The sequence below is a fragment of the Gilliamella sp. B2772 genome (assembly GCF_026536985.1).
GTDB classification, from domain to species: domain Bacteria; phylum Pseudomonadota; class Gammaproteobacteria; order Enterobacterales; family Orbaceae; genus Gilliamella; species Gilliamella apicola_E.
The window spans coordinates 1-57,671 of sequence record NZ_JAFNNB010000006.1; the positions used below are offsets into that span (position 1 = coordinate 1).

60 protein-coding genes and 1 riboswitch (1 of these 61 running past the window's edge) are annotated in these 57,671 nt (G+C 36.5%); of the genes, 32 read left to right on the forward strand and 28 right to left on the reverse strand.

Annotation, left to right across the window (positions count from 1 at the left end; genetic code table 11):
* Positions 1-434: 434 nt before the first annotated feature.
* Positions 435-848 carry a hypothetical protein gene (locus J3T98_RS10515; protein WP_267362809.1) on the forward strand — a complete coding sequence of 138 codons (414 nt, stop codon included), beginning with the start codon at positions 435-437 and terminating at the stop codon, positions 846-848.
* A gap of 242 nt (positions 849-1,090) precedes the next feature.
* On the forward strand, positions 1,091-2,083 hold the full coding sequence (asnA, locus tag J3T98_RS10520; protein ID WP_267362810.1) for an aspartate--ammonia ligase: 993 nt from the start codon (positions 1,091-1,093) through the stop codon (positions 2,081-2,083).
* 46 nt (positions 2,084-2,129) lie between these two features.
* On the opposite strand, the gene tenA is transcribed toward asnA, so the two are convergent.
* The 5 genes from tenA to J3T98_RS10545 form a co-directional block, all read right to left on the reverse strand.
* Positions 2,130-2,774, reverse strand: a complete 645-nt coding sequence (gene tenA / locus J3T98_RS10525; RefSeq protein ID WP_267362811.1) for a thiaminase II — start codon at positions 2,772-2,774, stop codon at positions 2,130-2,132.
* A 51-nt stretch (positions 2,775-2,825) separates the two neighbouring features.
* A riboswitch (TPP riboswitch) is annotated at positions 2,826-2,914 on the reverse strand.
* A gap of 36 nt (positions 2,915-2,950) precedes the next feature.
* Entirely contained in the window at positions 2,951-3,355 is a 405-nt protein-coding gene (locus tag J3T98_RS10530) for a DUF1161 domain-containing protein (protein WP_065562625.1), read from the reverse strand.
* 135 nt (positions 3,356-3,490) lie between these two features.
* Positions 3,491-3,724, reverse strand: a complete 234-nt coding sequence (locus J3T98_RS10535; RefSeq protein ID WP_065562626.1) for a hypothetical protein — start codon at positions 3,722-3,724, stop codon at positions 3,491-3,493.
* 402 nt (positions 3,725-4,126) lie between these two features.
* Positions 4,127-4,390, reverse strand: coding sequence for a SemiSWEET family transporter (locus J3T98_RS10540; RefSeq protein ID WP_081299490.1), 264 nt, complete (start codon positions 4,388-4,390; stop codon positions 4,127-4,129).
* Between the two features lie 399 nt (positions 4,391-4,789).
* Entirely contained in the window at positions 4,790-6,193 is a 1,404-nt protein-coding gene (locus tag J3T98_RS10545) for a PLP-dependent aminotransferase family protein (protein WP_267362812.1), read from the reverse strand.
* Positions 6,194-6,302: 109 nt separating this feature from the next.
* On the opposite strand from J3T98_RS10545, the gene pdxS reads away from it, so the two are divergent.
* The 3 genes from pdxS (at position 6,303) to J3T98_RS10560 (ending at position 8,341) form a co-directional block, all read left to right on the forward strand.
* Entirely contained in the window at positions 6,303-7,187 is an 885-nt protein-coding gene (gene pdxS / locus J3T98_RS10550; RefSeq protein WP_176713947.1) for a pyridoxal 5'-phosphate synthase lyase subunit PdxS, read from the forward strand.
* Positions 7,187-7,768 (forward strand): pyridoxal 5'-phosphate synthase glutaminase subunit PdxT, encoded by a 582-nt coding sequence (pdxT, locus tag J3T98_RS10555; RefSeq protein ID WP_267362813.1) that lies wholly within the window; start codon positions 7,187-7,189, stop codon positions 7,766-7,768. Before pdxS ends, pdxT begins: the two co-directional genes overlap by 1 nt.
* Before the next feature lie 177 nt (positions 7,769-7,945).
* Positions 7,946-8,341 (forward strand): GFA family protein, encoded by a 396-nt coding sequence (locus J3T98_RS10560; RefSeq protein WP_267358140.1) that lies wholly within the window; start codon positions 7,946-7,948, stop codon positions 8,339-8,341.
* Between the two features lie 56 nt (positions 8,342-8,397).
* Here J3T98_RS10560 and J3T98_RS10565 read toward each other — a convergent pair whose 3' ends face one another.
* From J3T98_RS10565 to nlpD, 6 genes are all read right to left on the reverse strand, one after another.
* Positions 8,398-8,838, reverse strand: a complete 441-nt coding sequence (locus tag J3T98_RS10565; RefSeq protein ID WP_267358139.1) for a pyridoxamine 5'-phosphate oxidase family protein — start codon at positions 8,836-8,838, stop codon at positions 8,398-8,400.
* A gap of 4 nt (positions 8,839-8,842) precedes the next feature.
* Entirely contained in the window at positions 8,843-9,430 is a 588-nt protein-coding gene (locus tag J3T98_RS10570; RefSeq protein WP_220225950.1) for a UbiX family flavin prenyltransferase, read from the reverse strand.
* Positions 9,431-9,559: 129 nt separating this feature from the next.
* Positions 9,560-10,768, reverse strand: coding sequence for an aldose 1-epimerase family protein (locus tag J3T98_RS10575; protein WP_065562632.1), 1,209 nt, complete (start codon positions 10,766-10,768; stop codon positions 9,560-9,562).
* A 59-nt stretch (positions 10,769-10,827) separates the two neighbouring features.
* The gene (locus J3T98_RS10580; protein ID WP_065562633.1) at positions 10,828-11,403 is read right to left on the reverse strand and encodes a thymidine kinase; all 576 of its coding nucleotides are present in this window, start codon (positions 11,401-11,403) and stop codon (positions 10,828-10,830) included.
* A gap of 88 nt (positions 11,404-11,491) precedes the next feature.
* The gene (gene gpmA, locus J3T98_RS10585) at positions 11,492-12,244 is read right to left on the reverse strand and encodes a 2,3-diphosphoglycerate-dependent phosphoglycerate mutase (RefSeq protein WP_065562634.1); all 753 of its coding nucleotides are present in this window, start codon (positions 12,242-12,244) and stop codon (positions 11,492-11,494) included.
* A 112-nt stretch (positions 12,245-12,356) separates the two neighbouring features.
* Positions 12,357-13,376, reverse strand: a complete 1,020-nt coding sequence (gene nlpD, locus J3T98_RS10590) for a murein hydrolase activator NlpD (protein WP_267362814.1) — start codon at positions 13,374-13,376, stop codon at positions 12,357-12,359.
* A gap of 371 nt (positions 13,377-13,747) precedes the next feature.
* On the opposite strand from nlpD, the gene rsmI reads away from it, so the two are divergent.
* From rsmI to moeA, 3 genes are all read left to right on the forward strand, one after another.
* Complete coding sequence (gene rsmI / locus J3T98_RS10595; RefSeq protein WP_267362815.1) at positions 13,748-14,575, forward strand: 16S rRNA (cytidine(1402)-2'-O)-methyltransferase; 828 nt, start codon at positions 13,748-13,750, stop codon at positions 14,573-14,575.
* A gap of 158 nt (positions 14,576-14,733) precedes the next feature.
* On the forward strand, positions 14,734-15,825 hold the full coding sequence (gene ychF, locus J3T98_RS10600) for a redox-regulated ATPase YchF (RefSeq protein ID WP_220225946.1): 1,092 nt from the start codon (positions 14,734-14,736) through the stop codon (positions 15,823-15,825).
* 118 nt (positions 15,826-15,943) lie between these two features.
* On the forward strand, positions 15,944-17,170 hold the full coding sequence (gene moeA, locus J3T98_RS10605; RefSeq protein ID WP_267362816.1) for a molybdopterin molybdotransferase MoeA: 1,227 nt from the start codon (positions 15,944-15,946) through the stop codon (positions 17,168-17,170).
* On the opposite strand, the gene J3T98_RS10610 is transcribed toward moeA, so the two are convergent.
* The 4 genes from J3T98_RS10610 to folB are packed head-to-tail and all read right to left on the reverse strand — an operon-like array spanning position 17,162 to position 19,241.
* The gene (locus J3T98_RS10610) at positions 17,162-17,590 is read right to left on the reverse strand and encodes an EamA family transporter (RefSeq protein WP_065562639.1); all 429 of its coding nucleotides are present in this window, start codon (positions 17,588-17,590) and stop codon (positions 17,162-17,164) included. The genes moeA and J3T98_RS10610 overlap by 9 nt on opposite strands.
* Position 17,591: 1 nt before the next feature.
* Complete coding sequence (locus tag J3T98_RS10615) at positions 17,592-17,810, reverse strand: hypothetical protein (protein WP_267362817.1); 219 nt, start codon at positions 17,808-17,810, stop codon at positions 17,592-17,594.
* Between the two features lie 42 nt (positions 17,811-17,852).
* Positions 17,853-18,860 (reverse strand): MBL fold metallo-hydrolase, encoded by a 1,008-nt coding sequence (locus J3T98_RS10620; protein ID WP_065562641.1) that lies wholly within the window; start codon positions 18,858-18,860, stop codon positions 17,853-17,855.
* 12 nt (positions 18,861-18,872) lie between these two features.
* Positions 18,873-19,241: a dihydroneopterin aldolase gene (folB, locus tag J3T98_RS10625; RefSeq protein WP_065562642.1), complete on the reverse strand. Its 369-nt coding sequence runs from the start codon at positions 19,239-19,241 to the stop codon at positions 18,873-18,875.
* 98 nt (positions 19,242-19,339) lie between these two features.
* Here folB and rsmE point away from each other — a divergent pair, with 98 nt between their 5' ends.
* From rsmE to nifJ, 7 genes are all read left to right on the forward strand, one after another.
* Complete coding sequence (rsmE, locus tag J3T98_RS10630; protein WP_267362818.1) at positions 19,340-20,065, forward strand: 16S rRNA (uracil(1498)-N(3))-methyltransferase; 726 nt, start codon at positions 19,340-19,342, stop codon at positions 20,063-20,065.
* Between the two features lie 198 nt (positions 20,066-20,263).
* Positions 20,264-21,220 (forward strand): glutathione synthase, encoded by a 957-nt coding sequence (gene gshB, locus J3T98_RS10635; protein WP_267358133.1) that lies wholly within the window; start codon positions 20,264-20,266, stop codon positions 21,218-21,220.
* Positions 21,221-21,224: 4 nt separating this feature from the next.
* A complete protein-coding gene (locus J3T98_RS10640) occupies positions 21,225-21,677 on the forward strand; it encodes a GNAT family N-acetyltransferase (protein ID WP_065562645.1) in 453 nt (150 codons plus the stop codon).
* A gap of 20 nt (positions 21,678-21,697) precedes the next feature.
* On the forward strand, positions 21,698-22,255 hold the full coding sequence (locus J3T98_RS10645) for a YqgE/AlgH family protein (protein ID WP_065562646.1): 558 nt from the start codon (positions 21,698-21,700) through the stop codon (positions 22,253-22,255).
* A gap of 3 nt (positions 22,256-22,258) precedes the next feature.
* Complete coding sequence (gene ruvX / locus J3T98_RS10650; RefSeq protein ID WP_065562647.1) at positions 22,259-22,678, forward strand: Holliday junction resolvase RuvX; 420 nt, start codon at positions 22,259-22,261, stop codon at positions 22,676-22,678.
* Between the two features lie 90 nt (positions 22,679-22,768).
* Positions 22,769-23,806, forward strand: a complete 1,038-nt coding sequence (gene purM / locus J3T98_RS10655; RefSeq protein WP_267330717.1) for a phosphoribosylformylglycinamidine cyclo-ligase — start codon at positions 22,769-22,771, stop codon at positions 23,804-23,806.
* Between the two features lie 310 nt (positions 23,807-24,116).
* The gene (nifJ, locus tag J3T98_RS10660; protein ID WP_267362819.1) at positions 24,117-27,653 is read left to right on the forward strand and encodes a pyruvate:ferredoxin (flavodoxin) oxidoreductase; all 3,537 of its coding nucleotides are present in this window, start codon (positions 24,117-24,119) and stop codon (positions 27,651-27,653) included.
* 123 nt (positions 27,654-27,776) lie between these two features.
* On the opposite strand, the gene J3T98_RS10665 is transcribed toward nifJ, so the two are convergent.
* The 4 genes from J3T98_RS10665 to zapB form a co-directional block, all read right to left on the reverse strand.
* A complete protein-coding gene (locus J3T98_RS10665) occupies positions 27,777-28,301 on the reverse strand; it encodes a C40 family peptidase (protein ID WP_081299493.1) in 525 nt (174 codons plus the stop codon).
* A complete protein-coding gene (locus J3T98_RS10670) occupies positions 28,249-29,607 on the reverse strand; it encodes a DUF3482 domain-containing protein (protein ID WP_267362821.1) in 1,359 nt (452 codons plus the stop codon). Before J3T98_RS10670 ends, J3T98_RS10665 begins: the two co-directional genes overlap by 53 nt.
* A 1-nt stretch (position 29,608) precedes the next feature.
* A complete protein-coding gene (locus J3T98_RS10675) occupies positions 29,609-30,910 on the reverse strand; it encodes a DUF2868 domain-containing protein (protein ID WP_267362823.1) in 1,302 nt (433 codons plus the stop codon).
* Between the two features lie 75 nt (positions 30,911-30,985).
* Positions 30,986-31,231, reverse strand: coding sequence for a cell division protein ZapB (zapB, locus tag J3T98_RS10680; RefSeq protein ID WP_065562652.1), 246 nt, complete (start codon positions 31,229-31,231; stop codon positions 30,986-30,988).
* 100 nt (positions 31,232-31,331) lie between these two features.
* Here zapB and tpiA point away from each other — a divergent pair, with 100 nt between their 5' ends.
* Positions 31,332-32,096 (forward strand): triose-phosphate isomerase, encoded by a 765-nt coding sequence (tpiA, locus tag J3T98_RS10685; RefSeq protein ID WP_065733946.1) that lies wholly within the window; start codon positions 31,332-31,334, stop codon positions 32,094-32,096.
* A 54-nt stretch (positions 32,097-32,150) separates the two neighbouring features.
* Here the strand turns inward: tpiA and J3T98_RS10690 are convergent, their stop codons facing one another.
* Entirely contained in the window at positions 32,151-32,378 is a 228-nt protein-coding gene (locus J3T98_RS10690; RefSeq protein ID WP_065562654.1) for a helix-turn-helix domain-containing protein, read from the reverse strand.
* A gap of 155 nt (positions 32,379-32,533) precedes the next feature.
* On the opposite strand from J3T98_RS10690, the gene J3T98_RS10695 reads away from it, so the two are divergent.
* From J3T98_RS10695 to J3T98_RS10730, 8 genes are all read left to right on the forward strand, one after another.
* A complete protein-coding gene (locus tag J3T98_RS10695) occupies positions 32,534-33,220 on the forward strand; it encodes a LexA family transcriptional regulator (RefSeq protein ID WP_220225934.1) in 687 nt (228 codons plus the stop codon).
* Positions 33,221-33,439: 219 nt separating this feature from the next.
* Entirely contained in the window at positions 33,440-34,558 is a 1,119-nt protein-coding gene (gene mnmA, locus J3T98_RS10700; protein ID WP_267330713.1) for a tRNA 2-thiouridine(34) synthase MnmA, read from the forward strand.
* Between the two features lies 1 nt (position 34,559).
* The gene (gene hflD / locus J3T98_RS10705; RefSeq protein ID WP_065733943.1) at positions 34,560-35,210 is read left to right on the forward strand and encodes a high frequency lysogenization protein HflD; all 651 of its coding nucleotides are present in this window, start codon (positions 34,560-34,562) and stop codon (positions 35,208-35,210) included.
* A gap of 28 nt (positions 35,211-35,238) precedes the next feature.
* A complete protein-coding gene (gene purB, locus J3T98_RS10710; RefSeq protein ID WP_267362824.1) occupies positions 35,239-36,606 on the forward strand; it encodes an adenylosuccinate lyase in 1,368 nt (455 codons plus the stop codon).
* A 112-nt stretch (positions 36,607-36,718) separates the two neighbouring features.
* Positions 36,719-37,648: a hydroxymethylbilane synthase gene (gene hemC / locus J3T98_RS10715; protein ID WP_267362825.1), complete on the forward strand. Its 930-nt coding sequence runs from the start codon at positions 36,719-36,721 to the stop codon at positions 37,646-37,648.
* Positions 37,648-38,388: a uroporphyrinogen-III synthase gene (locus J3T98_RS10720; RefSeq protein ID WP_267362827.1), complete on the forward strand. Its 741-nt coding sequence runs from the start codon at positions 37,648-37,650 to the stop codon at positions 38,386-38,388. The genes hemC and J3T98_RS10720 overlap by 1 nt, the downstream gene beginning before the upstream one ends.
* An 8-nt stretch (positions 38,389-38,396) precedes the next feature.
* Positions 38,397-39,752, forward strand: coding sequence for a uroporphyrinogen-III C-methyltransferase (locus J3T98_RS10725; RefSeq protein WP_267362829.1), 1,356 nt, complete (start codon positions 38,397-38,399; stop codon positions 39,750-39,752).
* Between the two features lie 10 nt (positions 39,753-39,762).
* Positions 39,763-40,656 carry a heme biosynthesis HemY N-terminal domain-containing protein gene (locus J3T98_RS10730; protein WP_065562662.1) on the forward strand — a complete coding sequence of 298 codons (894 nt, stop codon included), beginning with the start codon at positions 39,763-39,765 and terminating at the stop codon, positions 40,654-40,656.
* Positions 40,657-40,695: 39 nt separating this feature from the next.
* Here J3T98_RS10730 and J3T98_RS10735 read toward each other — a convergent pair whose 3' ends face one another.
* Positions 40,696-41,019 carry an AzlD domain-containing protein gene (locus tag J3T98_RS10735; protein WP_267337767.1) on the reverse strand — a complete coding sequence of 108 codons (324 nt, stop codon included), beginning with the start codon at positions 41,017-41,019 and terminating at the stop codon, positions 40,696-40,698.
* Positions 41,016-41,711: an AzlC family ABC transporter permease gene (locus J3T98_RS10740; protein ID WP_267362831.1), complete on the reverse strand. Its 696-nt coding sequence runs from the start codon at positions 41,709-41,711 to the stop codon at positions 41,016-41,018. The genes J3T98_RS10735 and J3T98_RS10740 overlap by 4 nt, the downstream gene beginning before the upstream one ends.
* Positions 41,712-41,881: 170 nt before the next feature.
* Between J3T98_RS10740 and gmk the strand changes: the two genes are divergently transcribed.
* Entirely contained in the window at positions 41,882-42,511 is a 630-nt protein-coding gene (gmk, locus tag J3T98_RS10745) for a guanylate kinase (protein ID WP_267362833.1), read from the forward strand.
* Between the two features lie 44 nt (positions 42,512-42,555).
* Here the strand turns inward: gmk and gloA are convergent, their stop codons facing one another.
* The gene (gloA, locus tag J3T98_RS10750; RefSeq protein WP_255561379.1) at positions 42,556-42,963 is read right to left on the reverse strand and encodes a lactoylglutathione lyase; all 408 of its coding nucleotides are present in this window, start codon (positions 42,961-42,963) and stop codon (positions 42,556-42,558) included.
* Between the two features lie 222 nt (positions 42,964-43,185).
* Positions 43,186-43,680, reverse strand: coding sequence for a glycine zipper 2TM domain-containing protein (locus J3T98_RS10755; protein ID WP_065733935.1), 495 nt, complete (start codon positions 43,678-43,680; stop codon positions 43,186-43,188).
* A 163-nt stretch (positions 43,681-43,843) separates the two neighbouring features.
* Between J3T98_RS10755 and J3T98_RS10760 the strand changes: the two genes are divergently transcribed.
* Genes J3T98_RS10760 through pgm form a run of 3 tightly spaced genes read left to right on the forward strand, consistent with a single transcriptional unit; the run spans position 43,844 to position 46,246 of the window.
* Positions 43,844-44,023, forward strand: a complete 180-nt coding sequence (locus J3T98_RS10760) for a hypothetical protein (protein ID WP_267362835.1) — start codon at positions 43,844-43,846, stop codon at positions 44,021-44,023.
* 21 nt (positions 44,024-44,044) lie between these two features.
* Entirely contained in the window at positions 44,045-44,557 is a 513-nt protein-coding gene (locus tag J3T98_RS10765; RefSeq protein ID WP_065562668.1) for a hypothetical protein, read from the forward strand.
* A 57-nt stretch (positions 44,558-44,614) separates the two neighbouring features.
* Positions 44,615-46,246 carry a phosphoglucomutase (alpha-D-glucose-1,6-bisphosphate-dependent) gene (gene pgm, locus J3T98_RS10770; protein ID WP_267362837.1) on the forward strand — a complete coding sequence of 544 codons (1,632 nt, stop codon included), beginning with the start codon at positions 44,615-44,617 and terminating at the stop codon, positions 46,244-46,246.
* Between the two features lie 255 nt (positions 46,247-46,501).
* Here the strand turns inward: pgm and J3T98_RS10775 are convergent, their stop codons facing one another.
* The 4 genes from J3T98_RS10775 to ubiG all read right to left on the reverse strand — a co-directional run bounded on the left by J3T98_RS10775 (position 46,502) and on the right by ubiG (position 52,419).
* Entirely contained in the window at positions 46,502-47,902 is a 1,401-nt protein-coding gene (locus J3T98_RS10775) for a hypothetical protein (RefSeq protein WP_267362838.1), read from the reverse strand.
* 258 nt (positions 47,903-48,160) lie between these two features.
* Positions 48,161-49,549: a hypothetical protein gene (locus tag J3T98_RS10780; protein ID WP_267362840.1), complete on the reverse strand. Its 1,389-nt coding sequence runs from the start codon at positions 49,547-49,549 to the stop codon at positions 48,161-48,163.
* Positions 49,550-50,128: 579 nt separating this feature from the next.
* Complete coding sequence (guaB, locus tag J3T98_RS10785; protein ID WP_267362842.1) at positions 50,129-51,592, reverse strand: IMP dehydrogenase; 1,464 nt, start codon at positions 51,590-51,592, stop codon at positions 50,129-50,131.
* Between the two features lie 122 nt (positions 51,593-51,714).
* On the reverse strand, positions 51,715-52,419 hold the full coding sequence (ubiG, locus tag J3T98_RS10790; RefSeq protein ID WP_267358107.1) for a bifunctional 2-polyprenyl-6-hydroxyphenol methylase/3-demethylubiquinol 3-O-methyltransferase UbiG: 705 nt from the start codon (positions 52,417-52,419) through the stop codon (positions 51,715-51,717).
* 324 nt (positions 52,420-52,743) lie between these two features.
* Here ubiG and J3T98_RS10795 point away from each other — a divergent pair, with 324 nt between their 5' ends.
* From J3T98_RS10795 to J3T98_RS10810, 4 genes are all read left to right on the forward strand, one after another.
* Positions 52,744-54,117, forward strand: a complete 1,374-nt coding sequence (locus J3T98_RS10795; RefSeq protein ID WP_218058410.1) for a sodium-dependent transporter — start codon at positions 52,744-52,746, stop codon at positions 54,115-54,117.
* Between the two features lie 216 nt (positions 54,118-54,333).
* Positions 54,334-56,202, forward strand: a complete 1,869-nt coding sequence (htpG, locus tag J3T98_RS10800) for a molecular chaperone HtpG (RefSeq protein ID WP_065562674.1) — start codon at positions 54,334-54,336, stop codon at positions 56,200-56,202.
* Between the two features lie 171 nt (positions 56,203-56,373).
* Positions 56,374-57,213, forward strand: coding sequence for a BglG family transcription antiterminator LicT (gene licT, locus J3T98_RS10805; protein ID WP_220225919.1), 840 nt, complete (start codon positions 56,374-56,376; stop codon positions 57,211-57,213).
* A gap of 185 nt (positions 57,214-57,398) precedes the next feature.
* Positions 57,399-57,671, forward strand: the beginning of a protein-coding gene (locus tag J3T98_RS10810; protein ID WP_267358105.1) for a beta-glucoside-specific PTS transporter subunit IIABC. Its footprint extends 1,596 nt past the window's final position; 273 of the gene's 1,869 nt are visible here — the first part of the coding sequence; it begins with the start codon at positions 57,399-57,401; its stop codon lies beyond the right edge, outside the window.

Genomic DNA, 57,671 nt, shown 5'->3' on the forward strand with positions numbered 1-57,671 from the left:
CCTGAAAAATTTTATCTTAGCATTTAGAATTAATGATGTTGATCATTAAATAGTTCTGAAGTGGAATTTAGAAGATCAAAAACCCCGCTCCTCAACTTTTTTTGCGATAGAAACCTCAAAAATAAACCCGTGGGTAATTCAAACGTCGCTAAGCCGCTTAATCGCTTATTATGATTTCTTCGACTATTTAATTTTTAAATACATATCCTCTCCCTTTACGAAAGGATTTTATGCAATAACTTATTTGATCATATTTCATCCATTCGTAAGTCTGAATTTTTTCTATATGATAGTTATGATCTCTTACTACATTTCTATTTTAATTAGTTTTTGTTAGTTTTATAATCAATCCCCTCAACTTCTTACAATCTTCGATTTCTAATAAAAACAATGTGTTAATTAAGAGTAAATTTTCAACGCAAGGGAGTATTAACATGAATGATGGGTTAAAACTAGAAAAAATAAAAGCCTTATTTGAAAAACTTGAATTACCCGATTTTAATAGCTCTTCAATAATTTATGGTTCTATCCACCCAAAACTTTGGAGATTTGCACTTTTTCAGGGCGCAGCCGCTTTTGATATTAAACACTACCTTATTTATTTTAATTCCGATGAAATTATTTTAATTGGCTTAACTCTCGGTGCAGATTTAACGAATGATGTTATTCGAATACCAATGACGTCAATTTCAAATTTCAAGTTCAAAAAAGGCTGGATTACCAGTAAATTTGAATTTACTATGGCTGGAAACAAAAGGTATCCATTTATAGTACCTAATTTTGTGTTCATCGCAAAATGGCAAAAGCCAAATTTAACCCATATTATTTCCACCTATTTTAATCAATAATTAACTCAATTATCTTTTACCTATATGATGAAGCATAATTACCTAATATATTGTATTATTGGGTAATTTAATTTCATTTTTTACGTTTAATGTGTGATGCAGTCCTTGCCCGCATCGGAAATCCGTGAATTTGATTATAGTGCTTAGCGCTTTATAAAAAGTCCGAATATGTTCTAACTTGCATATTTCTGTTTTCTAGTTTAATTTATCGTCACAAACCCATTCACTTTTTGAGATGAGACATGACGATATCATTTAAAGAGCAGCAACAACGGATCAATTTTGTTAAACAATTTTTTGCTGAGCAATTAGCTAATAATTTATCACTAATTGAAGTTCAAGCCCCACTTTTAAGTCAAATTGGTGATGGTGTTCAGGATAATTTATCTGGGACTGAGAAGGCGGTACAGGTTAATATTAAGAGTATTCCTGATGCACAATTTGAAGTGGTTCATTCACTCGCTAAATGGAAACGCAAAATATTGAGCCAACATAATTTTCCAGTTGGTGAAGGTATTTATACCAATATGAAAGCGCTTCGCCCTGATGAAGATAAGCTCTCCCCTATTCACTCTGTTTATGTCGATCAATGGGATTGGGAAAAAGTGATTCGTCCTGAAGATCGCAATCTTGCTTATTTAAAACAGACGGTAGAGAAGATTTATAGTGCTATTAAGGCTACAGAAAAAGTGGTTTCAGAAAAATATCATCTTTCTTGTTTTTTACCAGAGTCGATCACTTTTATGGATAGTGAACAGTTATTAAAACGTTATCCTAATTTGTCACCAAAAGAGCGCGAAAATGCGATTACTAAGGAGTTAGGCGCAGTATTTTTAATCGGTATTGGTGGTGATTTGTCAAATAAAGAAAAACACGATGCGCGCGCCCCTGATTATGATGATTGGAGTAGCGATAATGAGATGGGTTCTAAAGGATTAAATGGTGATATTTTAGTTTGGAATCCAGTTTTAAATAGTGGTTTTGAAATTTCGTCAATGGGTATTCGCGTCGATCCTGAGACGTTAAAGCGCCAATTAAAATTAACCAATAATGAAGATCGTCTGCAATATGCTTGGCATAAGGCATTAGCTAATGGTGATTTTTTACAGACAATTGGTGGCGGGATTGGACAATCTCGACTAACTATGTTGCTTTTACAACAACATCATATTGGGCAAGTCCAAGCAAGTGTTTGGGATGATGTAACCAAGCAAAACTATCAACAACTTTTATAATTCATGCTCAGCATGTTTTATCTAAACTGGTAAAACATGCTGTTTACTAGTCACTTTTATCCAATGCCATTTGCCAAAAATTTATTTCCAATTGCGTCGCTTGCTTAAATATTTGGCTTAATTGTTTAAATCGGTTTTCACTAATATTAAGTAATTGTTGTTCTATCCAAGCAATTTCTTTTTGTACTGCTTGTTGGAACTCCTTACTGGCATACATCTCAATCCAAGAGCGATATGGGTTGTTTTCGTCCCAACCTTGAATCCAATTGGCAATCATGCCATACCCAATTAAACAGGGCGCCATCGCTATGTGTATATCTAATATATCGCCGTGTAATCCTATATCAAGCACATAACGTGTATAATCGCTATTGGCTTTGGCTTCCTTTAATGTGCTTAGTTCATATTCAGATATGTGCCATTTTTTGCAATATTCAATATGCAGATCGAGTTCAACTTCAACAATGATTTTTAAACTCTCTAATGATTGACGAATTTGAGCAATGTCGTGACTTTTATATACTGCAAGTCCCCAAGCTCGGGAAAAGTTGATTAAAAAAAGATAATCTTGTTTCAGGTAGTATTGAAAACAGGTTAAGTCTAATGTGCCTTTTCCTAATTGTTGAACAAAATCATGTTGAATATAGTGTTTCCACTCGCTTGATTCAATCAGTGAGTTAAATGATGGCATAATGACTCCTTTTTGACAAATTCGCTATAAGGAGTTAAACAGATTTCTATAATAGACGTGTTTTAAACTCCCTTCGTCGGTATTAACCGAATCAGGTTCAACGGGTATAATCTCAGCCTATAGCACCCCGGTTAAACAAATTATAAAATTTATAAAATGGTTACTTAAATTTCTGTTTATTCTGCTTTTTGTTCAGTTTCCTGAGATTCTGTAGAAGTCGGCTCTGGAGTTTGAACTTTTTCTACTGGTGCCGAAGCTGGCGTTTGAACTGGAGCGTTACTAGGGCTGTAGCACTCGACGGGTTGTGGTGTGATTTCAACAGGTGTTTCAGGCTCATCTTTAACTGATTTTGATGATGGTGTACGAATATAAACAATGCTTTGTTTACCTCGATCACATGATCCAACGATTTTACCTTCAATATTTTGTTCATCTTGAGGAACAAGTTTTAATTGGAAGCTATTTTCATTAACACCGTTATTTTTAATTTTTTCGGCGATATTTGCACTAATTTCGTCACAATTGGACGCAGATGCAATAACTGGGAGACCTAATAATAACACTACTGCTAACTTTTTCATGATCTTTCCTTAAGATTATCGAGTAACTGATGCATTATAAAACGATTGTTTAAACTGTCCATATCGTTTTGAATAACGCTGCAAATAAATTTTATCAATAGATTTGAAAAAGCTAGCTTAGTATAGATTTTTTAGTTAATTCTGCTCTTGGTGTTGGTTTTCGAGTAATTTTAATTTATCTAGAACCCATGAGCGAATATCGGATAATTCGGCTTCAGATAATTGATTTACAAAGTCTCTTTTTGCGTGGAGTTGTTTGCGATCTTCTTCAGTCAAAACCACACCTTTTAAATTTAATAATACCTCTTTACGGTACATTGAGTAGATAAAATCTTTTATCAAATCATCGGAAAGATTAATATCAGCCATGGTGATTTCCTTATTTTATAAAACTCATTTGTTAATCATCAAATTTAGTTAATCTTTGTATAAATAACATTCTGATAGATTTTGAAGATGAATCCAGCCTAAAAAATAGGCTGACTTTTACTATAGTCTAATCACTATTAGATAACAATAGTAAATCGATAAATTAGATTAATCGATTAAATTATTCACTTTATTATTTGATAAGTATTTAACAAACCTGTTGATAACTCAATAACAATATAATAATTAATAAGTTATATGCAAGTTTAATTTTTAATCTTCTCTGATTTCTCAATTTTTGAGTAACAATTATCTAGCCTATTTCACAAAAATTGTGATTATAAAAAAATACAGCATATATTATGCTGTATAAAGAAAATATAAGGGAGTTAAAGCAAGAATTTATAAAGCAGTAATAAACGCGGTTAAACCAAACAATACTCCTGGAAAATTAGCTATTGCAATTGGCCAATCCTTTTTTTGTCGTAATAAGCCATAACAGACCCATAATGAGCAGTTAATTGCTGCCGCTAAAGGTTGAGTTGGATTAGCTTTAAATCCATGAAGATTGTCGATAATTTGTGGGATATACGATACGTACATTCCTAATGATGCAAGTGTTGCGATAACACCCAAATAGTGAAAAGCTTTTGGAGAAAGATTCAAAATCAGCCTACCTGCTTATATATGAAAGGAGCAAATAATCTAACATATATAGCAAGTGAGTTAAATATTGGTGTACCGTGGTTTCAGATAATATTTTGTAAATAAAATGATAAGATTTTTTATGTGAATCTATTTTAAGTAATCGGATATGGTTTTTAATAATAAATGTTATTGCTACGAATGCCTTATATCAAACGCAAATTGTTATATCATATAATATAGCTAATAAGGCATAAAAACCGCGATTTTTTGATAGTTTTGTGATTATTTAGCTGAGATTCAATCCAATAATGAGATTTGAAGTTTACCGATTAACCCTACCTTGTTTGTCTAGGCAGTTATGATCTATTTATTAACGCCAAATACCTGTTAGAACAATCAATAAAAACTTAGTTCGCTTTATCTCATCAAATCTTTTGCAAAATGACCATAACTTAAACGTATAGCGCCAACTCGATCCCCAAAGTCAGTGCCTTGTGACACTATTATATGCTTTGCTAGTAATTGATTTAAAATAGCCAACTCTTGTGCCTGACTGCTAACGGGCAAATGGGCATATAGATGAAAACCGCCTGTGGGTATCTGGTAATTGATGTCACCTTTAAAATAGTCATCAAGCCAATCTATTAGTTGGTTAGCCTTTTGTTTTAATTGCTGGCGTAACCATTCTTGATGGGATTGGTAGTGATGAGTCAAATATTCTTCAGCTAAAAGTTGCGGTAATATACTTAATCCTGAGTCAATGTGATGCCTTATATTGGCTAGTTTTTCGATAATTTCTTTCGGTGCAATCATCCAACCAATACGTATGTTGCGACCAATATATTTGGATAATGATCCTAAATAGATAACTTGATTACTGGTATCATATTTTTTTATCGGGTCGATTTGACTCTTTTGATCAAAAGTTAACCCACTATAAGCATCATCCTCAACAATACCAATACACTGCTTTCGACAAAATGCCAATATCTGTTTTTTTCGATGATTACTCATCACACATCCCGTTGGATTTTGAAATATTGGATTTAGAAATAACCATTTAATTTGCCGTTCTAAACTGACTTTTTGTAAACTCTCTAAGGTTATCCCTTCAGCATCACACTCAATACCATATAACCGCAAGCCTGCTGCTTGAAATAGTGGTAATGAATAGAAATATGAAGGTGATTCAATGCCTATTGCATCGCCAGGTTTTAATAATCCTTGAGTAATTAAAAAGAGGGATTGCTGCGTTCCTGAGGTTATTAAAATTTGATCGGTATCAACCATCATACCAAATTGGTTCAACATATAATTGGCGATCTGCACTTTGAGTGTAGGTAGACCCAATTGCAACGTGTCGCTTTGCTTTTCATAAGCAACCATTTCATGAGAGGTGATATTGGGTAACATTAATTTGGGCATCATATGAGTTGGTAAATCGCCATTAGCCAAATCACAGATGTTCGCCATTTGCTGACGAGTCTGAAATACTTTTTGTTGATATACGCTTTTGCGATTTTGATAGAAATGGGCTGGCAGTCGCCAGTTAATGGTGGAGTAAGCTTGAAGCCCCCATTTTTGATCATTAATAAAGGTTCCACTACCCTGCTTACGAACCAATATATTTCGTTCAGTTAAGATATCTAGCGCATGGACAATAGTTGAGCGGTTAACGTGCAGATTTTTAGCTAACTCTCGCTCTGATGGTAATCTCTCACCCGCTATTAATACCCCTTGTTCAATGTAGATTTCAATCAACTGGATCACTTTTTTAAATAGTGCTCCGTCAAAAGCCGCTAATTTTTGTTTATTCCACATCGTCTATCAGTTTTTTGATTTATGCATAATTGGATGGGTTAATTATAGTCCAATTGGCTGTTTATTGAAGCAATTTTATTTTGAATAATACTTTATTTAATTAGGAGTAATCATGAAAACAGGTACACAAACAGTAAAACGTGGCATGGCACAGATGCAAAAAGGCGGTGTGATTATGGATGTAGTTAATGCCGAACAAGCAAAAATTGCTGAGCAAGCAGGTGCAGTGGCTGTAATGGCTTTAGAACGTGTTCCCTCTGATATACGCGCTGCTGGAGGCGTAGCACGAATGGCTGATCCAACAATCGTTGAAGAAGTGATGAAAGCAGTTACCATACCTGTTATGGCAAAAGCGCGAATCGGTCATATCGTTGAGGCACGCATTTTGGAGTCCATGGGCGTAGATTATATTGATGAAAGCGAAGTGCTGACACCAGCGGATGAACAATATCATTTATTGAAAGATGAATTTACCGTACCTTTTGTTTGTGGTTGTCGTGACTTAGGCGAAGCACTGCGTCGAATTGGTGAAGGAGCTTCGATGCTACGCACCAAAGGTGAACCAGGAACAGGTAATATTGTAGAAGCAGTAAGGCATATGCGCCGAGTAAATGAACAAATTCGTTTAGTTGTTGGTAAATCAAAAGATGAGTTGATGACATTTGCTAAAGAGATTGGTGCACCTTATGAGTTGATATTACAAATCAAACAACTGGGTAAACTACCGGTTGTTAATTTTGCTGCTGGTGGCATTGCTACGCCTGCTGATGCTGCATTGATGATGCAACTTGGTGCCGATGGTGTGTTTGTTGGTTCAGGTATTTTTAAATCGCAAAATCCGGAAAAATTTGCTAAAGCAATCGTTCAAGCAACAACATATTTTGACGATTATCCAAGATTAGCTGAACTTTCAAAAGGATTAGGTGAAGCGATGAAAGGTATCGAAATCAGTAAATTAAGCGAATCTGAAAGAATGCAGGAGCGAGGTTGGTAATGAGCTCAAAAGCAAGTAAAACCATTGGTGTGCTTAATTTACAAGGCGCAGTGACTGAACATTTAAATATGCTTGCAACTATTGATTTAGTCATCCCAATTGCAGTAAAAAAGGCCGAGGAATTGCGTCAAGTTGATGGTTTAATTATTCCGGGTGGTGAATCAACTGCAATAAGTCGTTTAATTCGGCAAAATGGCTTATTTGAACCAATCCAAGAGTTTGCCAAGCAAGGTAAAGGGATTTTTGGTACCTGCGCGGGTTTGGTGCTTTGCGGTAATGAAACAAGCCATAGCGAAGTTGAACAACTGGGTTTGATGGATATTGTGGTTGAACGTAATGGATTTGGTCGGCAAATTGCTAGCTTTGAGACGATGTTAGATATTGCACCTATTGGCCAACAAGTTCCAGCCGTTTTTATCCGAGCACCCTATATTGCTAGGGCGGGCAAGCAAGTCACACAACTTGCTTTTATTGATAATCATTGCGTAATGGCAGAGCAGAATAATATTTTAGTCTGCTCATTCCATCCCGAACTAACGACCGATAATCGCATAATGCGCTATTTTATTGAAAAATGCTGACCGTTTTTCTCTTATATAAAAAGATATTCGATTATAGGCACTAATTATTGGTGCCTTTTTCTCCTCAAAAACCCCGCTCCTCAACTTTTTTTATCTATTTTTTAAATTACTTGTAACTTATTTTTATCTGTCTTTATAATGTGTTAACAAATGATAAATAAAAAAGGTAAATAAATTATGATGACAGGAAGTTGTTTATGTGGCGAGGTTGTCTATCAACTAAATAATGAGATTAAAACAATTGTGTATTGTCATTGCTCGCGTTGTCGCAAACAAACAGGTTCAGCTTTTAATGCTGCAACAGCCATTAACAAGGAAGATTTAACTTTTATTAAGGGCGAAGAAAAGATAAAAATTTTTTCATGCTCAGGCGTTAATCGCCATTTTTGTGGTCAATGTGGTTCACACCTTTTTTCTAGTCGTGATAATGGTAGTTATCGATTACGTATTGGCCTAATTAATGAACCAATTAATGCGGAAAAGCGTATTCATATTTATACCGGTTCAAAAGCGAATTGGGATATTATTTGTGATGGTTATCCTGAATTCGAAGAAGGAATCCCCCCAAAATAATTCGATGTTAATATCATTCGCTGGATGATGTTTATTTTCAAACGCTAAGTCTGCTTTTAAAGGTCTTCATTACGTTGCCAATGGGTTTTATGCGCAAAACCCATTAGGTTATTTGTCATCTTGATTTGTTGCAATTGAATAGACCAAATCGGTGCTTTCATCACTCTGGCAAAAGGAAAGGCATGATAATAAAGTTTATAAGCATGACTTGCTTGATTTTCTGCAAGCAATTGAGCATTGCCTGTAAATTGTATCCCTTGTATTTTAGCAACCGATTTTGGACTAATGCTAATCGTGCCAGCAACATTAGGATTTTTTAGCATCGCTTGTGCGTGTTGGGTTTTCAATTCTGATAAGAAATATAAGCACCAATTAACTTCATCAAATACATAAAATGCGTTGCATGACCATGGTTGGTTTTCTGCTAATATTAGGCTCAAACTTAACACATGTTGCTGTTTAATAAATTGCACGATTTTATGGTCAGATGATTTCATTATTTTATTCAGATTTTTGATTAAGACTCATATCCTCACCCCAGCGCGGTAAACTAGGTACATCAATATCAAACAGATCAAGCGCTCTGGCAACACTATGAGTGATAATATCATCGACACTTTCAATATGTTGATATAACGCAGGAACAGGTGGAAAAATAATTCCCCCCATTAATGTCACCGCTTCCATATTTTTAATGTGTCCTAGATGTAATGGGGCTTCTCGTGTCATTAACACTAAGCGACGACGCTCTTTTAAAACGACATCAGCAGCGCGTGTTAATAAATTATCAGATAGACCATGAGCTATTGCTGCCAGTGTTCGCATCGAGCAAGGTGCAACTAACATGCCCATTGTTTTATATGACCCACTAGCAATTGCAGCGCCAATATTGTCAACCGAATAGACCATATCGGCTAAAGATTCTAATTGTGCTAACTGGGATTTAGAATGTTCGTAATTCCCAGTTATTTTGGCCGCTTTTGATATGACAAGATGGGTTTGAATGTCCATTGGTTTTAGGAGTTCTAAAGCTTTTATACCATAAGCAAAGCCTGTTGCGCCACTTATACCAACTATCATTCTTCTCATATTGATTCCTACAGTTAAATTTCTGAATTTATTTTAACTTAGATTAGTGCGTTAAGGTATGGGAATTTGTTTAATCGCGGAGTGAAAGTCACCGCTAACCTTTTTGTTAGCGGTGGAATTTGATATAACTTATTCTTTAGCCATTGGTTGTTCAACTACTTTTGTAGTTTGTTTACCTTGGATGGTTTTAATTTTGTCACCATAAGTTTTTACAGCTTCTTTATTTGATAATAAGCTATATGTTAGCTTAAAGTCAGCGCTTTTACCTGGTTCTAATTGAGGAACACGTTTTTGTTCACGTTCAATAGTAACTGGATAGGCAAAGCTTGTGCCTGGCTCAATACCGGTCACGTAACCTTGTTTAAGCGTATCGGTGTTTTTCCATAATGTAAGCACTGGTAACTGTTTAGTATTAAATGAAATACCAACCCCTTTATCACCTGCTTTGTTAGCCAACATCACTTGAGTTTGATTTTTTGAATCCGCATAAGGGAAGATGTTATAAACCATTTCGTCAAAGTTTTTTGTTGGTCCTAAATAGGTTTGCCAATTTTTAAGGCCGGTAGCCGCATAATCATTGAATGGTGAAACTTCTTTAACAGGTGCAACAAATTTTGCCCCTTCTTCAAGGATTGGTGTACCAAAATTGCTGTGATAGATAATTTGATAATCACGCGGGTAATCACCTTGGTTAGTCACAGTATCGTGAACAGTAAATTCTTTAGTTCCTGGTACATGAGAAATTCTAACCCAAGTTTCTAAATTGCTTTTTTTGAAAGCTTTTTCTTTGATAAGACCACTAACGGTAATGGTGTATGGTGCTTCGTCTTCAATATCAACAAACAGTTTTGAAACAGGTGTATTTTGCGCACGTCCATGAAGGGTATACATCATTCCATCAGCTTGTACTGCATGACCTGTCCATTCAAAACCACAACGAACCATCATTTCATTAAAACCATCTAACCAACCATTACCACCACGGCTTTCTAAGTTGATATTATTTGGATGAACGATTTCTTCAACTGGGGAATCCCAACCTAAGCGGACTCCATCACCTTCAACTGAAAGGATACCTAGACCACGAGTTGGGCTTAATTTAATAGTCAATCCATCACTTTTAATAGTTAAAACTTCAACATCATTTTGAAGCCCACCTCTAAGAACTGTATTTCTTAAATAAAAATTCGGTGCACCTTTTGCATGCTGATCACTCGATACTACCCAGCCACCTTTTCTAATTTGAATGTCGGTGTCAGTAATAATATAATGTGTAGCATTGGCAGAATAGGAGATTGCTCCAAGCGCTAGAGCTAACGTAAGATTTCTAATTTTCATGAGATTAATTCCTTATAATTATAATTAAAATATATATCCATCATGAGCAAGGATATGCGTTAATTGGGTCTTACCTTCCCTGCTTTCCAGTGTTTTCGACAAACTGAATGGTATTCACTATCACCAAGATGAATTGAATTACCAAATTTAACGATTTGTCCGTTTTCACCTTCTAACAGAATCATTGTCGCTTTTTTACCGCACCAGCATACGGTTTTAAGTTCTCTATAATTATCAGCAATTTCTAATAATGTTTTCGAACCTTCAAACAAATGTCCCATATAATCGGTCTTTAATCCAAAAAACATCATTGGAACACCAAACTCATCGCATACGTCTGACAACTTCCATATGGTATTGGACGATAAAAATTGACTTTCATCAATCAAAATACACGCATAGTTATTTTGTTTGATCTGTTCAATAATACCATCAACAGTATTATCATCAAGTTGTAATGCTTTTTTACGTAATCCAAGTCGAGATACAATCTCAACTGCGGAGTCGCGAGTATCGACCGATGATTTAAGTAATAATGTCTGCATATTATTACTTAAATAGTTATGATCTATTTGTAGTAATTCAGTGGATTTTCCGGCATTCATTACGCCATAAATATAGTAAATTTTAGACAAAATTTGCGTCTCAAAAAGTTAAATAGTAATTATCAGTAACACTAAAAGTAAAAGGTAAGTCTCTCGACTTACCTTTTTGATGAATAAATTATTTGGCTTTACCTTGGTTTGCTACCGCTGCTTGTTTAGCTGCGATTTCATCAGCATTACCTAAGTAGTAATGTTTAACAACTTTCATATTGTCATCAAATTCATAAACTAATGGTACGCCAGTTGGAATGTTAACATCGATAATGTCATCATCACTGATATTGTCTAAATGCTTAACTAGAGCACGAAGAGAGTTACCGTGAGCTGCAATAATAACACGTTCACCTTTTGCAACACGTGGTGCAATAGTTGATTCCCAATAAGGAAGTACACGTTTAATTGTTAATGCTAGGCTTTCAGTTAATGGTAATTCTGATTCTGGTAATTTGCTATATCGTGAATCGTGACCAGGGAAGCGCTCATCTGATTTTTCAAGTGCAGGAGGAGTGATAGCAAAACCACGACGCCATAATTTAACTTGATCATCACCATATTTAGCAGCAGTTTCAGCTTTATTTAAACCTTGTAACGCACCATAATGACGTTCGTTTAATTTCCAGTTCTTTTCAACCGGTAACCATGCTTGATCAACTTCATCAAGGATGTGCCATAATGTATGAATTGCGCGTTTTAAAACTGAAGTATATGCATAGTCAAATGTAAAGCCTTCTTGTTTTAGTAATTTACCTGCTTCAGCAGCTTCTTTGTTACCTTTGTCAGATAAATCAACATCAGTCCAACCACAAAAACGGTTTTCTTGATTCCAAACGCTTTCTCCGTGACGAATAAGAACTAATTTTTTTACTGCCATGAATATAACTCCTTAGTTACGTAAAATAAAATGGTTAAATGAATTGGACTTTCGTTAAAAATGCACGTTTGATTAAGTGCATTTTTAACGTTTTAATCGTTTTAAACACTTATTATTTAGATAAGTATTTTAATGGATCGACTGATTGCGCTTTATAACGAATTTCAAAGTGTAGCCGTACTGATGAAGTTCCCGTTGCGCCCATTGTCGCAATTTGTTCACCTGCTCGAACATTTTGTTGTTCTTTAACCAAAATAGTTTGGTTATGCGCATACGCCGTTAAATAGTCATCATTGTGTTTTACAATGATTAAGTTACCATAACCTGGTAATGCATTACCAGAATAAACCACTCGACCATCCGCTGCTGCAACGACTTTAGCGCCTAATGAACCAGCAATATCTATACCTTTAGTGGCATTAGAAAATTTTTCAATGATCTTACCTTGTGCCGGCCATTGCCATGTAATATTGGCAACATTCGATGTTGAGCTAGATGGCGATGGCGATGTGGTTGAAGCCGGTTCAGTTACAGTTTCAGTAGTTTCAACTGTATTGGTTGGTTTATTAGTACCAGATGTAGTAGTTGTTGTAGTAGTTACTGTTGTTACAACTGGTTTTGTTGAACTAGTCTGAGCAGGAGTATTCGTTGACGTGGTTTTTTTAGTTTCAACGATCGTTGTGCCACCGCTAACATCAAGCACTTGACCTACACTAACAGCAAAAGGTTCTTTGATATTATTTTTAGCAGCTAATGCTCGATAATCATTACCGGTTACCCAAGCAATATAAAACAGTGTATCACCTCGTTTGACGGTGTAAGTATCACCTTGATAGCCACCTTTTGGAATATCATTATAATCACGATTATAGACAATACGTTCATTAGATGTCACAACACCTTGACTAGTTGAACCGCTAGTCGAATTACGAGATGCTGGCGCCGATGGTGTATAAGTTGATGTAGATGATGGCGCTCGATTACCTTTGGAAATAATTTCAGGCGGTTTTGTGTAAACCGAGGAGGTAGAAGCTCTCGAAGAATCAGATATATCTTCGATATCAGCTGGATTTGTCTGCGTACAAGCAGAAATCATCAAACTTAAACAACTTAATGTGAGAATTTTTTTCACAATAACACCTTTCATTTATATATATAGTTTTAATACGAACATTTTATCGTTTTTATAACAAAAAGCTATTATATTAATTACCAGCAAGCTAAATCAATAAAATCACAGCTAAAATAGCATTTTTATTGCTTAAAAACTGTAAATTCGGCAAATTTTACAGTTTATGTTGCTTATTGTAAGTTATTTAGGCGATTTTTAGATGAAATCTGTCACCAAATTGAGTATAAAATGATTGCTAAAATTTGGTTTAATAAATGCCCTATTATCCGTCTATGTTTTATTGATTAAGACTTTTTTCGGCACTAGGAGTATGTACATTAAATTTGGTATAGTATATTTAAGACTTAAAAATTTACAGTGATCCCAAAATAATGACTTTATATATTGTAGCAACACCTATTGGTAATTTAGATGATATTACCCTTCGCGCGATTAATACACTTAAGCAAGTTGACTTAATTGCGGCTGAAGATACCCGTCATAGTGGACTGCTTTTGCAACATTTGGGGATTAAAGCCAAATTGTTCGCCTTACATGATCATAATGAGCAAGAAAAATCACAACTATTAATTGAAAAACTTAAATCAGGATTATCAATAGCGTTAATATCTGATGCAGGCACACCATTAATTAATGACCCCGGTTATCATTTAGTGAAAGCTTGCCGTGAAAATAATATTAATGTAGTACCCATCCCTGGTGCATGTGCGGCCATTGCGGCACTCTCAGTGGCTGGATTACCTTCGGATAGATTTAGTTATGAGGGATTTTTACCGGCTAAAACAAAAGCACGACAAGATTATCTTACTACGTTAATTGATGAACCACGAACAATGATTTTTTACGAATCAACGCATAGACTTTTAGATACCTTGCATGATATGCAAACCATTTGGGGAAGCGATAGACAGATTGTGTTAGCTAAAGAGCTGACTAAAACATGGGAAACCATCGTCCATTTTTCCATAAAAGATCTGATTGAATGGTTAGAAGAAGATAGTAACCGACAAAAAGGCGAATTCGTTTTAATTGCCGAAGGTGTGAGTAAAACGGATGATGTGATTGATGCAAAAGCAATTAATACACTAAAACTGTTATTAAATGAGCTACCTTTAAAAAAAGCCGCTGCGATTACTGCTGAAATTTATGGACTGAAAAAAAATCAATTATATCAGCTCGGATTAGCCTTTCAAAATTAGCTAACAATCATACTGTTAATAAAACTATTTTGAGATTAAGCATAATATCGTTTTAAGTGTTGATTTCGATCTTCTTATATCATCAACATTAGCACAATTAGTGCAATTTAGTATATAATCAATGTTTAAGATTTTTATAACACAAGGTAATAAACAATATGGGATTTAAATGTGGAATTGTCGGTCTACCAAATGTGGGTAAATCAACGCTTTTTAATGCACTAACTAAAGCTGGGATTGAAGCGGCTAACTTTCCGTTTTGTACTATCGAACCTAATACAGGCGTAGTGCCAATGCCCGATCCGCGTTTAGATCAATTAGCGGAAATTGTTAAGCCGCAACGAACATTACCAACGACCATGGAATTTGTTGATATCGCAGGTTTAGTAAAAGGTGCATCTAAAGGTGAAGGACTTGGTAACCAATTCTTAGCTAATATTCGTGAAACCGAAGCAATTGGCCATGTTGTTCGTTGTTTTGAAAACGAAAACATTGTTCATGTTGCAGGTAAAATCGATCCAGCTGAAGATATCGAAATTATTAACACAGAACTTGCGTTAGCCGATCTTGAAGCCTGTGAACGCGCTATTACCCGTTTACAAAAACGAGCTAAAGGTGGTGATAAAGACGCTAAATATGAACTTGAGATTCTTGAAAAGTGCCTTCCTCACCTTGAACAAGGTAAAAAATTATTACTTTTAGATTTAAGTAAAGAAGAACTAGATGCGATTAAATATCTTAGTTTCTTAACGTTAAAACCAACTATGTACATCGCGAATGTCAATGAAGATGGTTTTGAAAACAATCCGTTTTTAGATAAAGTGAAAGCCATCGCAGAACAAGAAAAAGCAGTCGTAGTACCAGTTTGTGCTGCTATTGAGGCAGAACTTGCTGAGCTTGATGATGCTGATCGTGATGAATTTATGCAAGATCTTGGTTTAACCGAACCGGGTCTAAATAGAGTTATCCGCGCGGGTTATAGTTTACTTAACTTACAAACTTATTTTACTGCTGGCGTTAAGGAAGTTCGTGCTTGGACTATCTCGGTTGGTGATACTGCACCTCAAGCAGCAGGGAAAATTCATACCGATTTTGAAAAAGGTTTTATCCGTGCACAAACCATTGCCTTTGAAGATTTTATCAAATATGGTGGTGAACAAGGTGCTAAAGAAGCAGGAAAAATGCGTTCAGAAGGAAAAGATTATGTCGTGCAAGATGGCGATATTATGAATTTCTTATTCAATGTATAATCAACGTTTAATGGGTGCAGTTTAATACCGCACCCTATTTATTTCAATTTTGTAAAATTAATAACTCGCCAATATCACTCTTCCCTGAATGGATAATCAATTATAAGGAGCTTCATTTATGTTATTAACCTTTGAGCAAGCTAAAAAAAATATACTTGAAGCATCATCATTATACAATCAACTTTCAAGTGAAAAAGTTGCATTATTTGACGCCTTAGATTGTGTTAATGCCGAACCGGTTATTTCGCCAATTAATGTACCAAGTTTTAACAATTCGGCTATGGATGGTTATGCGGTAAGGTTAGCTGATATCAATCAATCGAAATTATTACCTTTAGCCGGTACAATTTTTGCTGGAGATGATACTTCAAATCTGAATTGGCCTTCAGGGAGTTGCTTACGCATTATGACTGGCGCGCCTGTTCCTGAACAAGCTAATGCCGTGGTGATGCAAGAAGAGACAGAGCAAACAGAGTCAGGTATTAATTTTTTAGGTGATATTAAATTAGGTAGCAATATTCGTTGTATCGGCGAAGATGTTAAACAAGATTCGGTGGTGGTGACTAAAGGTACACGTTTAACCATTCCAACACTATCAAGTTTAGCCACGCTTGGTATAACTGAATTAGTCGTCTATAAAAAAATAAAAGTCGCTATCTTTTCAACCGGAAATGAATTAACCGATATTGGTGATCCACTAACAAACAAAAGTGCAATTTATGATAGTAATCGATTTACGCTAAAATTATTATTATCTAAATTAAATTGCCAAATTATCGATTTAGGTATTATTGCCGATGATCCGAACCGAATTAAGCAATCACTTGAAACAGCGTCTAAACTTGCTGATTTAGTGATTACAAGCGGAGGCGTTTCTGTTGGTGATGCAGATTATACAAAAACAGCTTTAGAAACACTGGGTAAAATTAATTTCTGGAAAATTGCTATAAAACCCGGTAAGCCGTTTGCTTTTGGAAAGATAGGTGATGCGTTGTTTTGTGGATTACCCGGCAATCCAGTTTCGACATTGGTCACTTTCTATCAGTTAGTTCAGCCTTTGATTTTAGCACTGTCAGGAGAGCATTTAACCTCTAACAATCTGTCATTTAAAGTTAAAGCAGCAACGAATCTTAAAAAAAGTGTTGGCCGATTAGATTTTCAACGCGGTGTGTTGCAAGTTAATTCTGAAGGTGAATTAGAAGTTGCTTCAACTGGTCAACAAGGCTCACATCTAACTCAGTCGTTTAATCATGCCAACTGCTTTATCATCCTTGAGCAAGAAAGAGGCAATGTTGCTAAAGGTGAATATGTGACAGTTGAGCTGTTTAATAATTTATTAAAATAGCGCAACTAAAACAGCACCTGCAGCAATCATGGCAACACCAATGGCTGAAAGAAATGAAATTTTTTCGCCAAAGATAATAACAGCAAAAATTACGGCAAAAACAACGCTAAGTTTATCAATCGGGGCAACTTGCGAGACTTTACCTTCTTTAATTGCCATGAAGTAGAATAACCAAGATAATGCCCCAGCGACTCCACTCAATGCGATAATAAGTAATGCTTTCTTATCGTTAAAGAACGTGTTAATTAGATTTAGCTTTCCTTGCACGGCAACCACGCCAACTAAAAAAATCGCCATAACAATAGCCCGTATTGCTGTTGCAGTATTGGCATCAAGGTGTTGTAAACCAATTTTACCTAAAATTGCAACACAGGCAGCGGTAATTGCCGATAGCAAAGCATAAACAAGCCAAGCGCTCATATTAATACCTATCTATTTGGAATAAGTACTGTTGATTGTTTGAATTTTTTTGGCATTGTTCTGATTTATTCATCACCCCTCGGCAATCTTCAAGCACACCGTGAGCTTTTGACCAATGGTACTGTTTGCCTTCATCATTTTTACCACCACAAGCTGTTAAACTTAAACTTAAACTTAAACTTAGTGTAAGGCAAGTTAGTGCGATAATTACTGGTTTCATCATATCCCCTCGCAAATATTTAGTTATCCTATAATTTATTCATTATTCTAATGCATTATTAAACTGATTGATAGCAAAGCTATCACCTATTTTTATTACGTGAAAAGCACGACCTTTCTTCAAAGAATTTAATAAAAACGGTGGTTCATCTAACGATTCATCAGCTAATTCAAAAGCTCCCCAATGAATGGCGATCGCTGATTGGCAATTTAATTCATCATACAGTTGCAATGCTTGTTGAGGGTCGATGTGCTGTGATTGCATAAACCAACGCGGTGCATATGCGCCGATGGGGATTAAGGCTAGATCGATTTGCTTAAACCTTTCGCCAATTTTCTTTAAACTGGTTGAATAGCCGGTATCCCCCATAAAGTAGATATTTTTTGATAACGGCGAGTCATCATTCTGCATTATCCAACCACACCATAATGATTTGTTGACATCAAAAGCACCACGATTACTCCAATGCTTTGCTGGTGTCGCAGTAAACGTTATTCCACCAATATTAGAAGATTGCCACCAGTCCAACTCAATAACTTGCTTCGCTCCCCATTTTAATAGTTTGGTTTTGAGCCCTAGGGGAACTAAAATAGTCATTTGTGGAAAACGTTTTACCAGTTGCCTTATACTATTAAAATCAAGATGGTCATAATGGCTATGCGATATCAAAACTACATCAATCGTTGGTAATTTATCGATAGTAATAGCGGGTTTAGTTCGTCGTTTGGGGCCAATAAATTGGAACGGCGAGACTCGGTTGGAAAAAACCGGATCGGTTAATATCCATTTATTATTAAGTCTTATTAACGTAGTTGAATGCCCTATCCACCAGACTCTATCACCTTCTAAATTTAAATCAATTGAGCTACACCAAGTTTGGTTAAATACTTGATATCCCGCTTTGGGTGGTAAGACTTTACGTTTAAGGCGCCAACGTAGCGCGTCAGTCAATTTAATTGAAAAAGGCTCACTATTTTTAAAAGCTCTATGATGTAAATTATCACTTCGCTCATTAAGGGCTTTATCTAGCGTTTCGTTTTTTTTATTCATTAATTTGTTGAGTTAATTAATACTACGTTCAATAATCACAGCAACATTGCCTGCATTAGCAATCGCATCTGGTTTTGAAACTTTGATTTTTAACCATTGAACTGAAAATTGTTCAATAACTAACTGTGCAACACGTTCAGCTACCGTTTCAATAAGCTCAAATTTATTTGCTTCAATAAATGATGTTATTGATTGTGAAACAACGAAATAGTCTAAACAAAATTCTACATTATCACTTTTTCCTGCTGGCTTATTATCCCAAGCCATTTCTAAATCAAGGACTAGCTTCTGTTTGATGTTTTTTTCCCAATCATAAACACCAATTGTGGTATAAACTGTTAGAGATTCAATTAATACTCTATCTTTAATCGTTAATGTCATATTCAATTCCAAGCATTGATATTGTTTAAAATAGAGATTACCGAATCTTATTAAATTACGCTATAATTTATTTCAAATAATAGTGAATAAAAGATGATATGACTCGAATTTTTCAACCCTACACCATCACCCAAAATAGCTTAATTACCTTGGACGATAATGCTTTTAATCACCTGATCCGTGTATTAAGAATGAAGCCTGGCGAATCAGTGACGTTGTTTGACGGCTCTAACCAAATTACGCCAGCAGTGATCCATGAAGTAAACAAAAAAAACGTTGTTGTAAAAACAGCAACGACTGTTTTTGATGATCGAGAATCACCTTTAAACATTCATTTAGGCCAAGTTATTTCTCGTGGTGATAAAATGGAGTTTACTATTCAAAAATCAGTTGAATTAGGCGTGAGTACCATTACCCCACTACTTTCTGAACGCTGTGGCGTAAAGCTTGATCAAGAAAGGCTTGAAAAGAAGGTTCAACAATGGCAAAAAATTGTTATTTCTGCCTGTGAACAATGTGGGCGTAACATCATCCCTACCGTAAACTCGGTAATGAAATTAGAAAATTGGTGTGCAAGTTTAACTGATAGCTTAAAACTCAACTTACATCCAAAAGCAGAAAAAGGCATAAATCAACTGTCGTCTGAGGATAAAAACATTAGTTTATTAATTGGACCAGAAGGTGGGCTATCTAACGAAGAAATTCAGATGACGCATCAATATCAGTTTACAGATATTTTACTCGGTCCACGAGTTTTACGAACTGAAACAGCTGCACTAACAGCCATAACCGCCCTTCAAGTTCGTTTAGGTGATTTAGGTTAATCACCCAAAATGAATGAGTTAACAATTGATTGCTTTGCTTATTAATCGGTAACGAGTATGATAGTTCAAAACTTGATTTTTATTGCTAAAACCACGCTCGGCCTTGTTTTCTTATAAGCAATATTAAATAGGTAGAAAAGCGTGCAAGTCATCAACAGCAAATTCAATGCAATCAGATAAAATCAGTAAGGAGTCAACATGATTAAACTTGGTATTGTTATGGACCCCATCAGCCATATCAAATTAAAAAAAGATACCAGCTTTGCTATGCTGCTTGAAGCACAAAAGCGAGGTTATCAACTCTATTATATGGAGATGAATGATCTGTTTTTACGTAATGGTGAAGCAAGTGCAACCACTCGTATACTAACAGTTCATAACAATAGTGAACATTGGTTTGATTTTGGTGACGAACAAACAATAGCATTAAGTGAACTCGATGTGATACTAATGCGTAAAGATCCGCCTTTTGATACCGAATTTATCTATGCGACTTATATTTTAGAACGCGCTGAAGATAAAGGCGTATTAGTGGTTAATAAGCCACAAAGCTTACGTGATTGTAATGAAAAATTATTTACTGCTTGGTTTGCTGATTTTACGCCGGAAACTTTAGTTACTCGCCAAACATCACAAATTAAGGCTTTCCACCAACAATTTCATGACATTATTTTAAAACCACTTGATGGTATGGGCGGTTCGTCAATTTTTAGAATCAAACAAGATGATCCCAATGTGTCTGTGATAATTGAAACACTTACCGAGCATAATACTCGTTACTGTATGGCGCAAAATTTTATCCCAGCAATAAAAGATGGTGATAAACGTATTTTAGTTGTCGATGGTGTTCCGGTTCCTTATTGTTTGGCGCGGATACCTCAAAAAGGTGAAACACGTGGAAACTTAGCCGCTGGCGGACATGGTGAAGTAAGAGCTTTAAGTGAAAGTGATTGGAAAATTGCCAACAGTATTGGACCAACATTAAAACAAAAAGGACTTTTATTTGTCGGACTTGATGTAATTGGGGATAAATTAACTGAAATTAACGTCACTAGTCCAACTTGTGTACGAGAAATTGAAACTGCCCATCCAGATTTATCAATCACGGGGCTTTTAATGGACGCGATTGAATCAAGATTAAATAAGAAGAGTTAAAAAAATGATTAGAGAATACCAACCAAAAGATTTAGAAGCGATTATGAAGATATGGCTACAAGGTAATGAACAAGCTCACAACTTTATTGATCTTGAATTTTTTAAACAGAACTACGATATAGTTAAAATGTTGATTCCAATGTCAACTATCTATGTCCAAGATCTTAATGGCGTAGTAGGTTTTATAGGTTTAACTGAGAATTATATTTCTGGACTCTTTGTTGAAGAAGGTTTTCGTCATCAAGGAACTGGAGCTGCGCTAGTTGAAAAAGCAAAACAGCGTCACAATGAATTATTGGTACATGTGTATAAACAAAATAGTGATGCGATTAACTTTTACTTATCGCAGGATTTTGAAATTATTGGTGAATCAATTAATGAAGAAACCAATCATCCAGAAGTATTAATGCGTTGTAATGTAGAACATAAAGTCAAAATTGGTAAATGTGCATTATAATTTAACAACAATGTGAGCGTATGAATTTAAAAAATCATTTTATTATTGCAATGCCAACACTACATGATTCAGTATTTAGTCGTTCTGTGGTGTATATCTGTGAACATAATCGTGATGGTGCAATGGGTATTATTTTGAATAAGCCTATTATAGATCTCAATGTTGAAACCGTATTGTCCCGTCTTGAAATCACTGCCTCAAAAAGTTGTGCTGAACTTGAGCATCCAGTATTTTGTGGTGGACCACTTGCCGAGGAGCAAGGTTTTATTTTACACACGCCTCATAAGGGGTTTGCATCAAGTATACAGATTTCTGATGATGTGATGATAACCACATCACTTGACGCATTGAAATCGATTGGCTCTCCAGAACAACCAAAAGATATCTTTCTAGCACTGGGTTACTCAAGTTGGCAATCATTACAACTTGAAAGTGAAGTAGCCAAAAATGACTGGTTAGTTACCGAAGCTGATCCACAAATTATTTTTGAAGTGGCTATTGAGGATCGTTGGAAAAAAGCGGCTGAATCATTGGGCATTAATATCAGTACTATTTCTCACCAAATGGGTAATGCATAGACAATGGCAACTATTATTGCATTTGATTTTGGTACTGCAAGTATTGGTGCAGCTATTGGTCAGGACATCACCAAAACCGCTAACCCACTTTGTTCATTTAAAGCTCGTGATGGCATACCTAATTGGCAAGCGATTGAAAAAGTACTTAATGAATGGAAACCCGATTATTTAGTGGTTGGACTACCATTAAATATGGATGGCACAGAACAACCTTTAACCGCTAGAGCTCGCAAATTTGCTAACCGTTTGCATGGTATGTTTGGTTATCAAGTACATCTACAAGATGAACGATTATCCACAGTTGAGGCTAAATCACACATTTTTGCTTCACGTGGTTATCGGGCGCTTGAAAAAGGTCATGTTGATGCAACTTCTGCCATTATTATTTTAGAGAGTTGGTTTGAGAACAATGAATCTCTTTAATTAATAAGTTATTTTATCAATAATTAGTCGCCAATAAATTTCATCCTTGCTAAAATATCAAACAATTTTTCTACTGTAAGGACTGCTCCCGTGTCAAATAACAAATCTCTTAGCTATAAAGATGCCGGTGTCGATATCGATGCAGGCAATGAACTGGTAAATCGCATTAAATCTGTTGTAAAAGAGACCAAACGTCCTGAAGTTATGGGTGGACTAGGTGGTTTTGGTGCATTATGTGCAATTCCGCAAAAATATAAGCAACCTATTTTAGTATCAGGTACTGATGGTGTGGGCACAAAATTACGTCTGGCAATGGATTTAAACCGCCATGAATCAATTGGTATTGATTTAGTTGCAATGTGCGTTAATGATTTGATTGTTCAAGGTGCGGAGCCGTTATTCTTCTTAGATTACTATGCAACAGGTAAACTTAATGTTGATGTTGCAGCAACAGTCGTTACAGGTATCGCTGAAGGTTGTAAACAATCAGGCTGCGCTTTAGTTGGCGGTGAAACAGCTGAAATGCCAGGAATGTATCACGGTGATGATTATGACTTAGCCGGCTTTTGTGTTGGCGTAGTTGAAAAAGCAGAAATGATTGATGGGAGTAAAGTACAAGATGGTGATGCTTTAATTGCTCTTGCATCCAGTGGCGCCCACTCTAATGGCTACTCTTTAGTTCGAAAAATAATCGAAGTGAGTGGTGTAAATCCAGCTACTGAACAATTAGATGGAAAACCATTAGCTGATCATCTACTTGCTCCAACCAAAATTTATGTCAAATCTGTTCTCGATTTGATTTCCAAAATCGACGTTCATGCAATTGCCCATATTACTGGTGGTGGCTTTTGGGAAAACATCCCTCGTGTTTTACCGGATAACACTCAAGCGATTATTGATGAATTAAGCTGGCAATGGCCGTCAATCTTCAATTGGTTACAACAAGCAGGTAATGTCAGTCGCCATGAAATGTATCGTACTTTCAACTGTGGCGTTGGTTTAATCATCGCTTTACCAAAACAGTTAGCTGACCAAGCCATCAATTTGCTTAATGAGCATGGTGAAAAAGCCTGGCTACTAGGTGAAATAAAAACATCATCATCAACTGAGCGTGTAATTATTAAATAATACTATTCGTTTATATTATCCAACTATTTGGATAATATAAACTTTTTATCTAATCAATGCTATTGATACTACTTATTGGTAAACTTTCAAAAAATCTTCAACTTAAATAACTTGTCAAGTTAGCTTAATCATCAACTTTTGCAATTCGATTTACCAATGATAATTCGCTTAGTCATGATTAAAAACAGATAGTCATAACGGAAAAATTTAACACAAAAATAACTAAAAGCTATCTTACTTTCTGGTACAATAGTCAAAAAAATATAATAACTAAGTAATGTCATAAAACGATAAAATACAAGGTTTTTTAATGATCATATCAGATGCTAATAGTGCGGTGTCATCTGTCGCATATCGTGCAAACGAAGTCATTGCTATTTATCCAATTACACCGAGTTCATCAATGGCTGAGCAAGCCAGCACATGGGCAGAATTTAATAAGCCCAACGTATTTGGTGATACCCCAAAAGTAGTTGAGATGCAATCCGAAGCTGGCGCAATCTCGACCGTGCATGGCGCATTAATGACTGGCGCACTAGCAACATCATTTACCTCATCACAAGGTTTACTATTAATGATTCCTTCGCTATACAAAATAGCGGGAGAATTAACACCATTTGTTTTACACGTTGCTGCTCGTACCGTTGCAACTCATGCATTATCTATTTTTGGTGACCATTCAGATGTCATGTCAATCAGGCAAACTGGTTTTGCCATGCTTTGTTCTAGCTCAGTACAAGAAGCTCAAGATTTAGCGTTAATTTCACAAATAGCAACACTCAATAGTCGTATACCATTTGTCCACTTTTTTGATGGATTTAGAACCTCACATGAGGTCAATAAAATTTACCCAATCAGTGATGAACAAATTCGTAACTTACTACCTAATCAAGCTATTGAAGCTTTTCGTGCTCGCGCATTAACACCAGATAAGCCGGTAATACGCGGAACATCAGCTAATCCTGATACCTACTTCCAATGTCGTGAAGCCATTAATCCCTATTATGAAAATGCTTACAACCATGTTGTTGATGCGATGCAGGCATTTGAAAAAGAGACAGGTAGAAAATACCAGCCTTTCGAATATTATGGCGCAGAAGATGCGCAACGTATTATTGTTATTATGGGGTCGGGGGTCAGTACCACCAAAGAAGTGGTTGATCATCTAATCAAAAATGATGAAAAAGTTGGCGTAGTCATCGTCAGATTATACCGCCCTTTTTCAGCAAAACATCTGCTTGATATTATTCCTCAAACCGTAAAAAAAATCGCGGTGATGGATCGCACCAAAGAACCAGGCGCTCAAGCAGAACCACTTTATTTAGATGTAATGACAGCATTTGCTGAAAGTTTTTCTCGCGGTGAACGTAGTTATTTACCACAAATTATTGGTGGTCGTTATGGTTTATCTTCGAAAGAGTTCGATCCTCGCTCGGTATTAGCTATTTTTAATGAATTAGCTATTGAGAAGCCAAAACCTCGATTTACTGTTGGTATTTACGATGACATAACTGGATTATCATTACCATTACCAGAACAATCTATACCACAAAAATCAGCACTTGAAGCATTATTTTATGGTTTGGGAAGTGATGGAACCGTATCTGCCACAAAAAATAATATTAAAATTATTGGTGATAACTCACCGTTTTATGTTCAAGGTTATTTTGTTTATGACTCGAAAAAGGCAGGCGGTTTAACCACCTCTCATCTTAGAGTCAACCTTGAGCCTATTGATTCACCGTATTTAATCACCAGTGCTCATTTTATTGGTTGTCATCAAGATCAGTTTATTGACAAGTATCAGATCGTTGAAAGATTGAAAGACGATGGAATCTTTTTGCTTAATACGCCTTATAGTAAGGATGAAGTCTGGCATAGATTACCCAAAGAAGTTCAAGTTCAATTAATTAAGAAAAGAGCGCACTTTTATATTATCAACGCGGCTAAAATTGCTCGAGAATGTAACTTAGGGGCAAGAATAAACACCGTAATGCAAGCCGCTTTCTTTCATTTATCTGAAATATTTAAAAATGATTTCAGTATCACTCAACTGAAAGAAGTTATAGCCAAAAGTTATAGCAGTAAAGGGCAAGATATTGTTGAAAATAACTGGAAAGCGCTTGATTTAGCCATCGCATCACTTGAACAAATTCCATTAAGTTGTGTTGATGAAAGTAGCCCATTGCGCCCATCAGTCGTACCAAGCAATGCGCCTGATTTTGTTAAAATGGTTACTGCAACAATGTTAGCCGGCTTAGGTGATACTTTACCCGTTTCGGCGTTCCCGCCCGATGGAACATGGCCAGTTGGCACCACTAAATGGGAAAAACGCAACATTGCGGAAGAAATTCCAATTTGGAAACCCGAACTTTGTACCCAATGTAACCATTGTGTAGTAGCTTGTCCTCATGCGGCTATTCGAGCCAAAGTGGTTAGTGAAATAGTTAATGCACCAGAATCGTTAAGCTCACTAGAAGTGAAAGCGCGAGATATGAAAGGTCAACGCTACGTATTACAAGTTGCGCCTGAAGATTGTACTGGATGTAATTTGTGTGTTGAAGTTTGTCCTTCACGTGACCGCAATAACTTTGATATCAAAGCTATCAATATGCAGTCGCGCATTGATAATCTTGAAACACAGCGGACTAATTACGAGTACTTTACTGCACTACCAGATCGTGAAATAAAAACCCTCGAACGTATAGATATACGCACATCGCAACTATTAACACCATTATTTGAATATTCTGGTGCATGTGCGGGTTGTGGTGAAACACCTTACATCAAATTATTAACGCAATTATATGGTGATCATCTCGCTATTGCTAATGCCACTGGTTGTTCATCAATTTATGGGGGTAACTTACCGTCAACACCATATACCACCGATCATAATGGTCGAGGACCAGCATGGGCAAATTCATTATTTGAAGATAATGCCGAATTCGCCCTTGGCTATCGAATTACCTATAACCAACATAAAAAACGAGCATTACGTTTGTTGGAACATGTTGCAGGCGAAATTTCACCAGAAATTGTAATCAATTTACAATCTCCGGATCTTTCAATTGATGAAAAACGTACGCAAGTCAATTTACTGCGTCAACAATTAGCTCATTTAACCTCATCGGAAGCTAAAGAGCTAATACAAGATGCTGACTACTTAATTGAAAAATCAGTATGGGCAATTGGTGGTGATGGTTGGGCATATGATATTGGGTTTGGTGGATTAGACCATGTAATGAGTCTCACTGAAAACGTAAATATCTTAGTTCTTGATACTCAATGCTACTCAAATACTGGTGGTCAACAATCGAAGGCTACACCAATGGGTGCTGTATCAAAATTTGCTGATTTAGGTAAAAATAAAGCCCGTAAAGATCTAGGTGTGAGTGTGATGATGTATGGTCACGTTTATGTTGCTCAAGTTGCCTTAGGCTCACAACTAAATCAAACCCTAAAAGCATTACAAGAAGCTGAAGCCTATAACGGCCCTTCTCTCGTTATTGCTTATAGTCCTTGTGAAGAACATGGTTATGATTTATCTAAATCTCATGAACAAATGAAAGATTTAGTAAAATCAGGTTTTTGGCCACTATACCGTTATGATCCTCGTCGTATGCAAGAAGGAAAACCGAGTCTAGTGCTAGACTCAAAAGCACCAAACAGTGAATCATTATCTGATGTGTTACTCAAAGAACAGCGATTCCGTCGTTTAGAAACACTTGAGCCAGTGATTGCTAATACCTTGCATGAGCAATCTGCAAAAATGGTTAATTCCAAATTTAAATTCTTGCAGATGCTAGCAACCTATTCCGATATAGAAACGCCAGCTGACAGCTAAATCTAAAAACGGATTAATTGGTTAAATTAATCCGTTTAATCTTATTAATGAAGATCCAATTTTTGGGAATAAAAAAAAACTCTCTAAATATAGAGAGTTTTTTATTATATTTATTAAACTTTTTTAACGACCAGTCACACGACGTGTCATCCAGTAATGTTTTTTCCAGTAATCTTCATTCAGGTTTGAATAGATAACACCTTTTGAAGTTGAAGCATGTAAGAATTTACCATCTGCATAATAAATACCAACATGTAATCCGCTACGACTACGTCCAGTTTTGAAGAAGACTAAATCACCCGCTTTAGGCGTGGTAACTTTATAACCTAATTTAGCTTGTTCAGCAGCACTTCTTGGAAGGGTCTTTTGTAATCTATTTTTGTAGAAGTTCATAACTAAACCAGAACAATCACTACCAGCTAAAGTAGTACCACCATAACGGTAAGGTGTTCTCTTCCATTTTGAGTAGTGCTGTTCAATTTTGGCTAACATCACAGGATCAGATTTAACTGATACTTGGCTATGACTGCTACTACAACCAAATAATACGAATAATGATAAAATTAGTGAGCTTACTAATAATCGCTTTTTAACGCTACCGCAGCTGCTGCGCAACTTCGTTAATAATCGATTGTCTTTTCTTGTCATTTCTTCTTGTTCCTTTATTCAACGTAGACCACTGCGAATAACGTCTTGCTACCTTTAAACTTTTAGGTAAAACGCCTTTTTGCCACTTATTCTCATCAAGTTTAGACAACTTAATTGGGCTAAGGTTCGCGTGGCTGCGAAAATTTAAACTCTCTTTAAGCTGAACTAATCGTAAAGAAAGAAAACAAATGATCACATCATCAACACTTAGTTTACTAAATCCAGAAAGCTGATAGCGCATTCTCGATCCATAATGCTTAGCAGTTTGCATTAAACTACCAACGGCTGCACCTATTAACGCAGCTGAACCAAATGATAATCCCCCAGTTGCTAAATCAATGCTAGCACCGATTGTAGCGCCCGACACAAAACCTTTGGTCAAGTGAACCCCCATCGTTTTTAATGCATCAAGATTAAACAAGTCTGCATTATAACGGCCTTTGATTAAAGGCAAATTCTCTTCACTCTCTTGAGTTGAATCGAATTGATAGAGCTTCAATAAATCATTAATTGCTTTCTGTTCACGTTTCCTGACTTTATTTTGCATGTCAGCGACAGCTTGCTTATCATCAGATTTTGCCATTTCATAAAAAGCAGTCACATCAACTAATGCTTCTGCAATGATTTGGTTAGCTGTACGATTACGTGATTCACGAGTTTCAGCAATATTAACTAGCCAATTATCCAATATTTTTTTTGCTGGTTCAACCAATAACGCCAAGCTATTGTACAATTTTTCTTCACCGTCTAAGGGTGGAAAAACAGCGTTGAACCCAATGATAGCATGAATACCCATTCTTGAAAGCAATCTTTTCCATTCCTTTTCATTCTGTTCCTCAGCAGAAATGAAGTTAAGTACAGCAAGAATCGGTTTATCACTATTGGTTAAGATAGCTAATTCATCGTGATATTTAGGTAGAACGGGCTCTCGCACGTCGATCACATAGATAGCAGCATCACAATTTAACACCTGTCGGATTACTTTTGCTTCTTGATTGAATAGGTTTTCAGCTTCTGGGCTTTGTAAAAAAATCGTTAATTTATCGACTCCATCAAGCTTACTATTTGGCGATACAAGTTGATTGATATAGTCATAAAGCGCCAAACTGTCTTCAAATCCGGGTGTATCATAAAAAGTAATGTCGGTGTTATCCGCTAGTGGAAGTTTGATTGACTCTACATGTCTCGTTGTCCCTGGCTTATCAGAAACATCACCAAAATGACTATCTCTTATTAATGCACGCAAAAGTGAAGTTTTACCAAAATTTGCATGTCCAACTATCGCTAATTTCAATGAAGTTATCATATTAATTATCCTGATCTAACCAGCTAGGATTAGCTAACGGTAAAGATAACGATTGCCAATTATGTAATTGTTTACCTTGATTAATAAACCATATTCGACTTTGCTGTGATTTATTCATTAATTGTTGAACAAAATTTAATACCCCACGATCTGGTGCTCGATCAGTATCGATTGCAATTAACACTTTATACGCTGGTTTTAATTGCAAAAGATCTAATATTGCATTTCGCTGCTCACGAGTATTTAAAAATCCGTAAAAATGCCCGTCATGCGGTGGATTCCAACTCTCATCTACATCCACAGCCACTAAATAGACACCACTTCCTTCTTCAATCTGTGAGATTGGTAGTTGCCATTTAGGTTCGCCTAACTTATCTTCATCCACCATTTGGGTTAAAAGTGGCTGTAATTGTTGGGATAGGATTTGAAAGTCAGGATCATCCAAATTTAATTTAATTTTTCGGCTACTCACAATCCAAGCGATGCCACAAAAAGTCATTAATAGAAATCGAACGGCTAATCCATAACAGATAAAAACACCTAATAGCCAAATCGCCCAAGAAGAACGAATGTCACCTTCACTTAAAGCGTGTTCACTAAGCTTAATCACATCATCATTTGGAATCGGAAAACCAAACAAAGATGGAACATAACCTAAATAATGAGTTAACTTAATAATGGTATCAGAACTTAATAAAGTAGTTTTCCACTCAAAACTGTAGTGCTGAGTTGAAAATAGCATCAATAAAACGAATAAAGCACTACATAAAATAACGACCCAAAAAAGATTTAGAACAAAACCAAGCAACCAACGGATTGAAGAACCAAATAAAGTGATAAAAGCCGGTACAAGCTGTTGCACAGTCTTTTTTTGATAAAGCTTTTGGGCTATCCACAACCAACAATGGATTAATAAACTACCACCAAAGCGAGAAAAGAAAAAAAATGAACCAATCCAAATAATGAACGTAATAAAATGAACACCTAATAAACACAATAGCGCCCAATACAAATTGATTGGATTTTGACTCAAAGCGCTAAATGTTAATGAACCACCTAAAAAAATCGAAATTAACAGTAATAAACAGAAAGAAATTTTAATAGAACGTAAAATAACCTTTTGCGCAGAATATAAACCATTTTGTTTAGACAGTATCGTTGCACGTGTAATGATACGGTTAACCAAAGAGGTTGGCATAACTTTAACTTGTCGATTAATATCTTGATCAGCAAATCGACCTGATTCGGATTCTATTAAATGAATGGTTTGAGTAAGCCATAAAGATTTTAGCTGTTCGCGCATTTAAATATCATCTTCACATTAATTAGTCGTCATAAAAGAAACGCGACCTAAGTCGCGTTAAAAAAATTGAATCATTTACTGGGTTATTTCACCAATTTTGCTTAAAAGGGTTTGAATACGTTGTTGCCAAACTTGTTGATCTTGTTTTAACTTCTCATTTTCGTCACGTAATGCTTTCATCTCATCTGAACTATCATTAATTAATTGTTCAAGTTCATGATTGCCTTGCTTTAATCTCGAAATCTCTTCTTTCAAGGTATTAATAGTGTTTACAGTGTTTTGAATTTTAGTTTCTAATTGATTCAATATTTCTAATGACATATTTTTCCTCAAGCTCAATTTATTTGGTGTATAATAAGGAGTATTATAACGAATTCATTCTGAAATCAACACCTTTTTAAATCTTAAGTTGGAGAAAATTATGCGAAAACCACTCGTAATGGGTAACTGGAAACTCAATGGAAGTATCGAAATGGCTAAAGACTTAGTTGCAGGACTAAGAGCTGAGCTATCAACTGAAGCAAACTGCGATATTGCAATTGCACCACCGACTGTGTACTTAGATTTCGTTAAACATCAATTAGGTGGCTCAACTATTCTTTTAGGCGCACAAGATGTTGGTGTTCATCTTTCAGGTGCTTATACTGGTGAAGTCTCAGCCACTATGTTAAAAGAAATCGGTGTGACTCACGTGATCATTGGTCACTCTGAACGTCGTACTTATCATAAAGAATCAGATGAATTTATCGCTCAAAAATTCGGCGTATTAAAAGAAGCTGGACTCGTTCCTGTACTATGTATTGGTGAAACAGAAGCTGAAAACGAAGCAGGTCAAACTCAAGCAGTATGTGCTCGTCAAATTGATGCAGTAATTAATGCATTAGGTGTTCAAGCATTTAATGGTGCAGTAATTGCTTATGAACCAGTTTGGGCAATTGGGACTGGAAAATCTGCAACTCCAGCTCAAGCGCAAGCAGTACATAAATTTATTCGTGACCACATTGCAAAACAAGATGCCGCTGTCGCTAAACAAGTTATAATTCAATACGGTGGTTCTGTAAATGACAAAAATGCAGCAGAACTATTCACTCAACCAGATATTGATGGTGCATTAGTTGGTGGAGCTTCATTAAAAGCAGATGCTTTTGCAGCGATTGTTAGAGCAGCAGAACAAGCTAAAAAATAAGAATTAAAATAAAAAAGACGCCTATAGAAGGCGTCTTCTTTTAAACTTTGTAACTTATTTTTTAACCTTATTTTCATACCTAGATGGCCAAATTTTTTCAACAGGCACTTGCAAATATTCAGAGATAATACGTTCATATTTTGGACAATGACGATATAAAGCATTACGTAAAGTATCAGCCTGTAAACCACTTGAACGTGAAAGCGCCCTTAAATTTCCGCCTCGAATTTTAATTTCACCTACAACTCTTGATGGTGTCCAGTCTTGATCTTGTTCTCTCATTATGAGATCCTCTATTGGTTAAATTTTTTGCTATTGTAAAGATTATCGGTGTTACGATTCTAGAACGATAAAAAGTTACCGGCAAAGAATAGCACATAAAAAAACGAATTAAAATAATAAAAACAAAAAAAACACCGAAAATGGAATGAAATATAATGGAAACTAAAGAAAAAAAACAAAAAACCAAAGAAAAAACACGAACACTTAACGATACTTGTATTGAAACTTTTAAAAACCGATTAACTCTCCTATTAGAAGGTCGCTCAGGCAATGCATTTGCCAGAAGTGTTGGTATGTCCGAAGCCGTAATCCGTGATTACTTAAGTGGAAAAACCTATCCATCACTCAGTCGGTTGGCTACTATCGCAGATAAATGCGATGTGTCAATTGAATGGTTAGCAACAGGTAAAGGTGAATGTCGATTACTACCTGAAACGCTAAGCCGAGGTACAGTGAATGTTCCGTTTCTTAATAAGAACGAAACCATTAACGCATTCACAATTTTAGATACGATCCCATTTGATCTCACTTTAACTAAACATCAAGGTTGTGAAGCAGATGATCTTGCTGCTGTGTGGGCTAAAGGTGATTGTATGGAACCAACTATATCCAATCATGATATAGTCATTATTAATACAGCAAATAATAAACCAGTTGATGGTTTCCTCTATACTGTACAATATGACGATCAAATTACTATTAAACGAATTCAAAATCAAGGTTCAAATCTGTTATTGATTTCAGACAACCCAAAATACCCGACTATTACGAAAGCGAAAAATGAGCAAAAAGATTTTAAAATAATTGGTCATGTAATCTATTTATTGAAAAATCTCAATTAATATTGCCATAGCGCTTTTTTTTATTTTTACTCCATTGATGCAAATCAATGGAGTTTTTTATCACTCGATATTACATTTTTTTCTGCGAACAACATTGTAATAAAAATGTCATTAATAAAATTAAGCAATCTAATCACATTCCACATAGCATAACCTTATACATTTAGCCTTAATTATGCTAAAATCACCACAAAATTTTTGCCCATTAATTTAGTTATTATGCCAAATGTAAACACTCGAAAAAAAGTCGTTGTCGGCATGTCTGGCGGCGTAGATTCTTCCGTTTCTGCTTATTTATTACAACAACAAGGCTATGATGTTGTTGGTCTATTTATGAAAAATTGGGAAGAAGATGACACAGAAGAATATTGCTCTGCAGCTATCGACCTCGCTGATGCACAAGCAGTCTGTGACAAATTAAATATTAAACTCCATACCATCAACTTTGCTGCAGAATATTGGGACAATGTCTTTGAACATTTTTTATCTGAATACAAAGCAGGCCGTACGCCGAATCCAGATATTTTATGTAACAAAGAGATCAAATTTAAAGCATTTCTCGAATATGCAGCAGAAGATTTAAATGCCGATTATATTGCGACAGGTCATTATGTCCGTAAACGCGAAAATGGCGACAAAGTGGAATTACTCCGTGGAATCGACAACAACAAAGATCAGAGTTATTTTTTATATACGCTTAGTGAAGACCAAATTCGTCAAAGTTTATTTCCTGTTGGCGAACTTGAAAAACCACAAGTAAGAAAGATAGCAGAGCAACTTGGCTTAGCAACCGCAGCCAAAAAAGACTCAACAGGTATCTGTTTTATCGGAGAACGAAAATTTAGTGACTTCTTAGCACGTTATTTACCTGCACAATCAGGTGTTATTCGAACCGTAAATGGTGAAGTTATTGGTCAACACCAAGGATTAATGTACCACACATTAGGTCAACGCAAAGGGCTTGGCATTGGTGGTCTAAAACAAGCCGACGACACTCCATGGTACGTAGTTGATAAAGATATTAAAAATAACGAATTAATTGTTGCTCAAGGTCATGACCATCCAGCACTATTTTCAAATGGTTTAATTGCCCAACAACTGCACTGGGTTGATCGTAAAATTGTTACCCAACCATTTCATTGCACAGTTAAAACGCGCTATCGTCAACAAGATATCTCTTGTTGTGTTACACCACTTGGTGAAGATAAAATTGAAGTCATGTTTGACAAACCTGTTGCAGCTGTCACACCAGGACAATCAGCAGTGTTTTATCAAAATGAAGTTTGCCTTGGCGGTGGAATTATCGAGGAACGAATTATAAGCAGTAAGGAGCATTAAAGTGAACAATAAATACCATCATATTGCAATAGCTCTTGCCGGCGCGACACAAAGCGCAACACTTATCCCTCAGCTTGCTAATACTGGGGTTTGTAATACGACAATTTATCAAGTATCGATAAAAAGCATATTCAACACATCACCAAAAACCACCGATGATGTTTATGATGGTATAAACAATATCAAAACAGGGTTAGAAACACTGATTACCCTACTCTCCTCTAATCAAAAACAGCATGTTGAACTGATTCGTTACCTTTTTGGCACCTTAAGTATTACCAGCAAACTATTAAAAAATAATGAAGCGTTAGATAAAATAGATCAACGTTTACAACGAATATCAGGCCTGTATCCTGAAATGAATAATGAAACAATCGACAATCATATTGACGACCTATCTTATTCATTAGCTGGAATCTATTCTGATATCATCAGCCCGTTAGCAACAAAAATCAAAGTGGTAGGTAAAGCTGAATATCTACAAAATTCATTAGTTCAAGCCAAAGTCAGATCTTCACTATTGAGTTGTGTTCGCTCGGCCATTTTATGGTATCAAGTTGGAGGAAGTCGCTTCCAATTCCTATTAAGTCGCAAACGAATAGCTAATGCAGCGCAAGAGTTATTAAAAGAAATTAATCAACAAAGTTATTAAATTAAAAAATAGCAACGGAGTAAAACCGATGGAATTATCTGCTCTAACCGCCCTATCACCAATTGATGGTCGTTATGGTGACAAAACAACAGAATTACGCACAATTTTTAGTGAATATGGTTTATTAAAATATCGCGTTCAAGTTGAAGTACGTTGGCTACAAAAATTAGCTAGCCAAGCAGATATTCTGGAGGTCCCAGCTTTAAGTGAGCTTGCCACTAAACACCTTAACCAAATTGTAGAAAACTTTGATGAACAAGATGCATTACGCATTAAAACCATCGAAAAAACCACAAACCATGATGTTAAAGCCGTTGAATATTTCCTAAAAGAGAAAGTAAACAGTAACGAAGAGCTACAAGCTATTAACGAATTTATCCACTTTGCCTGTACCTCAGAAGATATTAACAATCTATCTTACGCATTAATGCTAAAAACAGCGCGAGATACAGTAATCGTTCCTTATTGGAATAAATTGATTGATACTATCACCGCTCAAGCTAAAGCTTATCGTGACCTTCCATTGCTATCAAGAACGCACGGACAACCCGCTACACCATCTACCATTGGTAAAGAGTTTGCTAATGTAGCCTACCGTTTAAAAAGACAACTTAAACAACTACAGTCAATTGAAATACTAGGTAAAATCAATGGGGCGACAGGTAACTATAATGCACACATGGTGGCTTACCCACAAATCAATTGGCACAAATTTAGTGAAGAATTTGTCACATCATTGGGATTACAATGGAATCCATACACCACGCAAATTGAACCACATGATTATATTGCCGAATATTTTGATTGTGTTGCACGTTTCAATACCATCATGATCGACTTTGATCGTGATGTTTGGGGTTATATTGCACTAAATCATTTCAAACAAAAAACCATCGCTGGTGAGATCGGCTCTTCCACCATGCCACACAAAGTGAACCCAATTGATTTTGAAAACTCTGAAGGTAACTTAGGTATAGCTAACGCTATTATGAGTCACTTGGGTAGCAAACTACCTATTTCTCGTTGGCAACGAGATTTAACTGACTCAACAGTATTACGTAACCTTGGTGTAGGTATTGGTTATGCGATCATCGCTTATCAATCGACCCTAAAAGGCTTAAATAAGCTTGAAGTCAATCAAGAATATCTACTTGAAGAGCTTAACCGTAATTGGGAAGTGCTAGCCGAACCAATTCAAACCGTAATGCGCCGTTATGGTATCGAAAAACCATACGAAAAATTAAAAGAACTCACTCGCGGTAAACGTGTTGATGCACAAGGAATGCAACAATTCATTGACTCGTTAGCTTTACCTGAACATGAAAAAGCACGATTAAAACAATTAACTCCGGCAAATTATATTGGTTATGCAATTCGTTTTGTCGATGAACTTTAAGCGTCACATTTAAACCGTAAAAAAATAAAAATGTCTTCATGCCTAAAGCACTCAAGACTTTAGGCAAATCGACTCAAGAGTTAAAGAAAAGATAATCAAAGACTTGAAAGGAATGGAAACACCATTGAAAATTCGCATCGCCACTCGTAAAAGCCCCTTAGCACTTTGGCAGGCTAACTATGTAAAAGAACAACTGACAGCTATCCATAGCGATCTAACTGTGGAACTGCTTCCTATGGTAACCAAAGGTGATGTGCTTTTAGATAGTCCACTGTCAAAAATTGGTGGAAAAGGATTATTTGTAAAGCAACTAGAGCAAGCCATATTAGACAACGAAGCTGATATTGCTGTTCACTCAATAAAAGATATTCCCGCCCAATTCCCGGAGGGACTAACCCTATCAACCATCTGCCAACGCGATGACGTACGTGATGCACTCATATCAAACCAATATCAAAGCTTGGACGATTTACCGCAAGGTGCCATTGTTGGCACCTCAAGTCTAAGACGCCAATGTCAATTGCGAGCAAAATATCCACATCTCATTATAAAAGATTTACGTGGAAATGTAGGCTCTCGTCTAGCGAAATTAGACGATCAACAATACGATGCAATCATCCTCGCCGCTGTCGGTTTAAAGCGATTAGGATTACAAGAGCGAATCAAACAATATATAACAACAGATCTAATCTTACCGGCGGTTGGGCAAGGTGCGGTTGGCATTGAAATCCGCTCAAATGATGACACGATTCTTAAATTACTTGCACCTCTAGACGATAAAAACAGCCGAATTTGTATCCAAGCAGAAAGAGCAATGAATCAAGCCTTACAAGGTGGTTGCCAAGTGCCAATCGCCTGCTATAGTCAATTAACGAATGATTTATTAACTTTAACCGGGTTAGTTGGTAGTATTGATGGGAGCAAAATCATTAAAGCGACGCTAACCAAATCAGCAACCGAGCCTGAAACCTTAGGTCAACAACTGGCATCAGAATTGTTAGCCAAAGGAGCTGATAAAATTTTAGCGGAAATAATTGATTGATGATTTATATTACTCGCCCTTCCCCCGAAGGGGATAAGCTAACCCAGCAATTAAATCAAGCAAATATTCCGGCAACCCATCTCCCATTATTCAAAATCTTAGCAGGTCATGGACTAAATAACCTTCAACAACAGCTCAACCAACTTGCGCCATCAGATATCGTAATTGTGGTATCGCCACAAGTCAGCTATATGATAAAAGAACATCAACCTAATCTAAGCTTTCCTAAACATCTACGCTATTTTGCCATTGGCAAAAAGTCAGCTCAATTGTTTAGTCAACAAGCTGACGTTCACGTTGATTATCCAAGTGAGGAATATAGTGAGGGATTATTACCACTATTGACTGACTTGCAAGGCCGTTCCGTTTTAATTTTGTGTGGCAACAATGGACGGCAATTGCTGTCTCAAGAGTTGCAACAAAAAGCAAACGTGACCTCAATACAATGTTATTTTCGTCAACCAATTCAATATCCAGCCAACATACTAACTGATGATATTGCTCAACAAATCCTACTCGTAACAAGTGTCGATCACCTACTCCAACTCGACACATATTGCCAAAATAAACATAAATATGAAGCACAATTGGTGGTAACTAGCCCACGGATATTCGAAAAAGCCAAGCAACTAAATTGGCATAGCGTTTTACAAATTGTTAGCGCAAATAATGAATTTTTATTTAAAACAATGATAACTCTATGTCATAATGCGGAAAATATTTCTCAAAAATCTAAATGAGGTAATTTATGCCATCTAGATATTATGGTGCCAATGCAACACTATCAAACATCAGCACCACTTCATTTAGCCAAATAAAAAAGACAGAAGCGAATAATATGATGAATATAAATAAAAAAGAGCCAAAACCTTCTAGTCCTCAACCTGAGCCATCAGTCAAAACGCTAAAAGCGCCAGTATCAAAACTCTCAATACTCGCCATCGGATTAACAGTTTGCTTAGGTGGATTGATCTATTTTCAAGGTTATAGACAGCTCCAAAACCAAACACATGAAATCTCAACGCTACAAACTGAAATTGCCAATTTAAAACAACATACCAAAGCAAGTATCATTAAAGATCTTCAAAGTAATATTGATGATGCCATCAATAAACAAAACCAACAGTTTTCATTATTAACACAACGCGTTGACCGTCAATTAAGCGACAACCAAAAAGCTCAACAGCAACTTATTGAACAAGTTAACGATACCAATAAATTAAACGAGCAAAATCTAAACAGCCTCAACGAACGTTTAGCAGCTGTATCGACTCTGGATAACAACGTTTGGCTAATCTCGCAAGCAAACTACCTAGTGCATTTAGCTGGAAGAAAAATCTGGAGCGATCAAGACTACACCAGCGCCCGTTTATTACTCAAAAGTGCAGATGAAAGCTTAGCGAAAACAAATGATCCAAGCCTACTCCCTGCTCGACAAGCCATCACCAAAGATATTAACTCACTATCTCAAGTCACTTTTGTTGACGCTGATGGCATAATCCTAAAATTACTTGGTTTAACTGAATCAATAACAGAATTACCATTAGTTGGAAACTATAAAGATATCGATCTTGGCATGAATCAATATGACGATACTCTTGCTAACAACGCCAATACTTCAGCAGATAATGTCACCCATTCAACAGATGATTGGTCAGATAATTTACTTGCTAATGCTTCAACATTTATGGATAAATTCATCAAAATTGAAAAATTAGATGTAAAAGATAACCATTTTTCTGAGTGCCTAGACAAAGCTGGAAGTGACGAAAAGCAAATTGTTAAATGCCAGATCCTAAAAACACCACTTAGTGCAGAACAATCACTTTACCTGCGCGAAAATATCCGTTTCCGCCTATTAATTGCTGCTCAAGCAGTACCAAGACATCAAGAACTCATTTATCAACAAGCGCTAAATGATACCGCAATTTGGGTCAATGCGTATTTTGATGGTAATGCCCCAAGTGTAAAAGCATTCATAGATGAGCTTGAAAACTTACAAAACCAACCAATCAGTAACCAAAATATACCTGATAAACTCGACAGCATTACTGAACTTGAAAAATTAATGCAAACCCGCGTTAAATCGATATTAGGTAAATAGGAGAATAATAATGTTCAAAATACTCATTATATTCCTAGTATTAGTTGGTGGATTTTTCCTTGGGCCATTGTTTGAAGGCCACCAAGGTTCTGCGGTATTCGAAGTTGCCAAATATCGTATCAGCATGTCATTTAACTCATTTATGATTTTGCAAATCATTGGTTTGCTCTGCCTATACTTAATCTATAAATTATTCTCTAAAATCTTCAATACCAAATTGGGTAATTGGTTTAGATTACGATCGCCAAAAAAATCAATTAAACGTATTGAACAAGCGCAATTTTATTTATTAGAAGGTGATTACCGACAAGCAGCAAAACTATTTATGAAAAGTGCCAAAGGAGCAAAAAGTTCGACACTATCTTACTTACTCGCTGCTCAAGCACAAATTGATGATGACCAACTTATTGCCGCTAATCAATCTTTAGAGCAAGCAGCTAAAAGTTGTCAACCAAATGAATTATTTGCTTTTCAGCTTGTACAAATTCGGTTACAAATCAAAAATCACGAATATAGCTCAGCCAAAATCACAATCGAAAAACTGCTAAACGAAAAACCGCGTAACATTGAGCTCCTAAAATTAGCAGACCAGCTATATTATGAATCACAAGATTATCAAGCGGTGATAGAACTGTTACCGATCTTATACAAAACCAAAGCTTACCCTGATTCGCAACTCGATCAGTTCAAACAAGCGGCTTATATTGGTCGTATAAAACAGTTATCTACGGATATTGATCCTTTAGCTTTAATAAAATGGTGGAAAAAACAACCAAAATCTATCATTAACAATCTTGCCAATCAAAAAGCAATGGCCAACTACCTAACTCAATTAGGTCAAACCGCCGAAGCTGAAAGACTAAAAAGAAACATCATGCGATTAGAGCAAAAAGAACAATGTTGACATAAAAAACAGGGCAATCGCCCTGTTTTTTATTTATCGCTAGAGAATAAAATACCGAATCAAAGCCATACAACTCATACCAGTAATCACCACCCACATCAGGTTTCGTGTCAATACCGCCACGATAATAGTTGGCACAGCGGCTAAACAATATTCCAAATTAAAAGAAGGAAACTCACCTTGCTTAACAATAAACAAATTTTGCACAAATAGCGCAGTTAAAATACAGATAGGCACATAAGATAGAAAACGAATCACGATTTCAGGCAATTGCAATTTTCTAACTAATAAAAATGGAATAACTCGCGGTAACCAAGTCACCACACCACTCCCCAAAATAATCAACAAACTATACAAACTCATGCTTTACGCTCCACAATAATACCCATAAAGCAGCCAGCAAAAGTACTAAATAATATTGCCATTTCTGACGATAAAAATCGCAATAAAAAGACCAGCACCACAGTTACGGTTAACATTGCAATAATCAGATTTCTAATGGTTTTTGTTTTATCACCAGTTAACTGCAAATATAATAAACCAATAAACATCGCAACTAATGCATAATCTAAACCAAACTGAGCAGGATTCGGCAACCACTCGCCAATCAATGCACCAACTAAACAGGATAATATCCACGCCAAATAAGCAGTAACATTCAACCCATGCATCCAAGGCGGATTGATCGGCGTTTTATTAGCAATGGCATTCATCGCAACCGCAAAACTCTCATCGGTTAATAAGCTACCAATCCCAATATTATTAAAAAGCGAAAAACGCCGAAAAGCAGGTGCAGTAGCCATACTCATCAAAAAATGGCGTGAATTAACCAAAAAAACAGTAAATATCACAGCCGAAATCGGAGTTGCTACAATCATTAAACCCGTGATGATAAATTGCGATGCACCCGCATAAATGATAGCAGCCATCAAGGTGATTTCTAACACTGACAAATTAGAGGCTTTTCCCACTACACCCGCAGCGATACCAATTCCAATATACCCCAATAAGGTGGGAATACAGGCGCGCACACCATCTTCAAACGTTAATGACATCTTTCATTCCTTACAAACTGATATCTTGAATAATTATAATAATAAAGATTAGATTGCAGACAATTAATTAGACTAAAAACAATAAGCCGCATTTTATAATCAAACTTTGCTATAATAGAGTATAACAACGCTCTATCAATACCATTTATTATATTACGGTAAAATTATTTATGTATACAGGCACTTTATTTATCATTTCAGCACCAAGTGGTGCAGGCAAATCAAGCCTGATTCGCGCCTATTTGGAACAAACTAATCACCATCCGGCTAAAGTTTCAATCTCTCATACAACCAGAAACCCAAGACCGGGCGAAAAACAAGGTGAACACTACTATTTTGTAGACAATCAAGAATTTGAATCACTTATAAAACAAAATGCCTTTGTTGAATATGCTCACGTCTTTGACCACTACTATGGCACATCCAAAGCTGAAATCGAACAATCATTACAGCAAGGAATAAATGTCTTTCTTGATATCGATTGGCAAGGTGCACAGCAAGTAAGACAGCAAATGCCTGAATCAAAAAGCATCTTCATTTTACCGCCATCACTAAAAGAGCTTGAAAATCGACTGATTAAACGAGGCCAAGACGACGCGAATATCATCAGCAAAAGAATGCACAAAGCTCAATCTGAAATATCGCATTATAACGAATATGACTACATCATAATAAATGATGATTTTGATGAATCATTAACAGCACTTAATGCCATTATGACAACAGCGAGTCTTGAGCAAGCAAAACAAACCATCACACACCAACAACTTATTGATGACCTGCTTGCACCAAAATATTAATAGATTTGAAAAAAATATCGCCGAAAAATCGGCGATATAACGTATTAATTACCTAACGCTTCAGACGCTTGGCTATTTTGAATTAACTCAAGTTTATAACCATCGGGATCTTCAACAAAAGCAATAATCGTCTTACCACCTTTAACCGGCCCCGCCTCACGAGTCACACGACCACCCGCTTGACGAACGTCTTCGCACATCTTAGCCACATCATCAACCCCAATAGCAATATGACCAAACGCCGTACCATGATCATATTTATCCGTCCCCCAATTATAGGTCAACTCAATCACCGAACTTTCAGACTCATCACTATAACCAACAAAAGCAAGAGAGTATTGATATTCAGGATTCTCACTTGTTCTAAGCAACTTCATTCCCATTATACGAGTATAAAAATCAATTGAACGTTTTAGATCGCCGACGCGGATCATAGTATGTAAAATACGCATTGCAGTACTGTTCCTTATTACAATTAAACATCTAACTTGAGTTTATCTATTTGCACCAAACCAAGCAAATTTTTATGCTGACAAAATAATCAATTAAGAGAATTTAAAAATAGGTAAAATGGGAAAAAAGGAAAAAATGGAAGAAAGGGAAGAAAAAAAATGCCTTCACGAATCATACAATAAGTGAAGGCGAACAAATCAGTAAGATTTGAAAAGGAACCTTTAATATCTTGAATTATATTTTGGTGCTGCACTAATACGTTTACCGTTAGAGATCAGTTTCACTTTTTGACCTGGATAAAACTGCTTAGCATCACCTTTTTGAACAATAACAATCGTTGAACCTTTATCTTGTTTGATTTCTAATTCAACCGCTGCAGCTTGGCTTGCTTTGTTTTCGATAGCATCACCTAAAATTGCACCACCTACAGCACCGGTAGCTGCAGCTAAAATTCGCCCAGTACCATTACCAATTGTATTACCTAATACTCCCCCGATGACTGCGCCGCCTAAAGGACCCGCAACATTACCACCATTTTTGCCATCAGAGTTAGCTTGAATCTTCACAGCTCTTACAGCAACAACTGTACCATAACTTACCTGTTGAACTTGTTTAGCTTGATCGGTTGTATAAACATCGCCAGAATAAATATCACTATTACTGCACCCAGATAAAATTGCTGCTAGTATAGTTAATGTGACGATTTTTTTCATAATTTATTCCTCATATTTTGAGTATAAAACTTTATACCTTCAATAGCATAATATTCTTTTACAAAAACGACAACATCATTTTCACAATTTTATCAATTGATAATACAATTTATAATCAACTTAGGTTATACTCAGCTCAATACTTAATCTACCATACAATAAGTACATGAAACGGTTATTTTTTCCTTTAATATTATCAGTTATGATAACTGCCTGTCATGATGAAAATCAAAATACAACGACGAAACATGAAACCGTCACTCATCAATCTAAGCTTGATTGTATGGATGACAAACCGAATTTAAATCTTGACGCCATCGCAGCTGATGGATGTCCAGTAAAATAATTTTATAGGCAAAATAACAGCATGAAAACTATCGAAATCGACGAAGAACTTTATCAATTTATTGCAGGTCAAACTCAACATATAGGTGAAGATGCTTCAAGTATTTTAAGACGATTATTAAAGTTCAACCAATTGTCAGCAATCGAAATTGCCCCATCAGAACTCACTGAAAACAATTATTCAGTTATTGAAAACCTTATTAAAAGTGAAAGATTTACAAAAGAAAGATCTACCATCAGTCGATTTTTAACGGTATTAAACGCGCTATACAACTACAACTCAGCACTATTCTCCATTGCAGCGACCTCACTCCATGGTAGAAAGCGTCAATACCTAGCTAAAGACAAAAAAGCACTTGAAACCTCAGGTAAAAATACCAAACCACGAGAAATCATTGGCACCCCATACTGGGTCATTAGCAACACCAATACTGCTCGTAAAATACTCATTATTGAATCGATTATGAGTGACATGGGAATATCAGAAAGCATGATAAACCAAGTGACTCATGCATTCTCACCATCAAGTAAATAAAAATTCACGCAATGAACACAAAAGTGAATAAAACGAATTGTGAAAGAGGAGTAAAAAATGGATAAGCCAAGTCGTGCGGGATTGTTAGCGCAACCGACAGACCTAATAAATGTCGAATCATTAAAAAACAATTACTACCAAATCAAACCAGATACAGACAATATCAGCCAACTGGTCATCTTTGGTACATCGGGTCACCGTGGTAGCTCAAACAAAGGCACCTTTAACGAAGCTCATATTCTAGCCATTGCACAAGCGGTGGCGGAATACCGCAAAGCTAACAACATCACTGGTCCTTGCTTTATTGGCCAAGATTCCCACGCCTTATCCGAACTTGCGCTAAAATCCGTTTTAGAAGTCTTTATTGCTAACGAACAAACCGTAGTTATCGCTCAAAACTGGGGTTACACACCAACGCCAGTAATATCGCACGCCATCTTAACTTACAATAAACAATCACAATTAGCTGACGGCATCGTTATCACGCCATCACACAACCCACCTGAAGATGGCGGAATCAAATACAACCCAACTAACGGCGGGCCTGCTGATACTGACATCACCAAACAGATCGAAAATCGCGCTAACGAACTACTCAAAGCCAACCTAAATGGTGTCAAACGCGTCACGATCGAAAAAGCGATAAAATCTGACTACCTGCATACTAAAGAATATGAAACCGATTATGTTAATGACCTGCAAAACATCGTCGATCTATCGCTTATCAAATCATCATCACTCAAAATTGGGGTTGACCCGCTTGGTGGCGCCTGTATTACCTATTGGCCACGCATTGCTGAAAAATATGGCCTAAACCTAGAAATCGTTAACAACAAAATCGACCCAACATTTAGCTTTATGCATCTTGACCATGATGAAATTATCCGCATGGATTGCTCAAGCCGTTGGGCAATGGCAGGATTACTAAATCTAAAAGACAAATTCGATCTAGCCTTTGGCAACGACACCGATGCTGACCGCCACGGTATCGTCACCCCAAAAGGACTAATGAACCCAAATGCCTACTTATCAACCTGTGTAAACTACCTATTCCAAAACCGCCCACAATGGCACAAAGATATCGCAATCGGTAAAACACTTGTAACTAGCTCAATGATCGACCGCGTAGCTAACAGCTTAAACAAAAAATACCTTGAATATCCGGTTGGTTTTAAATGGTATGCTGATGGACTCTATCACGGCAAACTCGGATTTGCTGGTGAAGAAAGCGCAGGCGGATCATTCCTAAGAACCAACGGCAAAGTCTGGACAACTGATAAAGACGGCATCATCTTATGTCTACTTGCTGCAGAAATGACGGCCAAAATTGGCAAAAATCCGCAAGAACAATATCAAGAGCTTGAAGACAAATTTGGTATCTCATACTATGGACGCATTCAAGCTTCGGCTACATTTGCTGAAAAACAAAAACTGGCCAAACTTGATGCAAGCCAATTAACCACAGACAAACTAGCCGGTGAAGAAATAACCCAATGCCTCACTACCGCGCCAGCAAATAATGCGCCAATTGGTGGATTAAAAGTGATCACCCAAAACGGCTGGTTTGCAGCTCGCCCATCGGGAACGGAAGACGCATATAAAATCTATGCCGAAAGCTTTATCAGCAACGAACACCTTGCCACCTTACAGCAAGAAGCACAACAAATAGTGGCAAAAGCAATAAAATAAAAAGCAGATAAGGTAACGGATAAACGGGGTAATAAAGCTAAAATAATTATTTATTAGCTCCCAAAACCCCGTTCCTCAACTTTTTTTTGCGATAAAAAACCGCAAAAATAAACCCGCCTAAGCGGGTAATTCAAACGTTGCTAAGCCAGAAAATCGCTTTTATCACTCAACGACGTTGCCCCTTCGATTCCGCTACTCTTTTAACGCTATCGTTCATATGCCTAAAGCCTATGGATTAAGAACAAAAAATAAAAACTAAGGCCAAACACAAATTCCCCGATTGTTGGGGTCGCCAGAATACTCAGATCCATATACAGAGCCTAATATTGAGTTCACGGTAAATCGATTGCTACCATTAGCGTCACTAGTCCAAAACTCGCCGTAGTCAAAATTGGCTCCTGAGTAGCGAGACAAGTCGCTCCATTCCGAAAAAAAGCCAGCACCAATGTGACGTTGGTGGAAGTTATCAGGTGAAAAAGGAGTCGCACCAACTGAACCATCACACTCTGTGCGCGAATTGCTTCCCTGACAAGATGCATTAGTTAAATCTTTTACTTTAGGCACACGATAACCTAAACTGTTACACCAAGATAGTGTCGAAGGATAAGTGTAACTATCAGTACCACGACTGACAAACCACTGCTTTAACACAAATCCATACTTAACAACAGCGTTACCATTACTATCACGACCAACTAACTCGAATGTTTGTGGTAAAATAGGCGTTGCAATACGACCCGGATTGTCTAAATTCCACTGGGACTCAGTTGTAAAAGGACCTGTTAATTTAACACGAACACCTGATGTCACCGGTGACTTTGTCATAGTCGCAGTGATGCCACCTTGAGAGACTTGTTCCCATGATAAATCTTCACCACCACCACCAATATCTAAATCAAAGTACAATCCATGACCACCAGCTGTAGGAAAATTTAAATCATAAAATGATTGAGGAAGAAAGCCATCAGAAGGACTCCACATCGTAGCTGGACCACGGAAGTCATGAGAATAGTTCTCATCCATATCACCGGGTGCTAAATTAGGCCTAGCATAACAAAGCTTCGGCACAGCGTTCTTAGGATTTATCATATAAATGACATCACCGGCACCAAATTTAATACTGTTTGGAATACCATATTGTGTAGCTAATTTACCACCTGTCGTAGATAAACGAATGTAATAAGGCGCCTTACAAATATCTACCATTGCATTACGCGATACATACTTATAGTTTTTATCCCAAATAGATAAACTCAAACTACCAGTAACAGAGAAATCACCATCACCATCATCATCCTCTCCATAATTATAAGGAGAACCAATAAGCGTACTGAGTTCGACTGAATTACTATCAGTTGGAACAAACATTCCAATATCAGCAAAACTTTGACCTACAGCCGGCAACTCAATCGGTGTAATGGATGAAGGTTTGGTTGATGGCGTATATTGAGTTCCATCAGATAAAGTTATTCCTAGTAAACTATCAGTACTTATAGCTCGTGTATGACCACCATCAAACGTTAAATACGGAGCATTACCTTGGATAATATTTGAAGTTTTAACTGTTAATGCATAACTGCAAAAGGGGATAGAAAGCAAAATAGTTAAAAAAATTTGCCTGAATAATAAATTAAAGGTTCGAAATAAGGATTGCACCAAAATTCGCGATCCACTATGGAAAATATTTAAAATTATACTTTTGTAAAAAATAAACATCGAAAGTTTAACTCTTTAAAACTATAACACACACCACCAATAAACACAATAAATCAATATGTTACCAACTTTTTTATACTTATACTATTTTAGCCATTTAGCTAAAAATGTATAAAAATATCATTTCAGAGCCATCAAATTAACGATTCATCAGCGAATTGATTTACTTTTGCTATTGATCTACCTTAATAATAAGTTCTAACGATTAACACAAACCGCATTCGAGCTGTAACTGTCCCTAAGCGCTGAACCATGCCTCATATCCAAGACATAAGTCTTACCATCATTGTTTGGGGTACTTGTCCAGTACGTATCGCCGTAAAATTTGACGTCGGGGTAACCGCTCATCATCCCCCATTCAGAAACAAAACCTCCACCAATATAACGCTGATAAAAATTATTAGGTGAAGAAGGAGTAGCACCGACTAAACCTCTACACCAATTACCTGACTCCTTACCACGACAAGATGCATTGGTTAAATCCTTTATCTCAGCCACTTGATAACCCAGACCATTACACCAAAGTGTTGCACGAGAATAAGAATTTGCCGCGGGTCCACTGTTGACGAACCATTGCTTTAATACAAATCCATATTTAACAACAGGGTTACCATTGCTATCACGACCAATTAACTCAAAAGTCTGAGGTAAATTAGGTTGGGCAATAGGTTTAGGAGTAGGACTCATGCCTGTCTCGATTGGGATAGGACCAGTGAAGGTAACGCGTACACTTGTAGCTGTAGAATTGCTCATAGTCGCAGTGATACCTTCAATCGTAACAGGAGACCAAGACAAAGCCTGATTAACACCACCAATGATTAAATCAAAGTACATTTTGTTAGCAGCAGTAGTAGGAAAGTTTGAACTATAACGTGATGAGTCAGTTGATTGAGGAATAAAGCCATTATCAGGATCCCACATCCAAGACGGACCAGCGAAGTCATGAGAAATACCAAAATCGCCATACTTACCATTTTTTAAGTTTGGTCTAGCAAAACAAACCACCGGAACAGCCTTAGGATTAACAGTATAAGTGACACTACTTTCATTGAAAGTACTATTAGAAGGAAGACCGTAACGCGTAGTTAATTCGCCATTAGTACTAGTTAATTTTACTTGATAAGGTGCTTTACAAATATCGAGCACGGTATTACGTGATACAGCTTGATTACTGTTATCCACGATAGATAAACTTAAACTACCCGTCGCAGAAACATCACCATCTCCATCATCATCTCCCCAATAATTATTAGGAGGACCAATAAGAGAATTTAAATCGACTGAATTAGTATTAGTTGGGACGAACATACTTATATCAGCAAAACTCTGTCCCTCAACAGGCAAGGAGATTGGAGTTATAGATGAAGAATTGGTAGAAGGCGTATAATGTGTACCATCAGATAGTGTAATCCCGAGCAAACCGTCATTATTAACCGCACGAGTACGACCGCCATCGTAAGTTAAATATGGCTCATTTCCGTGAATAGAATTCGAGGTATTAACGGTTAATGCATGGCTAAAAGAAGGAAGTAATAGTACGACAAAGATCAGCCGAAATAATTTGGATCGATGAAAAGATCGCGCCAAAATTCGTAGAATTTTGCTTGAACAGATCAAAAAATGAAGTTCTCGGAAAAATGAAAGTTGAGATCTTAACTTTGATGAATTTAAAGTCGAACAATGGTGCAAATTGTAATGCATAACGACAATCCTGTCAAGTAACTTTATGATTTTTATATAGTTAACACTTTAGATTCTAACTGCAAATCTATAACACTTGGAGATTATAGTTACGGCAAAAATACGATGCAATAGCCCTCAATAGACTTAATTGCTAACATTCGTAAAGGAGATCACGAAAAGATCCGAACAATGATCGGCTAACTATTGTCTTAATTAAAAAGATCGACTTTACATACCTTTAAAAATTCATCATTTTATAACCATAAAAATTTGAATTTTTTTTGAATTTAGACTCACCAAAAAAATCGCTATTCAAATTTTTATGAAACACCTAAAAAAAAATCGACGTGTTAAGCGATGTATGCTGAGCTGTAAAAGCGTAATTTTACCCCCCAAAAACCCCGCTCCTCAACTTTTTTAGAAAGCAAATTTTACTCATAAAAAAAGGATTACACTGAATCCTTTTTTATTGATATTTATTGATTAACCCACTCGATAATTAGGTGGCTCTTTAGTGATTAGGACGTCATGAACATGACTCTCTTTCATACCTGCGCCAGTAATGCGGTAGAACTTCGATTTTGTGCGTAACTCATCGATAGTTCCACAACCAGTTAGCCCCATACATGAGCGTAAGCCACCCATTTGTTGGTGGATGATCTCTTTTAATAAACCTTTGTAAGCAATTCGTCCTTCAATACCTTCTGGCACTAGCTTATCGGCAGCATTATCTGATTGGAAGTAGCGATCCGATGATCCTTTTGCCATCGCACCGAGTGAACCCATACCGCGATAAGATTTATAAGCACGACCTTGGAATAGTTCGATTTCGCCAGGTGCTTCTTCAGTTCCGGCAAACATTGAACCAACCATAACGCAAGATGCGCCAGCGGCAATAGCTTTAGCAATATCACCTGAAAAACGAATGCCACCATCAGCAATAACTGGAATATTGTGTTGTTTAGCCACTTCAACAGCGTCCACAATGGCACTAATTTGCGGTACCCCTACCCCAGTGACGATACGCGTGGTACAAATAGAACCCGGTCCAATACCCACTTTTACCGCACTCACGCCTGCATCAATTAGCGCTTTTGCGCCTTCACCCGTAGCAACGTTGCCACCTATAATTTGTAAATTTGGATAGGCTTGTCTTGCTTGGCGAATGCGTTCAAGTACCCCTTCTGAATGGCCATGTGATGAGTCGATAAGTAAAACATCAACGCCGGCTTCAACCAAAGCAGCAATACGCTCTTCATTACCCGCACCCGCACCCACTGCTGCGCCAACACGTAAGCGACCTTTTTCGTCTTTACATGCATTAGGTTTTTGTTCTGCTTTATTGTAATCTTTAACGGTTATCATGCCTTTTAAGTGGAATCTATCATCAACCACTAAAACCTTTTCAACACGATGTTCATGCATTTTTTGCAGTACACTTTCTCGAGATTCGCCCTCTTTAACGGTGACTAAGCGCTCTTTAGGTGTCATTACCGCAGTTACAGATAGTGATAAGTCAGTTGCAAATCGAACATCTCGAGCAGTGATAATACCGACTAACTCTTGTGATTCTGTCACAACCGGAAACCCTGCAAAGCCATATTCTTTAGCAAGATCGATTACTTGTTGAATAGTTGCTGTTGGTAGTACTGTTACTGGATCTTGAACAATTCCGCTTTCATGTTTTTTAACACGCTTTACATGCTCAGCTTGAACTTCAATTGGCATATTTTTATGGATAAAACCAATGCCACCTTCTTGAGCAAGGGCAATAGCCAGTTCGGCTTCGGTTACCGTATCCATGGCAGCAGATAGCATTGGAATGTTTAATTTGATGGTTTGCGTCAGTTGAGTTGTAATATCAGCAGTATTAGGTAAAACAGTTGAATGGGCTGGAACTAATAAAACATCATCGAACGTGAGGGCTTCTTTAACTATACGAGACATGACAATATTCACCATTGAGTTGGATTGTTGATAAAATATTGCCGATGTATTCTACTCACATTCGATATAAAAGACTAGTAGAATTTGATATTTATTTTTAGGCGATAATCAATCACCCACTTTTAATTGAGCTCGTCTTTTTGAGCCATCAAAATATAATTTACATCAACATTACGACCTAAACGGAATTGATTGCTGAGTAAGTGATATTCCATTCCAATAATATCTTTAACCGTTAACTGCGCTTGTTCAACCCAATTCATTAATTCAGAAGGACGGATAAAACGATTAAAATCATGAGTCCCTTTTGGCACTAAGCGCGCTATATATTCAGCGCCATAAATCAACATAAGTTTTGCTTTATGGTTACGATTGATGGTCGATAAGTAGAGTTTTCCGTTCGGTTTGAGCAGTTTTGCACAGGCATTGATAATAGAAAATGGGTCAGGCACATGCTCTAACATCTCCATACAAGTTATCACATCATAGTGTGATGGATACTGTGTGGCGTGCTCTTCAACGGTTTGTTTTTGGTAGTTGATAGAAAGACCATTTTGCTCGGCATGTAATTTTGCTACCGCTAATGATTCATCAGCCAAATCGATAGCGGTTACATTTGCACCTAACTTGGCTAAACTTTCAGACAATATTCCCCCACCACAACCAACATCTAATACATTTTTTTGATTCAAATCGTTTGATTTAATGTAATCAACTCGCAATGGATTAATGATATGCAATGGTTTGCATTGGCCATTTGGATCCCACCATTGTGCAGCTAACTTTGCAAACTTATCTATCTCGTTTAAATCGATGTTTTGTGTCATGGGTATTCTTATCAAAAAGGGGAATTGATGTAATATATGCGATGAGTTGATGATTAGCAATATCAAACCGTTTTAAAAACCCCGCTCCTCAACTTTTTTTATTACTCATAATTTCTATACTCAACCACTCAAAAATTCCGTTTTACTTAGCGATATAGGCTAAATTTTTTCATTGGCTATAACTATAAATCGTAATGTTTTCTTGTCTATAGGCTTAATTCATGGCATGATTTAGCACTTTATTTATCTAATAAAAAAATAGTTCAGCCTCGGCTGATGCTAGAAATTAAATATTTAATCAAAAACTCAAGGGAAAATATATTCATGAGTACAGGTACTATGAAGAAAAGTCATTCACAGTGGAGCTCTCGCATGGGATTCATGCTTGCAGCTGCGGGTTCTGCTGTGGGTTTAGGTAACATTTGGAAATTTCCATACATGGCTGGAGAAATGGGTGGTTCAGCATTCGTACTTACCTATTTGCTATTTATGTTTGTTATTGGTCTGCCTATTCTAGTTTTAGAGTGGTTAATTGGCCGTCGCGGGCAAAAAAATCCAATCCATACCATGGAAGATGTTGCTGTTTCAGAAGGTCGCTCAAAATTGTGGCGCTGGGTTGGGATTATCGGCGTACTTGGCTCATTTTTAATTCTCTCGTTTTATAGTGTAATTGGCGGTTGGGCTACCGATTATATCTTTTTAGCTATCAATGGTACATTTAATGGTGCGAATGGTGCCGTAACGGCGCAAATCTTCAAAGGTTTTCTTGGTAATACCTCTAGCTTGTTGATTTGGCATACGGTGTTTATGGCAGCCAATACCATTATTGTTGCAATGGGCGTTGGCGCTGGTTTAGAGCGTGCTTGTAAGGTAATGATGCCTGGCCTTGGCATTTTATTATTGGTCTTAGTTGCTTATGCAGCCATCGTTAGTGGATCATCATTTGGTCAAGCGTTTGACTTTTTATTCACACCAAACTGGTCGGCATTAAATGGTACTGCCATTTTAGCGGCTTTAGGTCATGCATTCTTCAGCTTATCATTAGGAATGGGGATTATGATGGCTTACGGTTCATATCTTGGTAAAGATGTGAACTTAATCTCTACTGCTCGCACCGTTGTTATCTTAGATGTTATCGTTGCGATGTTGTCAGGTATGGCGATCTTCCCATTAGTATTTGCTAATGGTTTAGAAGCGGGTTCTGGTCCTGGTCTGATCTTTGTAACGTTACCTATCGCTTTTGGTAATATGGCAGCAGGTTCAATTTTAGGTTGTTTATTCTTTATCTTCCTAACTTTTGCTGCGTTAACCTCATCAATATCATTACTTGAGCCTACGGTAGAGTTATTAGAAGAAAAAACGCACATGGGTCGTAAAACCGCAACAGTGGTTAGTAGTGTATTAATTTGGGCATTGGGTATCGCTTGTATTTTATCATTCAATGAATGGGCAGACCTGAAACTATTTGATAAAAATATTTTCGATCTGCTTGATTACCTCACAAGTAAGATTATGTTACCTGTGACAGGATTAGGTACTGTTATCTTTGGTGCTTGGATGATGAACCAAAAAGTCATTCGTAAAGAGCTTAACTTAAATAGCTTCTGGTTTGGCGTTTGGACGATTTTAACTCGCGTAATTATTCCGGTTGCCGTTGTTCTTATTTTAGTTTGTGGCTTTTTACCAGAAACTCGATAATTAAATTATCATCAATAGCCCTGATACATTATCAGGGCTTTTTTTTAATCAATTAAAAAATCACCAATCAACGGTTTATCATAACCTCTCCTCTTGAAATTCTTTTTTTAATTCCCATATAGCAATACAACAATTAATCAAAACATTATGTCAAAGTTAATCAATTAAAATGTATCGATCACTTTTAATTGCTAAAAATAGTTGAGGTATTAGTCAATGAGTAAGCAAGGAACAGAAACGCGTGGATTTCAATCCGAAGTTAAACAAATTCTGCATTTAATGATTCACTCTTTGTATTCAAACAAAGAGATTTTTTTAAGAGAACTTATTTCAAATGCATCTGACGCAGCCGACAAGCTCCGTTTTAAAGCACTTGAAAATGCAGATTTATATGCGGGTGATGCTGAGCTTGGTGTTCGCATTTCAACAAATAAAGAAGCTGGCACATTAACCATTGCAGATAATGGTATTGGGATGACTCGTGATGAAGTCATTGAAAATTTAGGTACGATTGCCAAATCAGGTACCAAAGCCTTTTTAGAATCCATTGGTAGTGATCAAGCGAAAGACAGCCAATTAATTGGTCAATTTGGTGTTGGATTTTATTCTGCCTTTATTGTTGCCGATAAAGTGACAGTAAAAACCCGCGCTGCAACAGCTAAAGCCGATGAAGCAGTAATGTGGGAATCAGCTGGTGAAGGTGAATACACGATTTCTGATACAGAAAAAGAAAGTCGCGGTACTGAAATTATTTTACATTTAAAAGAAGATGAAAAAGAGTTTTTAGATGATTGGCGTCTACGTTCAATTATTAGCAAATATTCAGATCACATTTCATTACCGGTTGAAGTCCAAACTACTGAAGAAAATGAAGTTAAGTGGGAAAAAGTCAACAAAGCCCAAGCACTTTGGACACGAAGCAAATCAGAAGTGAGTGATGAAGAGTATAAAGAATTTTATAAACATATTTCACATGATTTTGCCGATCCACTAAGCTGGAGCCACAACCGTGTTGAAGGTAAACAAGAGTATACAAGTTTGCTCTATATTCCATCTAAAGCGCCTTGGGATATGTGGAATCGTGACAATAAACACGGTTTAAAACTCTATGTACAACGAGTGTTTATTATGGATGATGCTGAGCAATTTATGCCTAATTATTTACGTTTTGTTAAAGGCTTAATTGATTCAAATGATTTGCCATTAAATGTATCACGCGAAATATTACAAGATAATAAAGTGACACAAAATCTTCGTAATGCTTGTACTAAACGTGTTTTACAAATGCTAGATAAACTTGCCAAAGATGATAAAGAACAATATCAACAATTTTGGAGTGAATTTGGTTTAGTCTTAAAAGAAGGTACTGGTGAAGACTATGCTAATCGTGAAGCGATTATGAAATTATTACGCTTTACAACAACACAAAGTGATAGCGAGGCGCAAACTGTATCTTTAGACGATTACATTAGCCGTATGCAAGAAGGCCAAGAGAAGATCTATTACATCACTGCTGATAGTTATGGCGCAGCGAAAAATAGTCCTCACCTTGAGCTATTCCGCAAAAAAGGCATTGAAGTCTTATTATTATCTGATCGTATTGACGAGTGGATGATGAGCAATTTAACTGAATTTGATGGTAAACAGTTCCAATCAATCAGTAAATCTGACGAGTCAATCGAGAAGTTAGCTGATCAAAATAGTGATGAGCAAAAACAAGTCGAAAAAGAACTTGAGCCATTTATCGAACGTGTTAAAAAAGTATTAGGCGATAAAGTTAAAGAAGTTAAATTAACACATCGTTTAACTGATACGCCAGCAATTGTCACTACCGCTGCCGACGAGATGTCTACTCAAATGGCAAAACTCTTTGCAGCAGCAGGACAAAAAGCACCAGAGATAAAATATACTTTTGAGATCAATCCTGATCATCAATTGGTTAAACGTGTTGCTGATACGCAAGACGAAACCGCATTTAGTGATTGGATTGAATTGCTATTAGATCAAGCGTTACTAGCAGAAAAAGGATCGTTAAATGATCCAAGCAAATTTATTCAAACAATGAATAAACTACTTGCACAATAATTAATTTATTCACCCAAACCCGATATGGCTCGCCTATCGGGTTTATTTTTTGAGAATAATCAATTTATTTTTCTCAAATTTATGAAGTCAGTCACACTTTTTTATATTCCTCCTTTCCATTTTCGTTTTGCGATAGATAATAAATCAATCTTAAAATTTAGACAGAATCAGATGAAAGTTCATAAAATATTAAATAATAATGTTGTAGTGACTTTAGATTCCAAAGGGAATGAATTGATTGTTACGGGTCGAGGAGTTGGATTTAAAAAACGGGAAGGTGATGAGATCGACCCGAAACTTATCGAAAAACAGTTTTCATTAAATAATCAAGAAATATTACCCAAATTTGCTGAACTGCTTTCTGAAATTCCAATCGAAGTTCATACCACAACCGATATTATTATCAATCATGCCAGACAATTTTTAGGCAGTAAATTACAAGATAGTATCTATATTTCATTAACTGACCATATTTATTTTGCCATTGAACGGCATAAACAAGGTTTTAATATTCCTAATAACTTTATCTGGGAGATAAAAAAATTCTACCCTAAAGAGTATGAAATCGGTGTGTACGCTTTAGATGTCATTAAAAAACGGTTGGGTGTTGAGCTTCATGAAGATGAAGCAGGATTTATTACGTTTCATATTATCAATGCTGAGCTTAACGATACCATGCCCAATATTGTTAATATGACCAAAATCATGCGTGAAATTTTAAATATCGTAAAATATCACTTTCGGTTCGAATATGACGAAAACAGTCTTTCTTATCAACGATTTGTTACCCATTTAAAGTTTTTTGCACACCGAATTTTGAGTAAAGGTAAATCCGCACAGCAAGATACCTCGTTGTATGAGATTATCCGTGAAAAATATGAACAAGCCTATCTTTGCACTAAACAGATAGATCTTCATTTAATCCAACAATATCAACATCCGCTATCTGATGATGAAAGTTTATATCTCACTATTCATATTGAACGATTGAGGTCGGAATTAAAAAAATAATTATGTGATATACATCACAAATTAACGAATGAATTGTCAACAAGCTAATTTATTTTATGTTAATTTAATAAGGAATCTTTTTTTGGATTGTTATTGCATTGGTTAATTTTATCGATGCAAGCAAAACCTAAATCCCGTGTTTACTGGGGTTTAGGTTTTTTTTTGCGCTTAAATAAGGATAAGCTATGAAAAATAAGCAACTTGCTGAATCAATTATTGAGAACGTAGGTGGTCAGGAAAACATCGTCAGTCTAGTACACTGTGCTACCAGACTTCGCTTTGTATTGAAAGATGAATCAAAAGCAGATGCCGAAATAATTAAAAAACAAACTGGCGTCATTACTGTCGTTCAAAGTGGTGGACAATTCCAAGTCGTTATCGGCAATAATGTTGCTGACGTATTTAATGCAATTATGGATATCACTAGCCTTAATAATACCCCTGCTCCTCAAGATGCG

Excerpts from the sequence above, each read along its gene's own strand:
- J3T98_RS10730 (WP_065562662.1), top strand. The coding sequence starts at position 39,763 with ATGTTCAAAATACTCATTATATTCCTAGTATTAGTTGGTGGATTTTTC.
- folB (WP_065562642.1), bottom strand. The coding sequence starts at position 19,241 with ATGACATTAACGATTAAAGATAGAGTATTAATTGAATCTCTAACAGTT.
- rsmI (WP_267362815.1), top strand. The coding sequence starts at position 13,748 with ATGACTTTATATATTGTAGCAACACCTATTGGTAATTTAGATGATATT.
- J3T98_RS10615 (WP_267362817.1), bottom strand. The coding sequence starts at position 17,810 with ATGAAACCAGTAATTATCGCACTAACTTGCCTTACACTAAGTTTAAGT.
- purB (WP_267362824.1), top strand. The coding sequence starts at position 35,239 with ATGGAATTATCTGCTCTAACCGCCCTATCACCAATTGATGGTCGTTAT.
- tpiA (WP_065733946.1), top strand. The coding sequence starts at position 31,332 with ATGCGAAAACCACTCGTAATGGGTAACTGGAAACTCAATGGAAGTATC.
- gshB (WP_267358133.1), top strand. The coding sequence starts at position 20,264 with ATGATTAAACTTGGTATTGTTATGGACCCCATCAGCCATATCAAATTA.
- mnmA (WP_267330713.1), top strand. The coding sequence starts at position 33,440 with ATGCCAAATGTAAACACTCGAAAAAAAGTCGTTGTCGGCATGTCTGGC.
- J3T98_RS10515 (WP_267362809.1), top strand. The coding sequence starts at position 435 with ATGAATGATGGGTTAAAACTAGAAAAAATAAAAGCCTTATTTGAAAAA.
- J3T98_RS10690 (WP_065562654.1), bottom strand. The coding sequence starts at position 32,378 with ATGAGAGAACAAGATCAAGACTGGACACCATCAAGAGTTGTAGGTGAA.
- J3T98_RS10560 (WP_267358140.1), top strand. The coding sequence starts at position 7,946 with ATGATGACAGGAAGTTGTTTATGTGGCGAGGTTGTCTATCAACTAAAT.
- J3T98_RS10570 (WP_220225950.1), bottom strand. The coding sequence starts at position 9,430 with ATGAGAAGAATGATAGTTGGTATAAGTGGCGCAACAGGCTTTGCTTAT.
- moeA (WP_267362816.1), top strand. The coding sequence starts at position 15,944 with ATGTTATTAACCTTTGAGCAAGCTAAAAAAAATATACTTGAAGCATCA.
- J3T98_RS10575 (WP_065562632.1), bottom strand. The coding sequence starts at position 10,768 with ATGAAAATTAGAAATCTTACGTTAGCTCTAGCGCTTGGAGCAATCTCC.
- J3T98_RS10645 (WP_065562646.1), top strand. The coding sequence starts at position 21,698 with ATGAATTTAAAAAATCATTTTATTATTGCAATGCCAACACTACATGAT.
- pdxT (WP_267362813.1), top strand. The coding sequence starts at position 7,187 with ATGAGCTCAAAAGCAAGTAAAACCATTGGTGTGCTTAATTTACAAGGC.
- tenA (WP_267362811.1), bottom strand. The coding sequence starts at position 2,774 with ATGCCATCATTTAACTCACTGATTGAATCAAGCGAGTGGAAACACTAT.
- ychF (WP_220225946.1), top strand. The coding sequence starts at position 14,734 with ATGGGATTTAAATGTGGAATTGTCGGTCTACCAAATGTGGGTAAATCA.
- J3T98_RS10620 (WP_065562641.1), bottom strand. The coding sequence starts at position 18,860 with ATGAATAAAAAAAACGAAACGCTAGATAAAGCCCTTAATGAGCGAAGT.
- guaB (WP_267362842.1), bottom strand. The coding sequence starts at position 51,592 with ATGTCTCGTATAGTTAAAGAAGCCCTCACGTTCGATGATGTTTTATTA.
- J3T98_RS10720 (WP_267362827.1), top strand. The coding sequence starts at position 37,648 with ATGATTTATATTACTCGCCCTTCCCCCGAAGGGGATAAGCTAACCCAG.
- htpG (WP_065562674.1), top strand. The coding sequence starts at position 54,334 with ATGAGTAAGCAAGGAACAGAAACGCGTGGATTTCAATCCGAAGTTAAA.
- gpmA (WP_065562634.1), bottom strand. The coding sequence starts at position 12,244 with ATGGCAGTAAAAAAATTAGTTCTTATTCGTCACGGAGAAAGCGTTTGG.
- licT (WP_220225919.1), top strand. The coding sequence starts at position 56,374 with ATGAAAGTTCATAAAATATTAAATAATAATGTTGTAGTGACTTTAGAT.
- hemC (WP_267362825.1), top strand. The coding sequence starts at position 36,719 with ATGGAAACACCATTGAAAATTCGCATCGCCACTCGTAAAAGCCCCTTA.
- J3T98_RS10695 (WP_220225934.1), top strand. The coding sequence starts at position 32,534 with ATGGAAACTAAAGAAAAAAAACAAAAAACCAAAGAAAAAACACGAACA.
- J3T98_RS10640 (WP_065562645.1), top strand. The coding sequence starts at position 21,225 with ATGATTAGAGAATACCAACCAAAAGATTTAGAAGCGATTATGAAGATA.
- J3T98_RS10545 (WP_267362812.1), bottom strand. The coding sequence starts at position 6,193 with ATGTGGAATAAACAAAAATTAGCGGCTTTTGACGGAGCACTATTTAAA.
- J3T98_RS10725 (WP_267362829.1), top strand. The coding sequence starts at position 38,397 with ATGCCATCTAGATATTATGGTGCCAATGCAACACTATCAAACATCAGC.
- nifJ (WP_267362819.1), top strand. The coding sequence starts at position 24,117 with ATGATCATATCAGATGCTAATAGTGCGGTGTCATCTGTCGCATATCGT.
- J3T98_RS10535 (WP_065562626.1), bottom strand. The coding sequence starts at position 3,724 with ATGGCTGATATTAATCTTTCCGATGATTTGATAAAAGATTTTATCTAC.
- rsmE (WP_267362818.1), top strand. The coding sequence starts at position 19,340 with ATGACTCGAATTTTTCAACCCTACACCATCACCCAAAATAGCTTAATT.
- J3T98_RS10740 (WP_267362831.1), bottom strand. The coding sequence starts at position 41,711 with ATGTCATTAACGTTTGAAGATGGTGTGCGCGCCTGTATTCCCACCTTA.
- J3T98_RS10765 (WP_065562668.1), top strand. The coding sequence starts at position 44,045 with ATGAAAACTATCGAAATCGACGAAGAACTTTATCAATTTATTGCAGGT.
- asnA (WP_267362810.1), top strand. The coding sequence starts at position 1,091 with ATGACGATATCATTTAAAGAGCAGCAACAACGGATCAATTTTGTTAAA.
- gmk (WP_267362833.1), top strand. The coding sequence starts at position 41,882 with ATGTATACAGGCACTTTATTTATCATTTCAGCACCAAGTGGTGCAGGC.
- J3T98_RS10760 (WP_267362835.1), top strand. The coding sequence starts at position 43,844 with ATGAAACGGTTATTTTTTCCTTTAATATTATCAGTTATGATAACTGCC.
- J3T98_RS10565 (WP_267358139.1), bottom strand. The coding sequence starts at position 8,838 with ATGAAATCATCTGACCATAAAATCGTGCAATTTATTAAACAGCAACAT.
- J3T98_RS10665 (WP_081299493.1), bottom strand. The coding sequence starts at position 28,301 with ATGACAAGAAAAGACAATCGATTATTAACGAAGTTGCGCAGCAGCTGC.
- J3T98_RS10675 (WP_267362823.1), bottom strand. The coding sequence starts at position 30,910 with ATGCGCGAACAGCTAAAATCTTTATGGCTTACTCAAACCATTCATTTA.
- J3T98_RS10530 (WP_065562625.1), bottom strand. The coding sequence starts at position 3,355 with ATGAAAAAGTTAGCAGTAGTGTTATTATTAGGTCTCCCAGTTATTGCA.
- J3T98_RS10795 (WP_218058410.1), top strand. The coding sequence starts at position 52,744 with ATGAGTACAGGTACTATGAAGAAAAGTCATTCACAGTGGAGCTCTCGC.
- pgm (WP_267362837.1), top strand. The coding sequence starts at position 44,615 with ATGGATAAGCCAAGTCGTGCGGGATTGTTAGCGCAACCGACAGACCTA.
- ruvX (WP_065562647.1), top strand. The coding sequence starts at position 22,259 with ATGGCAACTATTATTGCATTTGATTTTGGTACTGCAAGTATTGGTGCA.
- J3T98_RS10610 (WP_065562639.1), bottom strand. The coding sequence starts at position 17,590 with ATGAGCGCTTGGCTTGTTTATGCTTTGCTATCGGCAATTACCGCTGCC.
- zapB (WP_065562652.1), bottom strand. The coding sequence starts at position 31,231 with ATGTCATTAGAAATATTGAATCAATTAGAAACTAAAATTCAAAACACT.
- ubiG (WP_267358107.1), bottom strand. The coding sequence starts at position 52,419 with ATGACACAAAACATCGATTTAAACGAGATAGATAAGTTTGCAAAGTTA.
- J3T98_RS10670 (WP_267362821.1), bottom strand. The coding sequence starts at position 29,607 with ATGATAACTTCATTGAAATTAGCGATAGTTGGACATGCAAATTTTGGT.
- gloA (WP_255561379.1), bottom strand. The coding sequence starts at position 42,963 with ATGCGTATTTTACATACTATGATCCGCGTCGGCGATCTAAAACGTTCA.
- J3T98_RS10735 (WP_267337767.1), bottom strand. The coding sequence starts at position 41,019 with ATGAGTTTGTATAGTTTGTTGATTATTTTGGGGAGTGGTGTGGTGACT.